At 48.5% G+C, this 57,671-nt stretch carries 52 protein-coding genes and 1 tRNA gene (2 of these 53 only partly in view); 20 read left to right on the top strand and 33 right to left on the bottom strand.

The window, feature by feature from the left end; translation table 11 throughout:
* Both HCX92_RS08640 and HCX92_RS08635 read left to right on the top strand, forming a co-directional pair.
* Positions 1-1,499, top strand: the 3' portion of a protein-coding gene (locus tag HCX92_RS08640; protein WP_169294541.1) for a TRAP transporter large permease subunit. The gene continues 193 nt to the left of window position 1, outside the view; the window shows 1,499 of its 1,692 coding nt (coding positions 194-1,692); its start codon lies off the left edge, out of view; its stop codon occupies positions 1,497-1,499.
* Positions 1,500-1,622: 123 nt separating this feature from the next.
* Positions 1,623-2,264 carry a phosphoribosylanthranilate isomerase gene (locus HCX92_RS08635; RefSeq protein ID WP_169294540.1) on the top strand — a complete coding sequence of 214 codons (642 nt, stop codon included), beginning with the start codon at positions 1,623-1,625 and terminating at the stop codon, positions 2,262-2,264.
* 123 nt (positions 2,265-2,387) lie between these two features.
* Here the strand turns inward: HCX92_RS08635 and HCX92_RS08630 are convergent, their stop codons facing one another.
* The 7 genes from HCX92_RS08630 to HCX92_RS08600 all read right to left on the bottom strand — a co-directional run bounded on the left by HCX92_RS08630 (position 2,388) and on the right by HCX92_RS08600 (position 9,213).
* Positions 2,388-4,316, bottom strand: a complete 1,929-nt coding sequence (locus tag HCX92_RS08630) for an ATP-binding cassette domain-containing protein (RefSeq protein WP_169294539.1) — start codon at positions 4,314-4,316, stop codon at positions 2,388-2,390.
* Between the two features lie 26 nt (positions 4,317-4,342).
* Positions 4,343-5,242, bottom strand: coding sequence for a 50S ribosomal protein L3 N(5)-glutamine methyltransferase (prmB, locus tag HCX92_RS08625; protein ID WP_169294538.1), 900 nt, complete (start codon positions 5,240-5,242; stop codon positions 4,343-4,345).
* A 28-nt stretch (positions 5,243-5,270) separates the two neighbouring features.
* The gene (dapE, locus tag HCX92_RS08620; RefSeq protein WP_169294537.1) at positions 5,271-6,401 is read right to left on the bottom strand and encodes a succinyl-diaminopimelate desuccinylase; all 1,131 of its coding nucleotides are present in this window, start codon (positions 6,399-6,401) and stop codon (positions 5,271-5,273) included.
* Between the two features lie 5 nt (positions 6,402-6,406).
* Positions 6,407-7,228: a 2,3,4,5-tetrahydropyridine-2,6-dicarboxylate N-succinyltransferase gene (gene dapD / locus HCX92_RS08615; RefSeq protein WP_169294536.1), complete on the bottom strand. Its 822-nt coding sequence runs from the start codon at positions 7,226-7,228 to the stop codon at positions 6,407-6,409.
* A 77-nt stretch (positions 7,229-7,305) separates the two neighbouring features.
* Positions 7,306-8,499, bottom strand: a complete 1,194-nt coding sequence (gene dapC, locus HCX92_RS08610) for a succinyldiaminopimelate transaminase (RefSeq protein WP_169294535.1) — start codon at positions 8,497-8,499, stop codon at positions 7,306-7,308.
* A gap of 201 nt (positions 8,500-8,700) precedes the next feature.
* A tRNA-Leu gene (locus HCX92_RS08605) sits at positions 8,701-8,785 on the bottom strand.
* Between the two features lie 230 nt (positions 8,786-9,015).
* Positions 9,016-9,213, bottom strand: a complete 198-nt coding sequence (locus HCX92_RS08600) for a hypothetical protein (protein WP_169294534.1) — start codon at positions 9,211-9,213, stop codon at positions 9,016-9,018.
* A gap of 248 nt (positions 9,214-9,461) precedes the next feature.
* Here HCX92_RS08600 and HCX92_RS08595 point away from each other — a divergent pair, with 248 nt between their 5' ends.
* Positions 9,462-9,668, top strand: a complete 207-nt coding sequence (locus HCX92_RS08595) for a dodecin (protein WP_169294533.1) — start codon at positions 9,462-9,464, stop codon at positions 9,666-9,668.
* Between the two features lie 126 nt (positions 9,669-9,794).
* Here the strand turns inward: HCX92_RS08595 and HCX92_RS08590 are convergent, their stop codons facing one another.
* The 8 genes from HCX92_RS08590 to catA all read right to left on the bottom strand — a co-directional run bounded on the left by HCX92_RS08590 (position 9,795) and on the right by catA (position 17,677).
* Positions 9,795-10,037, bottom strand: a complete 243-nt coding sequence (locus HCX92_RS08590; protein WP_169294532.1) for a DUF2789 domain-containing protein — start codon at positions 10,035-10,037, stop codon at positions 9,795-9,797.
* Between the two features lie 191 nt (positions 10,038-10,228).
* The gene (locus tag HCX92_RS08585) at positions 10,229-11,554 is read right to left on the bottom strand and encodes an aromatic acid/H+ symport family MFS transporter (protein ID WP_169294531.1); all 1,326 of its coding nucleotides are present in this window, start codon (positions 11,552-11,554) and stop codon (positions 10,229-10,231) included.
* Between the two features lie 125 nt (positions 11,555-11,679).
* Positions 11,680-12,915, bottom strand: a complete 1,236-nt coding sequence (locus HCX92_RS08580; RefSeq protein WP_169294530.1) for a benzoate/H(+) symporter BenE family transporter — start codon at positions 12,913-12,915, stop codon at positions 11,680-11,682.
* Between the two features lie 6 nt (positions 12,916-12,921).
* Positions 12,922-13,713, bottom strand: a complete 792-nt coding sequence (locus HCX92_RS08575) for a 1,6-dihydroxycyclohexa-2,4-diene-1-carboxylate dehydrogenase (RefSeq protein ID WP_169294529.1) — start codon at positions 13,711-13,713, stop codon at positions 12,922-12,924.
* A gap of 3 nt (positions 13,714-13,716) precedes the next feature.
* Entirely contained in the window at positions 13,717-14,733 is a 1,017-nt protein-coding gene (benC, locus tag HCX92_RS08570) for a benzoate 1,2-dioxygenase electron transfer component BenC (protein ID WP_169294528.1), read from the bottom strand.
* Between the two features lie 78 nt (positions 14,734-14,811).
* Positions 14,812-15,303 carry a benzoate 1,2-dioxygenase small subunit gene (gene benB, locus HCX92_RS08565; RefSeq protein ID WP_169294527.1) on the bottom strand — a complete coding sequence of 164 codons (492 nt, stop codon included), beginning with the start codon at positions 15,301-15,303 and terminating at the stop codon, positions 14,812-14,814.
* Positions 15,303-16,658, bottom strand: coding sequence for a benzoate 1,2-dioxygenase large subunit (benA, locus tag HCX92_RS08560; protein ID WP_169294526.1), 1,356 nt, complete (start codon positions 16,656-16,658; stop codon positions 15,303-15,305). The genes benB and benA overlap by 1 nt, the downstream gene beginning before the upstream one ends.
* 98 nt (positions 16,659-16,756) lie before the next feature.
* Positions 16,757-17,677 carry a catechol 1,2-dioxygenase gene (gene catA, locus HCX92_RS08555; protein WP_169294525.1) on the bottom strand — a complete coding sequence of 307 codons (921 nt, stop codon included), beginning with the start codon at positions 17,675-17,677 and terminating at the stop codon, positions 16,757-16,759.
* Positions 17,678-17,831: 154 nt separating this feature from the next.
* Between catA and HCX92_RS08550 the strand changes: the two genes are divergently transcribed.
* Entirely contained in the window at positions 17,832-18,743 is a 912-nt protein-coding gene (locus HCX92_RS08550; RefSeq protein WP_169294524.1) for a LysR family transcriptional regulator, read from the top strand.
* 73 nt (positions 18,744-18,816) lie between these two features.
* Here the strand turns inward: HCX92_RS08550 and ehuA are convergent, their stop codons facing one another.
* Genes ehuA through ehuB form a run of 4 tightly spaced genes read right to left on the bottom strand, consistent with a single transcriptional unit; the run spans position 18,817 to position 21,876 of the window.
* Positions 18,817-19,590: an ectoine/hydroxyectoine ABC transporter ATP-binding protein EhuA gene (gene ehuA / locus HCX92_RS08545; RefSeq protein ID WP_211182326.1), complete on the bottom strand. Its 774-nt coding sequence runs from the start codon at positions 19,588-19,590 to the stop codon at positions 18,817-18,819.
* Positions 19,587-20,279 carry an ectoine/hydroxyectoine ABC transporter permease subunit EhuD gene (gene ehuD / locus HCX92_RS08540; protein ID WP_169294523.1) on the bottom strand — a complete coding sequence of 231 codons (693 nt, stop codon included), beginning with the start codon at positions 20,277-20,279 and terminating at the stop codon, positions 19,587-19,589. Before ehuD ends, ehuA begins: the two co-directional genes overlap by 4 nt.
* A 1-nt stretch (position 20,280) precedes the next feature.
* A complete protein-coding gene (gene ehuC, locus HCX92_RS08535; protein WP_169294522.1) occupies positions 20,281-20,955 on the bottom strand; it encodes an ectoine/hydroxyectoine ABC transporter permease subunit EhuC in 675 nt (224 codons plus the stop codon).
* Between the two features lie 57 nt (positions 20,956-21,012).
* The gene (gene ehuB, locus HCX92_RS08530) at positions 21,013-21,876 is read right to left on the bottom strand and encodes an ectoine/hydroxyectoine ABC transporter substrate-binding protein EhuB (RefSeq protein WP_169294521.1); all 864 of its coding nucleotides are present in this window, start codon (positions 21,874-21,876) and stop codon (positions 21,013-21,015) included.
* A gap of 530 nt (positions 21,877-22,406) precedes the next feature.
* Between ehuB and yegQ the strand changes: the two genes are divergently transcribed.
* Positions 22,407-23,771 (top strand): tRNA 5-hydroxyuridine modification protein YegQ, encoded by a 1,365-nt coding sequence (gene yegQ / locus HCX92_RS08525; RefSeq protein ID WP_169294520.1) that lies wholly within the window; start codon positions 22,407-22,409, stop codon positions 23,769-23,771.
* Between the two features lie 103 nt (positions 23,772-23,874).
* On the opposite strand, the gene HCX92_RS08520 is transcribed toward yegQ, so the two are convergent.
* From HCX92_RS08520 to HCX92_RS08510, 3 genes are all read right to left on the bottom strand, one after another.
* The gene (locus HCX92_RS08520) at positions 23,875-24,579 is read right to left on the bottom strand and encodes a fumarylacetoacetate hydrolase family protein (RefSeq protein WP_169294519.1); all 705 of its coding nucleotides are present in this window, start codon (positions 24,577-24,579) and stop codon (positions 23,875-23,877) included.
* 111 nt (positions 24,580-24,690) lie between these two features.
* Positions 24,691-25,899 (bottom strand): 3-hydroxybenzoate 6-monooxygenase, encoded by a 1,209-nt coding sequence (locus HCX92_RS08515; protein ID WP_169294518.1) that lies wholly within the window; start codon positions 25,897-25,899, stop codon positions 24,691-24,693.
* Positions 25,900-25,938: 39 nt separating this feature from the next.
* Positions 25,939-26,982, bottom strand: coding sequence for a cupin domain-containing protein (locus tag HCX92_RS08510; RefSeq protein WP_169294517.1), 1,044 nt, complete (start codon positions 26,980-26,982; stop codon positions 25,939-25,941).
* Positions 26,983-27,179: 197 nt separating this feature from the next.
* Here HCX92_RS08510 and HCX92_RS08505 point away from each other — a divergent pair, with 197 nt between their 5' ends.
* The gene (locus HCX92_RS08505; protein ID WP_211182325.1) at positions 27,180-28,097 is read left to right on the top strand and encodes a LysR family transcriptional regulator; all 918 of its coding nucleotides are present in this window, start codon (positions 27,180-27,182) and stop codon (positions 28,095-28,097) included.
* 61 nt (positions 28,098-28,158) lie between these two features.
* Here HCX92_RS08505 and HCX92_RS08500 read toward each other — a convergent pair whose 3' ends face one another.
* Entirely contained in the window at positions 28,159-30,096 is a 1,938-nt protein-coding gene (locus HCX92_RS08500) for an LTA synthase family protein (RefSeq protein ID WP_169294516.1), read from the bottom strand.
* A gap of 255 nt (positions 30,097-30,351) precedes the next feature.
* Between HCX92_RS08500 and nadC the strand changes: the two genes are divergently transcribed.
* Together nadC and HCX92_RS08490 are read left to right on the top strand one after the other, a co-directional pair.
* A complete protein-coding gene (nadC, locus tag HCX92_RS08495; RefSeq protein ID WP_169294515.1) occupies positions 30,352-31,221 on the top strand; it encodes a carboxylating nicotinate-nucleotide diphosphorylase in 870 nt (289 codons plus the stop codon).
* 24 nt (positions 31,222-31,245) lie between these two features.
* Positions 31,246-31,971, top strand: a complete 726-nt coding sequence (locus HCX92_RS08490; protein ID WP_169294514.1) for a glutamine amidotransferase — start codon at positions 31,246-31,248, stop codon at positions 31,969-31,971.
* Between the two features lie 92 nt (positions 31,972-32,063).
* On the opposite strand, the gene HCX92_RS08485 is transcribed toward HCX92_RS08490, so the two are convergent.
* The gene (locus tag HCX92_RS08485; protein WP_169294513.1) at positions 32,064-33,386 is read right to left on the bottom strand and encodes a ferric reductase-like transmembrane domain-containing protein; all 1,323 of its coding nucleotides are present in this window, start codon (positions 33,384-33,386) and stop codon (positions 32,064-32,066) included.
* 56 nt (positions 33,387-33,442) lie between these two features.
* The gene (locus HCX92_RS08480) at positions 33,443-33,751 is read right to left on the bottom strand and encodes a PepSY domain-containing protein (RefSeq protein WP_169294512.1); all 309 of its coding nucleotides are present in this window, start codon (positions 33,749-33,751) and stop codon (positions 33,443-33,445) included.
* A 157-nt stretch (positions 33,752-33,908) separates the two neighbouring features.
* Between HCX92_RS08480 and HCX92_RS08475 the strand changes: the two genes are divergently transcribed.
* From HCX92_RS08475 to ahpF, 5 genes are all read left to right on the top strand, one after another.
* Positions 33,909-34,301, top strand: a complete 393-nt coding sequence (locus HCX92_RS08475) for a PepSY domain-containing protein (RefSeq protein WP_169294511.1) — start codon at positions 33,909-33,911, stop codon at positions 34,299-34,301.
* Entirely contained in the window at positions 34,301-34,954 is a 654-nt protein-coding gene (locus HCX92_RS08470; RefSeq protein WP_169294510.1) for a response regulator transcription factor, read from the top strand. Before HCX92_RS08475 ends, HCX92_RS08470 begins: the two co-directional genes overlap by 1 nt.
* A gap of 6 nt (positions 34,955-34,960) precedes the next feature.
* The gene (locus HCX92_RS08465) at positions 34,961-36,367 is read left to right on the top strand and encodes an ATP-binding protein (RefSeq protein WP_169294509.1); all 1,407 of its coding nucleotides are present in this window, start codon (positions 34,961-34,963) and stop codon (positions 36,365-36,367) included.
* A 161-nt stretch (positions 36,368-36,528) separates the two neighbouring features.
* Positions 36,529-37,092, top strand: coding sequence for an alkyl hydroperoxide reductase subunit C (ahpC, locus tag HCX92_RS08460; RefSeq protein ID WP_169294508.1), 564 nt, complete (start codon positions 36,529-36,531; stop codon positions 37,090-37,092).
* Between the two features lie 122 nt (positions 37,093-37,214).
* The gene (gene ahpF, locus HCX92_RS08455) at positions 37,215-38,801 is read left to right on the top strand and encodes an alkyl hydroperoxide reductase subunit F (protein WP_169294507.1); all 1,587 of its coding nucleotides are present in this window, start codon (positions 37,215-37,217) and stop codon (positions 38,799-38,801) included.
* A gap of 67 nt (positions 38,802-38,868) precedes the next feature.
* Here ahpF and mdeB read toward each other — a convergent pair whose 3' ends face one another.
* Positions 38,869-41,532, bottom strand: a complete 2,664-nt coding sequence (gene mdeB / locus HCX92_RS08450; protein ID WP_169294506.1) for an alpha-ketoglutarate dehydrogenase — start codon at positions 41,530-41,532, stop codon at positions 38,869-38,871.
* 148 nt (positions 41,533-41,680) lie between these two features.
* Between mdeB and HCX92_RS08445 the strand changes: the two genes are divergently transcribed.
* Entirely contained in the window at positions 41,681-42,163 is a 483-nt protein-coding gene (locus HCX92_RS08445; protein ID WP_169294505.1) for an Lrp/AsnC family transcriptional regulator, read from the top strand.
* Positions 42,164-42,182: 19 nt separating this feature from the next.
* Here HCX92_RS08445 and HCX92_RS08440 read toward each other — a convergent pair whose 3' ends face one another.
* Genes HCX92_RS08440 through HCX92_RS08430 form a run of 3 tightly spaced genes read right to left on the bottom strand, consistent with a single transcriptional unit; the run spans position 42,183 to position 45,161 of the window.
* Positions 42,183-43,670: a tripartite tricarboxylate transporter permease gene (locus HCX92_RS08440; RefSeq protein WP_169294504.1), complete on the bottom strand. Its 1,488-nt coding sequence runs from the start codon at positions 43,668-43,670 to the stop codon at positions 42,183-42,185.
* 32 nt (positions 43,671-43,702) lie between these two features.
* Complete coding sequence (locus HCX92_RS08435) at positions 43,703-44,227, bottom strand: tripartite tricarboxylate transporter TctB family protein (RefSeq protein WP_169294503.1); 525 nt, start codon at positions 44,225-44,227, stop codon at positions 43,703-43,705.
* Complete coding sequence (locus tag HCX92_RS08430; protein ID WP_169294502.1) at positions 44,208-45,161, bottom strand: tripartite tricarboxylate transporter substrate binding protein; 954 nt, start codon at positions 45,159-45,161, stop codon at positions 44,208-44,210. The genes HCX92_RS08435 and HCX92_RS08430 overlap by 20 nt, the downstream gene beginning before the upstream one ends.
* Positions 45,162-45,381: 220 nt before the next feature.
* Between HCX92_RS08430 and eco the strand changes: the two genes are divergently transcribed.
* Positions 45,382-45,819 carry a serine protease inhibitor ecotin gene (gene eco, locus HCX92_RS08425; protein WP_211182324.1) on the top strand — a complete coding sequence of 146 codons (438 nt, stop codon included), beginning with the start codon at positions 45,382-45,384 and terminating at the stop codon, positions 45,817-45,819.
* 147 nt (positions 45,820-45,966) lie between these two features.
* Here eco and HCX92_RS08420 read toward each other — a convergent pair whose 3' ends face one another.
* Positions 45,967-47,070, bottom strand: coding sequence for an AI-2E family transporter (locus HCX92_RS08420; RefSeq protein ID WP_169294501.1), 1,104 nt, complete (start codon positions 47,068-47,070; stop codon positions 45,967-45,969).
* Positions 47,071-47,253: 183 nt separating this feature from the next.
* Here HCX92_RS08420 and HCX92_RS08415 point away from each other — a divergent pair, with 183 nt between their 5' ends.
* From HCX92_RS08415 to HCX92_RS08400, 4 genes are all read left to right on the top strand, one after another.
* Entirely contained in the window at positions 47,254-47,865 is a 612-nt protein-coding gene (locus HCX92_RS08415) for a hypothetical protein (RefSeq protein WP_246587385.1), read from the top strand.
* 266 nt (positions 47,866-48,131) lie between these two features.
* Positions 48,132-49,127: a TAXI family TRAP transporter solute-binding subunit gene (locus HCX92_RS08410; RefSeq protein ID WP_169294500.1), complete on the top strand. Its 996-nt coding sequence runs from the start codon at positions 48,132-48,134 to the stop codon at positions 49,125-49,127.
* Between the two features lie 93 nt (positions 49,128-49,220).
* Positions 49,221-51,854, top strand: a complete 2,634-nt coding sequence (locus HCX92_RS08405; RefSeq protein WP_169294499.1) for a TRAP transporter fused permease subunit — start codon at positions 49,221-49,223, stop codon at positions 51,852-51,854.
* Between the two features lie 181 nt (positions 51,855-52,035).
* A complete protein-coding gene (locus HCX92_RS08400; RefSeq protein ID WP_371808402.1) occupies positions 52,036-53,067 on the top strand; it encodes an NADP-dependent oxidoreductase in 1,032 nt (343 codons plus the stop codon).
* A gap of 95 nt (positions 53,068-53,162) precedes the next feature.
* On the opposite strand, the gene lexA is transcribed toward HCX92_RS08400, so the two are convergent.
* Together lexA and HCX92_RS08390 are read right to left on the bottom strand one after the other, a co-directional pair.
* On the bottom strand, positions 53,163-53,819 hold the full coding sequence (gene lexA / locus HCX92_RS08395) for a transcriptional repressor LexA (protein WP_169294498.1): 657 nt from the start codon (positions 53,817-53,819) through the stop codon (positions 53,163-53,165).
* Positions 53,820-53,899: 80 nt separating this feature from the next.
* On the bottom strand, positions 53,900-55,099 hold the full coding sequence (locus tag HCX92_RS08390; RefSeq protein ID WP_169294497.1) for an amino acid aminotransferase: 1,200 nt from the start codon (positions 55,097-55,099) through the stop codon (positions 53,900-53,902).
* Between the two features lie 99 nt (positions 55,100-55,198).
* On the opposite strand from HCX92_RS08390, the gene uvrB reads away from it, so the two are divergent.
* Positions 55,199-57,220, top strand: a complete 2,022-nt coding sequence (gene uvrB, locus HCX92_RS08385) for an excinuclease ABC subunit UvrB (RefSeq protein WP_169294496.1) — start codon at positions 55,199-55,201, stop codon at positions 57,218-57,220.
* Between the two features lie 87 nt (positions 57,221-57,307).
* On the opposite strand, the gene norR is transcribed toward uvrB, so the two are convergent.
* A protein-coding gene (gene norR / locus HCX92_RS08380; protein WP_169294495.1) for a nitric oxide reductase transcriptional regulator NorR crosses the window boundary here: on the bottom strand, positions 57,308-57,671 show its 3' portion. It continues 1,178 nt past the right edge of the window; 364 of the gene's 1,542 nt are visible here — the last part of the coding sequence; its start codon lies beyond the right edge, outside the window; the stop codon is at positions 57,308-57,310.

The following is a 57,671-nucleotide window of genomic DNA, read 5'->3' as shown; positions in this document are numbered from 1 at the left end:
ATGACTCCCTGCTGGCGGTACCGTTCTTTACTTTAATGGGGCTTGTGCTTGAACGATCGGGGATGGCCGAAGACCTGCTTGAGACGATTGGCCAATTGTTTGGCCCCATCCGCGGAGGTCTTGCCATTGCCGTTGTTGTCGTGGGAGCCATGCTGGCGGCCACCACCGGGGTGGTTTCCGCATCGGTCATTTCCATGGGCTTGATTTCCCTGCCCATCATGTTGCGTTATGGCTATGATCGCAAGCTGGCAACCGGTGTTATTGCCGCTTCGGGAACCTTATCGCAAATCATTCCACCGTCTCTGGTGCTTATCGTTCTGGCCGATCAGCTTGGCCGTTCAATTGGTGATATGTACCGCGGCGCCATTGTGCCTGGCTTTTTGCTAACGGGCGCATACATTTTATATATTATTGTTTCATCCATTATCAAGCCCTCATCGGCACCCGCTTTGCCAGAAGAGGCACGTGTTTATAATGAGCCCAATGGCAGCCGGGGGCTTAAGTCCCTGCTGGTGGTCACATTAATTGCTTCTGCCGCTGCCTATTATCTGGATAGCATTCTGGTGAACGAGAGTGCACCCGTTGATGAAAAAGTGGTGGTTTCCCTATTGTTGTGGGGCGTGATTGCTTTTGTGATTGCCCTGGTTAATAAGTTTCTTCGTTTAGGTTTGCTGTCCCGTATTGCCGAACGGGTGATCTTTGTGATGGTTCCTCCCATGTTCCTGATTTTCCTGGTGCTTGGAACCATCTTTATCGGGGTGGCCACGCCAACAGAAGGTGGCGCGATGGGGGCGGTTGGCTCCATTTTGCTGGCCATGTCGCGGGGCAGGTTAAGTCTGGATCTTTTGAAACAGGCTATGGAAACCACCACCAAAATCACCAGTTTTGTGGTGTTTATTCTGGTGGGTTCAACCATCTTCACCCTTACTTTTACCGGGTTTGGGGGCCAGGTCTGGGTTCATCACCTGTTTGAGTCATTGCCTGGTGGGCAGTTTGGCTTTCTGGTTGTTGTCAGTATTGCCGTTTTCTTCCTGGCATTCTTCCTGGACTTTTTCGAGCTGGCTTTTATCGTGGTACCGTTATTGGGTCCTGTTGCAGAAAGCATGGGCATTGATTTGATCTGGTTCGGGGTGTTACTGGCCGTGAATATGCAAACATCGTTTATTCATCCGCCGTTTGGATTTGCCCTCTTTTACCTGCGTTCAGTGGCAGCCAAGGATGATTACATAGACAAAATAACCGGCAAGCTGATTACCAAGGTAACAACCGGGGATATCTACAAGGGCTCCATCGCCTTTATTGTTATCCAGTTGCTGATGGTGGCCTTGGTCATGTACTGGCCTGATGTGGTCATGCACTACAAAGGGCAGGGCTCCGGTGTTGATCCAAGTACGATCATTATTGATAGCGGTGCCGGTTCTTACGGTTCGGATCCTTACGGTTCACCTAGTCCGTATGGCGGAGACGGTTTTTCCAGTCCTGCCGATGCCTTCAAGTAGAAGCTGTCAAGCCGAGTGCCAGCCGGGTTCGAGTCTCTGTGCAGGCACCGGCTGGTCTAAGTAATTAATTTCAAATAAGTTTGTGGCTTTTTACAAAAAAAGCATCCTGGACATACATTCATTATGAGAACACGGGTAAAAATTTGCGGCTTGCGCAGCAAAGAAGACATCCATATGGTGGCTGATGCAGGTGCAGATGCCATTGGTCTGGTTGTTTATGCCAGCAGTAAACGGGCAGTCAGCGTGCAAGAGGCTGTTTTATTGCGTCGCGAGATTCCCGCTTTTGTTTCTGCCGTGGTGCTGGTGGTTAATGCCAGCCAGGCAGACATAGAACAAATCATTCATGATGTCAAACCCACTTTATTGCAGTTTCATGGTGATGAATCCGCTGAGTTTTGTGAGCAGTTCCGGTTTCCCTATATCCGGGCATTAAGGGTTGGCGGGGGTTCATTGCTTTCGCCAGACGCGGTTGCCCGAGAGGTACAAAAATACCCTAATGCCAGCGGTTTTTTGTTTGATGCTTACAGTGCAGGATATGGTGGTTCGGGCTTGACCTTTGACTTGTCTTTGCTGGAAAAAGTGCGTGAAATTCTGCCAGCCAGAAAAATCATCATTGCCGGTGGCCTGAATGCCGGTAATGTGCAGCAACTCATCAGGGATGTAAAACCCTACGCCATTGATTTGAGCAGTGGGGTAGAGTCTGCACCTGGGGTGAAATCAGCAGAAAAAACCCGTGTCTTCATGGAGCAGGTGGTAAACGCCTGAGTTGCTGAAAGCAAACCCTGGCATGTGCAAGGATTTCCATTCCCACGCTCTGAACTGACCCCAAAAAATTTGAATGGGGGTCCAACTTTTTGGGGACAGTTCACTCCCGCGTGGGAACGCATATTACATGGCAAGTGCTTCTATTTCTTCCTGCAGCATTAGCCATTCCTCTTCCAGCTCATTATGACGCTTGCTGAGTTCTCCATGCTCGTTAAGCACCTTAACGCGCTCATCGCGTCGCTCATCGGCGTAAAAAGACTCATCGGCAATGAGCAAGTCAATCTCTTCCAGCCGCTTTTGGCTTTTGATCATCTCGCTTTCCACTTTCTTGAGCTTGCTTTCCAAAGGCTTGCGCAAGGCTGAAAGGCGCTGGCGTTCTTCAGCTTCCAGTCGTTTTTGCGCCTTGCGGTCAATACTGTCCTTGCCGTTGTTTTCTGCCGCTTCCTGGCGGGCTTCGCTACGCTCAGCCTGGTTACGCTGGTTCAGCCAGTCACGGTAATCTTCCAGGTCACCGTCAAATTCCTGAACCTTGCCATCGGCCACAATCCAGAAACTGTCCACGGTGGTGCGTAAAAGGTGCCGGTCGTGTGAAACCATCAGCATGCTGCCGTTGAATTCAGCCAGGGCCGTGGCCAATGCTTCACGGGTATCAACATCAAGGTGGTTGCTGGGTTCGTCAAGCAAAAGCAGGTTGGGCTTTTGCCAGACAATTAATGACAGGGCCAAACGGGCTTTTTCACCACCAGAAAACGGGGCTACTTTGGAATTGACGCTATCACCGCCAAAACCGAAACCGCCCAGATAGTTGCGCAGCTCCTGTTCACGGGTATCGGGCGCAATCCGGGCCAGATGCTGCAAGGGCGTGGCGTCCAGATCCAGCATATCAAGCTGTTGCTGGGCAAAATAACCAATTTCCATCCCTTTGGACGGCTTGTATTGACCAGCCAGCGGTGCCAGCTCGCCGGCAATGGTTTTGATAAGCGTACTTTTACCCGCACCGTTAACGCCCAGTACGCCAATTCGGGCACCACCCCGGACCATCAGGGTGACATCGGACAGAACCGTTTTAGGTTCGCCATTTTCACAGGTGTAGCCGGTAGACAGTTTATCCAGCACCAAAAGCGGGTCTGGCATATTGGCCGGAGAGGGAATATGAATGCTGATCCCGGACTCCATTTGCAGTGGGGCCAGTTTTTCCATGCGGGCCAGTGCCTTGACACGGCTTTGTGCCTGTTTGGCTTTGCTTGCCTTGGCTTTGAAGCGGTCGATAAAGCCTTGCAAACGGGCGCTTTCCCGTGCCTGGCGGTCTATGGCGATTTGTGCCTGTTTCAGGCGTTCGGCGCGCTGTGTCAGGAAGTCTTCATAGCCGCCTTTGTAACGCACCAGCTTGCATTGGTCAAAATGCAGGATCACTTTGGCCACCGCATCCAGAAATTCGGTATCGTGGGAAATCAGCACGACCGTACCCTGGTAAGCGGCCAGCCATTTTTCAAGCCACAGCATGGCGTCAAGGTCAAGGTGGTTGGTGGGTTCATCAAGCAGCAGCAATTCGGAAGGTGCCATTAAGGCGCGAGCCAGGGCAAGGCGCATTTGCCACCCCCCTGAAAAGCTGTTGACCGGATTCATCCATTGGTCTGGCCTGAACCCCAGACCCGCCAGCAATTGCTCAGCGCGTGAGGGAGCGCTCCAGGCATCCGCTTCTATCAGGGCAGATTCCAGTTCGGCAATTCTTGTGCCATCGTGTTCATCCACCTGTGCGCGTTCAGCCTGCAAGGCACGAAGATGCGTGTCACCGTCAATGACAAATTCCCGGGCAGGCTGGTCACTGGAAACCACTTCCTGGCGGACACTAGCGATGCGCCAGGTGTCTGGCATTGTTAGCGAACCGGCATCCTGATCCAGCTCACCCTGTAACAGGGCAAACAGGGTGGATTTTCCGGCTCCGTTTTTACCGACGATACCTACCCGTTCTCCGGGGTGTATGACAAATTCGGCGTTATCCAATAATACTTTTGTGCCTCGTCTTAGTGTGAGGCCGGTAGAGCGAATCAAAATAAATCCAGATAAAAAGAAGTTTCTTATTCCAGGGTCAGCAACTGGGACCGGTTCAATAACAGGATGCAGTGTGAAGTTGTTGCCGTTTCAAGAAAAACAGGATCCAGGGTCGGGAAGGCATTGATGAAGTTTTCATATTCATGGCCAATTTCCAATACGATGAAACCATCATCTTTAAGGTGGCAGGGGGATAGTTTTAAAATCCGGCGGATAAGCGCCATGCCGTCCTCTCCACCGTCCAGGGCCAATTCCGGCTCATTCTGGTATTCAACAGGCAAGGTTTTCATGGAAGTGCTGTTTACATAGGGCGGGTTGCAAATAATAAAATCATATTGCTTCTGGCCTAGCGCTTCAAACAAATCGCTTTGTATCACATTTACCCGGTCTTCAAGGCCATACATGGCCACATTCAAGTGTGCCAGACGGATCGCATAGTGGGAAATATCAACCGCATCAACGGTGGCATTCGGAAAGGCCAGTGCCGCCAATATGGCCAGACATCCGGAGCCAGTGCACATATCCAGAATATCGGCGGTATTTTCAGGATCAATCACCCAGGGGGTCAATTGTTCTGAAAGCAACTCTGAAATGGGCGAACGGGGAACGATGACCCGTTTGTCGGCAATGAACTTGTGTCCTTGCAGCCATGCCTCACCAAGCAAATAGGCCAAGGGGATCCGTTTCTTGACGCGTTGGTCTATCAGCTTGAGGCAACGTTTTTTTTCTTCTTCGAGTAAACGCGCATCCAGAAACGGGTCCAGCGTATCAAGCGGCAGATTCAGGGTATGCAAAACAAGGTAAACCGCTTCATCCCATGCGCTGTCGGAGCCATGGCCAAAAGACAGCTTGGCTTGGTTGAATTGGGAGACCGCAAAGCGGATCATGTCCCGGACGGTTTTAAGTTCGTTATGAGTTTTTGTCATGAAGGGCAGTTAAGTGCAAAGTAAATAATTAAAGCAGAAGATGTTCGAGTGTGCGACGGTAAATGTTTTTCAGGGGTTCCAGCGTATTGATGGCGATGTGTTCGTTGACTTGGTGAATACTGGCGTTTATCGGGCCGAATTCAATCACTTGCGGGCAAATTTTGGCAATGAAACGTCCATCAGAGGTACCACCGGTCGTGGATAATTCGGTGTTGATACCGGTTTCATCCATAATCGCCTTGGCAATGGCATTGCTTAATTCTGCCCTTGGCGTCAGGAAGGGCTCTCCGCTGAGTGTCCAAGTCAGGCTATATTCTAACCCATGCTTTGTTAAGATTGTGTTAACCCGGTTTTTAAGCTGCTCGGCGGTGCTGGCGGTTGAAAAACGGAAGTTGAATAAAATGCGGGCCTCACCGGGCACGACATTGCTGGCGCCGGTGCCTGCATGAAAATTGGAAATCTGGAAGGTGGTGGGCGGAAAGTATTCATTGCCCTGATCCCATTCAGTCCTGGCCAATTCATCAAGGGCGGCTGCGCACAGGTGAATCGGATTGCGGGCCAGGTGTGGGTAGGCAACATGCCCCTGTTTTCCCTTGATGATCAGCTCTCCGTTGAGGGAACCCCGGCGCCCGTTTTTAACCACATCACCCAGTTGCTGGTCTGAAGTGGGTTCACCCACAATACAATAGTCAAGACTTTCATTTCGTGCCTTTAATGCGTCACAAACCTTGACGGTGCCGTTAACCGAAGGCCCTTCTTCGTCAGCGGTAATCAGCATGGCAATAGAGCCTTTGTGATGGGGATGGGCCTGCACAAACTCTTTGGTGGCCACCATAAAAGCGGCAATCGAGCTTTTCATGTCAGCGGCCCCGCGTCCGTACAAGATGCCGTTTTTTTCAGTTGGGGTAAAAGGATCGGTGTCCCATTTTTCAAGCGGGCCGGTAGGGACAACGTCCGTGTGCCCGGCAAATACTAGTACCGGAGACGCTGTGCCTTTCCTGAGCCAGAGATTGTCGACCTCTTCAAAGCGCATGTTTTCTGCAATAAACCCCAAAGGGGCCAGATAGGTGGAGATTAAATCCTGGCAATCCTGGTCTTGCGGGGTTACCGAAGCGCGGCTGATCAGATCTTTGGCCAGGTCAAGCACAGCTGTTGTCATGTCAATCAAGCCCTTAGCAAGTCGTTGATACTGGTTTTGGAGCGGGTTTGTGCATCAACCCGTTTTACGATGACTGCGCAGGCAAGGCTGTGTGAGCCATCGGCAGAAGGCAGGGAGCCAGGAACGACCACAGAGCCAGACGGAATGCGACCGTATGTGATTTCACCCGTTTCACGGTTATAAATTTTGGTGCTTTGGGAAAGGAATACACCCATGGCCAGAACCGAATTCTCTTCTACAATGACCCCTTCAACCACTTCCGAGCGGGCACCGATAAAACAGTTGTCTTCAATAATGGTGGGGTTGGCCTGCAAAGGCTCCAGCACACCGCCGATGCCTACGCCACCGCTCAGGTGAACGTTTTTTCCAATTTGGGCGCAGGAGCCAACGGTTGCCCAGGTGTCCACCATGGTGCCTTCATCGACATAAGCACCAATATTTACATATGATGGCATGAGGACTACATTTTTTCCGATAAATGCGCCACGTCTGGCAATGGCCGGTGGCACGACCCGGAAGCCGCCGTTGGCAAAATCCGTGGCGGTATGGTTTTGAAACTTGAGTGGCACCTTGTCATAAAACTGCATGGGTGCGTGATTCATGATTTCATTGTCCTGGATCCGGAAAGATAATAAAACGGCTTGCTTCAACCATTGGTTGACAACCCATTCTGTTTGTTTTTTTTCTGCGACGCGAAGGCTGCCGTTATCCAGACCGGCCAAGGCCGTTTCTATGGCATCTCGCACTTCAGGGCTGACATTTGATGGTGACAGCTCGTTACGGTTTTCCCATGCTTGTTCAATTGTGTTTTGCAATGCGCAGTTCATGATATTTTTCCCGGTGGGGAGGTTGTGTTGGAAAAGGGTGTCGAATAAATGGGTTCACATGCTGATGAGGCGTGCTTTCAACGGTTGTTTTTAATAAAGCGGGCCATCCGTTGCGCACCCTCAAGGCATTGCTCAAGAGGAGCAACCAGGGCAATGCGAATGCGGTTTCTGCCCGGGTTAATGCCATGGGCATCGCGTGCCAGATAGCTGCCTGGTAAAACGGTGACGTGCTCTTGTTCAAATAATTGCAGTGTGAATTCGTCATCGGGCATAGGGGTGCGTGCCCAAAGGTAAAAAGAAGCGTCGGGCATTTTTACGTCCAGGACGTTGGCCAAAATGGGGTACACCGCTTCAAATTTGGCTTTATACCGGGCGCGGTTTTGTGCGACATGCGCCTCATCATTCCAGGCGGCAATACTGGCGGCGCTGAATACCGGACTCATGGCGCTGCCATGATAGGTTCTGTATAGCAGGAATTTTTCCAGCAGGCGGGCATCGCCAGCCACGAAGCCCGAACGCATGCCGGGAACATTGGATCGTTTGGACAGACTGGAAAAACAGACCAGATTGGGGTAGTCGGGGCGTCCTGCCAGTTGGGCTGCCTGCAGGCCGCCTATTGGCTTGTTTTCATCGGAGAAATAAATTTCTGAATAACACTCATCTGAGGCGATGATAAAGCCATAGCGGTCAGACAGTGCAAACAGGGTTTTCCAGTCTTCAAGTGGCATGACATTGCCCGCGGGGTTGCCGGGAGAGCATACAAATACCAGTTCGGTTTTTTCCCAGACATCCGCCGTGACGCTAGACCAGTTGCTGCCAAAATTTTTGGCGGGGTCTGCATTCAGATAGTAAGGGGTGGCACCCGCGAGCAGGGCTGCTCCTTCGTAGATTTGGTAAAACGGGTTGGGGCAAACAACCAGGCTGTTCGGTCCGCCGTTGATCATGGCTTGCGTGAAGGAAAAAAGTGCCTCGCGTGAACCGGTGCAGGGTAGAACCTGGGTTTCAATATCAGGGGCAGGAATATCGTAGCGACGGGCTATCCAGTTGGCGATAGCCTGGCGTAAAGCCGGATCCCCTTTGGTGGGCGGATAGGAAGACAGGCCGGAAAGATTGTTTTTAATGGCCTCTTCAATCAGCGCTGGGGTAGCGTGTTTGGGCTCGCCAATAGATAGATTGATGTGCGTGTTGTGTGTGGGAGGGGTGGCATTGGCAAGCAATGTCCTGAGTTTTGTGAAGGGATAGGGCTGTAGTAAATCTAGTCTGGCATTCATGTGATTGAAATGTCCGTTTGGGTTGCAAGGTCTTGTTTTTTATTATGCAGGACACATCATTCTATCACTGGATTTGCTTTTGTTTTGTTTGAAAAAATGAATATGGCCTCAAAAAATAGGCAATTTGAAACACGCAGACTAAGGGGGGGCTGACAGTGACGAATGCACTGATAAGGAGAGGGTGTTTTTTATGATTTCTTATGGTGCGAGCGGAGAGACTCGAACTCTCACACCTTTCGGCGCTGGAACCTAAATCCAGTGCGTCTACCAATTCCGCCACGCTCGCAACAAAGAAGAAGTAATATAATTCATTTATCTGGTTTCTGGCAAGATAAAGTACTGAGAATATTGTGAATTTATGAGTTTTATTGATTTTTTGTGGTTAAAAAACAATAAATCACCTTGGTTTTAATGGATCAGGTCTTATTCGAGTTTTATGGTTTCAGATAAAAACCATAATATCCTGCACAAGAAAAATGGTTTTTCGGTATGTGGCATAGGCTAGGCTTGCTAGTGCTAGTCGCCAGTGCTGTCCAGATCCTTAATCAGGTTTTGTTCTTCAAGTAAATCCAGGTATCTTCGGTATTCAGATTGACTCAACCAACTTAAATTGCTTTTGGCCCATTCTTCTGTGTCTGGTTCCTGTTGAGCCTCATTCTCTTGTATTGTGTCTTTTTCATTCAGTTGCTCCTGGTTTTTTATAATGGGCCTCATAGGTGGTTTCTCGGTTTGATTTAGATAAGTTTTATTGGTTTCGTTGGTAATGACAATGCGTGACGGGTATTCGCACGGATATTGCCGCCAGTTTCATTATGCACTTTTATTATAAAAAAGCATGTTAATAAATATCAAATGTTTTCAAAAATTGATATTTGTTATGAAATACGGAAAAGGCTTTTGTTGAATAAATAAGCTTAACGGACTACTATATTCTTAATTCCCATTGTTTAAGGAGAAGTGTGATGAGTGATCATGTATATAAACAAATTGAATTGACGGGATCATCCAAGACAAGTATTGAAGATGCCGTGAGTAATGCCTTGGCAAAAGCCCATGAAACCATCAGGAATATTCAATGGTTTACCGTTACGGAAACGCGGGGGCATGTGGTAGAGGGTAAAGTGGCTCATTGGCAGGTATCCATCAAAGTGGGTTTCACGTTAGAGTAACGGCAGAAGGCCCGCCTGTTAAAATGGGGCAGTTTCCAAAGAAAAGGTCTGGTATAACACCAGACCTTTTTTGTTACCCGTTTGTCGGTCTGGCGGGCAGGTCGACACAATTGAACGAATGGTTTTTCAGTTCAAATTTTCCCGGAGAGCATTGTCAAGTTGATCGATCACTTCAGCCCAGTCGGCATCTTCAATTTTCTCTTCCCTGAGCAAGGCTGCCTGCGCTTCGTTCCAGAATGGGGCATCCTCGAGCAGAATATCGGGAGGCAGTGGAGAATGCTGAACCAGAAAATGGCGTATGCCCGCTTCATCGGACGGCAAACCAAGTTGGGCAAATAATTCCGAAAAACGGTGATATGACTTTTCCATGGTGATCCTTTATGAAGTTTGTCTTTACACGATCTTTTTAATACCTTTTATCGGGTTTGGCAAGCGCAGATGATGGAGATGGCAATGGAAAACCCCGCATGGTTATTGTTTCAAATGCTTGTCATAAACAAAATTGGCCTGATATCAATTCAGGCCAATTTTTCAAACATCCAGGCAATTTTCAGGATGCGTTAAGATTTAACAGCTACTTTTCGGGTTTCGTAAAACTTCAATCCCACCAAGGCAATGGCCAGTGCGGCAATAATACCCGGTACGGCAAAAGCCATGAAATTCTGGTGATGGGGCAGGCTAAGTTGCATCAATACACCGCCCAACATGGGTCCTACAATGGCGCCAATTCTTCCCACACCCGACGCCCAGCCCAGGCCGGTGGAACGGATATGCATGGGATAATATTGCGCCACATAGGTATAAAGCAGGATTTGTGAGCCGATCGTGGCTGCGCCGGCGATCATGACCAGAAAATACAGGAAATAGGTGTTGCTGCGAAAGCCAAGCAGGGTAATGGCGATGGCACCCAAAATGAAGAAGGTGACCAGTACGCTCTTCAGGTTGAATTTATCGGACATGTGGCCGCCCAGGATGGCACCTATCATGCCGCCAATGTTCATGGCAAACAGGAACATCAGACCTGATTTCAAAGGGTAGCCAGCGGTTTGCATTAATTTGGGTAACCAGGAGCCAAGGGCATACACCATGAGTAGGCACATGAAAAAGCTGATCCAGAAAGCAATGGTACTGATTGCCCGTTTTTCACTGAATAAGTCCAGAATGGGTATTTTCCTGGCAACCACTTCCTGGCGGACCAGTTCATATTGATGGGTGGCAACGATTTGAGGATCGATTTTGGCCAGAATCGTTTTAACCTGGTTATCTTTATTGTCCCGTAACAGGAAACCCAGTGACTCGGGCAGCAGCTTCATGATCAGTGGCAACAGAAGCAGTGGAATGCAACCCAGATAGAACATAATTTCCCAGCCCCAAGTTGGCACAATCCAGATACCCAGGCCGGCCGATAACATGCCGCCAACCGCATAGCCGCTAAACATGAGGGCAACCAGTGTGCTACGGATTTTTTTGGGCGCATATTCGGAAATCAGGGCCACGACATTGGGCATTACGCCTCCAATGCCCAGACCCGCGATGAACCGCATCACGGCAAATTGGCCGGGGGTTTGGGCAAAGCCGCAAAGAAATGTAAACAGGCTGAATAAAATGATACAGAGCAGAATCATTTTTTTACGCCCGAATTTATCGGATGCCGTACCCAATGTCATGGCCCCCACCATCATGCCGAACAGGGCAATACTGCCCAGGGAGCCCGCTTCAATCGGCGTCAGTTGCCATTGATCCATCAGGATCGGCAGAACCACACCATAAATAACCAGGTCATAACCATCAAAAATAATGATCAGGGTGCACCAGAATAATACATTCCAGTGAAACGACCTGAATTTTGCCTCGTCAATGACATGGTTTATGTCAACTTTCCTCATTTTCCTTCCTCCTTGTTGATATAACTGCAAATATTTTTTTAAAAGTGGTTACTGAAAAATTTTTTGTTACATTGAGTTTTTTTTATTTCATTAAGCGGTGTTTTAGTGATTGATACTCAGTGTTTTCAGGATGTTTTTTTGTCGGTTAAGGCTGTTTTGCTGTTCATGATGAAAAATGCTAGCAATCCGATAACAATCCCCCAGAAGGCCGAGCCCAGACCCCACATGGACATGCCTGAGGCAGTGGCCAGAAAAGTAATCAGTGAAGCTTCGCGGTGTTTCGTGTCTTCAATAACAATGGTCAGGTTGGCTGTAATGGCGCCAATCAGGGCCAGTCCGGCCAGAATGGTAATCAGTTCCTTGGGCAAGGCCGTGAAGAGCATCACGATGGTGCCCGCGAAAAGCCCGCCGATGAGATAGAAAAGCCCGTTTGAAATGCCAGCGACATACCTTTTACTCGGGTCTTCGTGGGCATCTTTACCGGTGCAGATGGCCGCTGTAATGGCAGCCAGGACAATGGTGATACCACCGGTAAAGGCAACCATTGCAGAGGCCAGGGCAGTAATAACAATAATGGCCTTGGCCGGTACCCGGTATCCCGCCAGATTCAGGATCGTCATGCCAGGCAGGAATTGGCCGGTCAGGCTGACCAGAGTGAGCGGGATGGTAAAGCTCAGGAATGTCGCCAGATCAAACTCGGGCGCAATCAAAACCGGCATGGCCAATTTTGGGGACAAAATGCCCAGGTTGGTTTTGTCCAGTAAAAAGGCAATGGTAAAACCCACAATGGCTACAATGACAATGTTGTAGCGGGGCAGGTAACGCCGGGACAGAATATAGGCCAGAATCATCCCCACGGACAGCAAGGGGGACAGGGCGCTGGCCTCAAAGGCCCGCAGCCCGAACTGCAATAAAATACCGGCAATCATGCCCGCGGCAATGCCCTGGGGAATCAGGCGAACCGCCTTGTCAAAGTAGCCGGTAATACCAATGATAAACAGCAGCAGGGCCGAACTCAGGTAAGCACCCACGACCTGGCCCATGGTAATTTCCGGGAAAAGGGATATCAGCAACACCGTGCCGGGGGCTGACCAGGCGGTGACCACAGGTACTTTAAGCCACCAGCTAAGAAAAATACCCGAAATGCCGGCACCGATGGAAATGCCCCAGACCCATGAAACCATCATGTCATTGGAAATATTGCCCATGGAGGCCGCCTGGAAAAATATAACCAGGGGGCCGGCATAGGAAATAAGTACGGCCAGGAATCCGGAAACGATAGCGGAAATTGACCAATCAGTGGTTTTTTGTTTTAAGGGATATTTTTGCCCGGTATGTACCTTGTCTAGCCTGTCATTCATGACGGTTTACCCCATTCCCAGGTCGCCGCCGCCAACAGGCAACACCGTGCCGGTGATGTAGCTGGCTTCATCAGAGGCCAGGAAAAGAATGGCGTTAATCTGTTCCTGTATGGTCCCATAGCGCTTCATCAGGCTGCTTGATACCGTCTGGTCAACAATGGCCTGGTACCAGACTTTCTCCTGTTCTGATAACGGTTTTGGGTTGCGGGGTATTTGACGCGGTGGCGCTTCGGTGCCTCCCGTGGCAATCGCGTTGATGCGAATGTTGTTTTCAGCATGCTCCATGGCAAGGCTCATGGTCATGGCATTGACACCGCCTTTGGCTGCCGCGTAGGGGATGCGATGGATACTGCGCGTGGCAATGGATGAAATGTTCACAATAACACCGCTTTTCTGGCTGATCATGGTGGGCAAAACGGCGCGGCAGCTCCATAGCGTGGGAAACAAAGAACGGTTCACTTCTGCCAGGATTTCGTCGGGCGCATATTCCTGATAGGGTTTGGCCCAGATGGTGCCTCCTACGTTATGAATCGAGACATCAATTTTGCCGTATATCTCAAGGGCACTATTGGCGACACCCTGGGCGCCTTCCCAGGTTTCCAGGTCAGCCAGCACCGCATGGGCTTGCCCGTTATTGTCATTGATGCGTTTGGCAACGTCCTGCACCAGCAGATTGCGGTCTGCCAGGATGACTTTACCACCTTCGGCAGCAATGGCAGTGGCCACGCCTTCTCCAATGCCCTGGGCAGCGCCCGTAACAATAACAACCTTATTTTCAAAGCGTGCATTCCGGTTCATGGATTAGGCCTCGCTGGGTGAAAATTTTTCATAATGGAAGTTTTTGGGTATCAGGTTTTCCTGTTCCAGCCAGCCGCGCACGGCTTCCACCATGGGGACGGGGCCACACAGGTAAATGTCAACCTCCCCTTCATTCAGCCATTCTTTTTCGATATGCTGGGTGACATAGCCTTTTCTTGGGTGCTGGCTTTCTTCGGCCACCACACAGGTTGTATAGTTGAACCAGTCGTGTTTCTCACTGAGACTGTCCAGTTTTTCAAGTGCAACCAGGTCATTATCATTGGTAACGCCAAACACCAGGTTGACCGGGTAATGGCAACCTGAAACCTCCAGGCTGTCCAACATGGACAGGAAAGGGGCAATGCCGGTACCACCTGCCAGGAACAGGGCAGGGCGCACGACCGGGCGCAGGTAAAAACTGCCATACGGACCGGTAAACGAGATGGGCTGGCCAACCTGGGCCTGCGTGGTCAGGTAAGTGCTCATTTTACCTTGGGGTACATTGCGTACGACAAAGCTGCTGTTCTTGTCCATAGGGGCCGAGCTGAATGAATACGAACGGGTCAGGTCCGTGCCGGGAATCTGGACGTTGACATATTGGCCGGGCAAGTAAATCAGGTTTTCCGGGTTGGGAAGATGAATGCTGAAGGCAATCGTTGAATCGGAAACTTTTTCAAGCGAAGAAAGCGTGCCTTCAAAACGGGTGACGCCTGTCTTGCAGGCTTCAGAGGAGGCGTTAATCTTGACCACACAGTCGGAAGTAGGTCGCATCTGGCAGGTCAGGACAAACCCTTGCTCCGCTTCTTCTTCAGTCAGAGCATCTTCAATATAAAGTTCTGCCGGCATGTCGTAATTGCCTGATTCGCAGAAGCTGCGGCATGTGCCACAAGCGCCGTCGCGGCAATCCAATGGAATGTTCAGCTTTTGGCGATAGGCGGCATCTGCCACGGTTTCGCCTGATTTACAGCTAATGAAGCGGGTTATACCATCTTCAAACTGCAGTGCAATAGTATGCTCCACAACATTTCTCCTGGGTTTTGGGATAGATGAATAAAATGCTTTCGGGCAAGCCTGTCCTTAGCCGGACAGGCACCGAATTTAAATGTGATAAATATCAATCAGCTGGTTGATGTAATCGTTTTTCAGAACCACATATTTGCGTTTTATGAGGGGTTCGGCATTGGAAAAATCAATCGTGTAACGGGACATGCCAAAATAACTGTAGCAGGTTTTGTAACGAAAGCTCAGTGTATGCCAGTTGAACCGGACGGTCACCACCTTGCCTTCCTGTGATTCAATTTCCAGGTTGGAAATATTGTGGCTGGTACGGGTATCAGGCAATGTGGCGCTGGAACGCTCTGTCTTGATCCTGAAAACACGGTCTTCCAGTCCACCCCTGTCAGGGTAGTAAATCAGGGAGATTTCCTGCTCGGGATTGGTGGTCAGGGTATCGTTATCGTCCCAGGCGGGCATCCAGAATTGCGCATCCTGGTCATAGCAGTTTAACCACTCATCCCATTGTGCATCATCAAGCAGGCGTGCTTCTTTGTACAGGAATTGCTGTATGGTTTCGTAAGGAATAGCGCTCATTAATTTTTCTCCTGTTGCTGTGCAAGAGCTTTTTTCATGACTTCTGACCAATATCTGTGCTGAACGGTATAAAGGCCTTCATCTTCGGTTTTCAGGCCGCTCAGGACCGGTTTCAGTCCCAGGGTTTCGGCTGCCTCATCGGGGCCATCGATCCAGTGTACGGAACCGCGGCTCATGTCATTCCACTCCATGGCAATGCCGTTATAGCCAGCCTGGCAGGAGCGGAACTCTTCCAGATCATCGGGGGTGGCCATTCCGCTGGCATTGAAAAAGTCTTCATATTGGCGGATGCGACGGGCCCTGGCTTCCTTGTTTTCACCCTTGGGGGCAATGCAGTAAATGGTGACTTCGGTTTTGTCAACGGACAGGGGGCGCAATACCCGGATTTGTGAACCGAACTGGTCCATCAGGTAAACGTTGGGGTATAGGCACAGGTTGCGTGAACGTTCAATCATCCATTTGGCTTTTTCTTCACCAAAATTCTTGATGTAGTCTTCTTTTTTGGGGAAATTGGGGCGGTCTTCAGGGTTGGCCCACTGTGTCCACAAAAGCATATGACCATAATCAAAAGCATAGAAACCACCGCCTTGCTGACCCCATTTTCCGGCGCTCATGGCCCGGATTTTGTCTTCCTGGGCTTCTTTTTCCTTGCGCTGGTTGGTGGTTGCCGCATAATTCCAGTGAACCGCTGTTACATGGTAGCCATCGGCGCCATTCTCGGCCGTCAGTTTCCAGTTGCCTTCATAGGTATAGGTTGAAGAGCCTTTGAGCACTTCAAGGCCTTCTGGCGACTGGTCTACAATCATGTCAATGATTTTTGCCGCCTCACCCAGGAATTCTTCAAGGGGCACGACGTCTTCGTTCAGGCTGCCAAACAGAAAGCCACGATAGTTCTCAAAACGGGCCACTTTTTTCAGGTCATGTGAGCCGTCCTTGTTGAAGCATTCCGGGTAACCGGCCTCAACAGGATCCTTTACTTTCAGCAGTTTGCCACTGTTGTTGAATGTCCAGCCGTGAAACTGGCAGGTATAGGTTGCCTTGTTGCCGCGTTTGAAACGGCACAATTGCGCACCCCGGTGCGAACAGGCATTAATGAAGGCGTTCAGTTCCCCCTGACGGTTGCGGGCAATAATTATGGGCTGGCGTCCCATATAAGTGGTGTAATAATCATTGATTTCCGGAATCTGGCTTTCATGGGCGAGGTAAATCCAGTTACCTTCGAATATGTGTTTCATTTCCAGTTCAAACAACTCCTGATTGGTGAAGATGCTTCGGTGGACGCGATAGTCGCCTTTTTCCTTGTCTTCAATCAGTAAATTGTCGATATTTATCTGGGTTTCCAGTGCTGCAGTCATCAGCTTTCTCCATTTTTAAGCAAAAATCTGGCTTGCCTGCGGCCAGGGGCGGCAGGCAATTGGAATTGAATGGGGGGTGTGGGCAGGAAAGCCGGGTGTCAGGCTGCAGCCCTGCGGCGCTCAACAACGGAAGAGGGGGCTTCCTGGATGTCTTTCAACAAATGAATATCAAAGACGATGTTTTTGTAGGGACGTTCAAGGCCGTTTTGTTTAATCAGGTCTGGATCGGTGATTTCATTAACAGGTGGAACCAGGCCTTCGCGGCTGGCAAAAGCAAAATCGTCCCACAGATATTCATCACCATCGATATTGATCTGGGTTGTCAGTTTGCGATGCCCGGGAGCCGAGATGAAATAATGGATATGGGCGGGACGATTGCCGTGACGGCCAAGCATATCGAGTAACGCCTGGGTGGTGCCTTCAGGAGGACAGGCATAGCCGACGGGCATGATACTTTGTGCCTTGTAGTGGCCATTGGCGTCGGTGTAGATGGTACGGCGCAAATTGAAAGCGGATTGGGACTTGTCAAAATAGGAATAACAGCCATTGGTATTGGCATGCCAGATTTCAACTTTGGCATTTTGCAGGGGTTTGCCGTCTGCATCATAAACCGTACCTTCGATGATCAACGGGTCAGCCTTGTCGCTTTCGGTGCCATCATCCATACGGGTAAATCCTATACTCTCGGGGGCACCGGCAACATACAATGGACCTTCAATAGTCCTGGGTGTTCCGCCAGTCAGGCCCAGTCTTGCTTCCGCTTCATCAGACCGAATGTCAATAAAGCGCTCCAGGCCCAGGCCTGCGGCCAGCAAGCCCAACTCATTGGCTTTTCCGGCATCCGTCAGGTATTCAATGCCTTTCCAGATTTCAGCAGGCTGAAGGTCAAGATCTTCAATGGCCTTGAAAAGATCGCCCAGCAAACGGACAACAACGGTTTGTACGCGATGGTTGACATCGCCTTCTGCCTTGTCCTGAATGAAGGTTTTAACCAGTTGATCTATTTGAGCGTGGTTCATGTTATCTCCTTTGACAAATCCAGTTAACTTTAAATTTAAATCAATATCTGTTATTTTGGTGGTGGTTTTTATTATTTTGACGTAAGGTTAATCTTGATCGGTTAGCTTGTCTAAGACTGTTTCAGTATGTTTTTCATACTTTAAAGGTATTGAGTTGGAATTAAGACATTTGCGCTATTTTGTTGCGGTTGCCGAGGAGAAGAATTTCACTCGCGCAGCTGAAAAACTTTTTATTGCCCAGCCGCCATTAAGCCGGCAAATCCAGCAGCTGGAAGAAGAGCTGGGCGTCAAGCTGTTTGAAAGGGGAGTCCGGCCCTTGAAAACAACCATGGCAGGGGAATTTTTTTATGAGCATGCCAAACAATTGCTGGTGCAGGTCAATGAGCTGAAACTCATGACCCAAAGGTTGGGCAATGTCAATGAAAGCCTGAGGGTGGCCTATGTGGCTTCGACACTGTATGGCAAACTGCCGCAAATCATCAATATTTTCCGGCAACGATACGGCAATATAGCGCTGGAGCTGTTTGAAATGACCACCATGGAGCAGATACATGCCCTGAAAGAAGGTGACATTGATATTGGTTTCGGGCGTCTTTACCTGCAGGATCCGAGTGTTCGGCGTATTGTTTTAAGAAAGGAGCCGTTGGTATTGGCCGTTCCGTTCAATCATCGGTTTATTGGCAGGAAAGAAATCACGCTTGATCAAATTGTCAGTGAAAAAATCATTATCTATCCCCAAAAGCCAAGGCCCAGTTTTGCCGATCAGGTACTGGAAATATTCAAGTTCATTGGCTTGCAACCAGAAAGGCTGTTTGAGGCCAGGGAATTGCATATAGCCATGGGCCTGGTTGCCGCCGGAGAAGGGGTTTCACTGGTCCCTGAAGGTCTTGCCAGGGTCAATGTACAGGATATCGCATTTATTCCCATTGTGGATGACCATGCGTTTTCTCCCATTATGATGAGCACCCGGACCAAGGATAAATCTGACAATATCAGGAATATGCTGAATATTATTTATGATATTTATGACCAGGAGAAAATCGCTTATATCCGTCGCAAAATATAAACGGGTATGCCTTGCTGGCATACCCGCTCCGGTTAGTTGATATTTTTTAGGTATGAATCAGGCCAGAGAAATTTCAGGCTTGAATGAAAGACTTGAGAAAAGCCTGCGTCCTTTCCTCTTTGGGTGAAGTGAAAACCTCTTCCGGGGGGCCTTCTTCCACAATATTCCCCTTGTCAATAAAGCAGATCCGGTCGGATATTTGCCTTGCAAACTGCATTTCATGGGTTACCAGTAACATGGTTAAATCATGCTTTTCGGCCAGGCGCTGAATAACACCCAGTACTTCACCAACCAGTTCAGGGTCCAGGGCAGAGGTGGGTTCATCAAACAGCATGATATTGGGGCGGGTGGCCAGCGCCCGCGCAATCGCCACCCGCTGTTGCTGTCCACCGGAAAGCTGGGAGGGGAACTTGTCTGCGTGTTCGCTTAAGCCAACCAGGTCCAAATATTCATCAGCCAGCTCATTGGCTTCTTTGTGGGATAACTTGTGAACATGGATAGGCGCTTCGGTAATGTTGCGCCTGACCGTCATATGCGGAAAAAGATTGAACTGCTGGAAAACCATGCTCATTTCCTTGCGCATCTGCCTGAGGTGATGCTCGCTGGCGGGAACTGTTTGGCCATTTTTGTATTCATGCCATAATGGTTTGCCGGCAACGTGAATGATACCATCATCAATGGTTTCAAGTGTCATGAGGATGCGCAAAATGGTTGACTTGCCAGACCCCGATGGACCGATGATGGTCACTTTTTCATTTTTGGCGACTTCAAAATTCAATTTGTCCAATATCGTGACATCGCCGAATTTTTTGGTCACATTTTCAAATTTGATGATGGCATCGTTCATTTCAATGGAATTCCTTCTTTTGGCAGGCGTTTGTCCAGATACCGGATGCCTGCCGAAGCCAGCAGGGTTAGCAACAGGTAAATAATGCCAACCATGGAAAGCGGTATGAGATAGTTAAAGGTACGGTCGCCAATAATCCTGGCCACATTCAGTATTTCCAGAATGGCAATAACTGAAAGGACCGGCACGTCTTTCATGATGGAAACCAGGTAATTGCCCAGCGCCGGGATAATGCGGGGGATGGCTTGCGGCAAAATGATAAACATGAAAGTGTGTAGGGGCGTGAAATCCAGCACCCGTGAGGCTTCGGTCTGGCCATGTGGGATGGATTCCAGGCCGGCCCGGTAAACTTCAGAAGTATAGGCGCTGTATTGCAGGCCCAGGGCCAGGGCGCCTGTCATGAAAGCCGGCAAAATAATGCCGTATTCGGGTAATACATAATATAAGAAAAACAACTGAACCAGCAGGGGTGTGTCCCTGATGAATTCGGTAATGAAATATGCGGGCCAGGAAATAATGCGTAACCGGGCCCCCTTGAGTGCGGCAAGTACCAGGCCCAGTATCAAAGCCACTAAAAAACCAACCAGTGTGGCCTGTATGGTAACCACCAGACCCTTAAAAAGGATGGGCAGGATAGACCAGGCAAAAACCCAATTGTTGGTGGTATCCCACTCTATGCCAAATAACATGTTAAATTTTCCTTGTGCGCCAGCGGCTTGCGTAGCGTTCAAGTATTTTCATCATGGCACTTAAGGCCAAGGCCATGCCAAAATACATGAACAGCAAGAGGGTGTAAATGGAAGTGCTGTCCTGGGTATAGTTGCGCAACTGTTCGGCCCTGAAGGTCATGTCGCCCAGGCTGATCAGCGAGACCAGGGCCGTGTCTTTCAGGTTCTGGATGGCAAGATTGCCGAAACTGGGCATCATTTCAGGAATGGCCTGGGGCAATACAATACGCCACAAGGTTTGCTTTGGGGTAAAGTCCAATGCCTTGGCGGCCTCGTATTGATTTTCGGGAACCGCCTGAATGGCGCCACGTACTACCTCGGCACCGTAGGCACCAATGTTAAGCCCCAGGGCGATGGTGCCGGCCAGTAAGGGTGGCATGCGTAAATCCACCCCTATTGCCTGTCCCAGGATGGGTAAGGCAAAGTAAAGCCAGAATAACTGCACCAGCAAAGAAGTGCCACGGAAAAACTCAATAAAGCAAATAGATAACCACCGGATGGCGCGATTTATTGACAGTTTGCCAATGCCCGCCATAAAGGCAACCACGCCACCCAAAATGGTGGAATAAAAGGTTAACTGTACAGTAACCCATGCACCATCAAGTAAAGGGTCTACATACGATAACAGGTTATCCATGCTGCTTACCTTGATTTATTCCTGTGTAATACTTGCTACCCATAACTGCGGTGTGGATTACTTTGCACATAGTTGTGCGGTTGTTTTTTTAGGTGATTCCTGAATATCGGTTTCGCTGAAACCGTAGCCGGACAGAATGTTTTTCCATTCGTCGGTTTTCTTGATTTCAAGCAGTTCTTTGTTGACGGCATCACGCAAATCGGCAGAGGCAAGCGAGAAAGTGAAACCGCCCCAGCTTCTGACCGGATTGCCATTAACCACAGGATCTGTAAAACCGCTGGCTGCTTCAACACGATCGCTTTTGGAGGCCAGTTCACTAACGGTCAGGCTGGTTGCGGCATAAGCGGCAGCACGTCCGGTAGCAATGGTGGAAATGGCATCAGCATTATTGGCGATGGTCACCATTCTGCTGTCATCCACTTTAAGAGCCTGCATCATTTCAAGCTGGTCGGCACCTGCCATGATGGCCACTTTGAGCTTGCTGTCGGTAAAATCCTCATATTTATGAAGATTCTCCGGGTTGCCTTTGGCAACCAGCAGGCCTTCGCCATACGAACTGTTGGGTTCTGAAAAATGCACTTCGGTACAGCGCTGGGGCAAAATGGCCATTTCCGCGGCCACCATATCAAAGCGGTCTGCTTTCAGGCCAGGAATAAGAGAGCCAAAATTGGTGGTAACCCAGCGAATTTCCTTAATGCCCAGTTTTTCCATGATCAGTTTTGCCACATCAGGACCAGCCCCTTTTGCTTCATTGTCGGGTGTCATGTAGCCGTAAGGAATTTCATTGGCTACGGCAATGCGGATGTAACCGTTATCCTGGATTTCCTTGAGGGTTGCTGCATTACTTGAAGCAGAGAATAATAAAGCGGTGGCGGTAAAAGATAATGTGGATATAAATGAAATACGGGATGTTTTCATCATGGTCTCCTGTTTTTTAAATTTAATATTTTTTTATTTAAAATAATTACGATCCACAGGAAAGTATATATTTGAAATAAAAAATAATATGAATGAACTCTTTTTTAGAGTAACAGAAAAGCATGGCTGATGAGCGGCTTAGGATGTTATGTATCCTGACTATATGTAATAAATAACTACAAAAGAAACAATGGTTACAACTTTTTTTCAAAAAATAAATATATAAATCAATCACTTAAGTGATTACAAAAAAATCACCCGAAGTGTTGGGTAATATGCACATTAATTATTCTTTACTGCCACTTATATCAAAAACAATATAATAAATTTTTAATTTTGATTGAATTTATTTGCTTTTTCTGATTGGTCAAATAAAATAACGGCTATATCTTTATTGATTATTTTTATTAATTAAACTGTTTTGCCTTAATGAATATTAGTGTTCATAAAACGACTAATAATATATATGGCACATGTGTTCATGGGATTAATTTCCACACATGGCAAATACACTACTACACTTGTCTAGAATCATGAAATCTCCCGAATTATTACTGCCTGCCGGTGGTCTTGAGCGCATGCGCGCTGCTTTTGATTTTGGCGCCGATGCCGTTTATGCCGGTCAGCCCCGTTATTCATTGCGGGCGCGCAATAATGAGTTTGTACGTATCGCCAAAATGCAGGAAGCGATTGATGAGGCGCATGCCCGCGGCAAAAAATTTTATGTCGCCAGCAATATCCTGCCGCACAATTCCAAACTGAAAACCTATCTGGACGATATGGTGCCGGTTATGGAAATGAACCCGGATGCCATTATTATGGCTGACCCCGGCCTTATCATGAAGGTAAAGGAACGCTGGCCCGATGCGGTCATTCATTTGTCTGTCCAGGCCAATACCACCAACTATTGGGGTGTGCAATTCTGGCAGAAAGTAGGGGTGGAGCGCATTATTCTGTCACGCGAACTGTCGCTTGACGAGATTGCCGAAATACGTCAGGAATGCCCGGATATGGAGCTTGAAGTGTTTGTGCATGGTGCCTTGTGCATTGCCTACTCGGGCCGGTGTCTGCTGTCTGGTTACTTCAATCACCGTGACCCCAATCAGGGAACCTGTACCAATGCCTGCCGTTGGGACTATAAGGTCCATAATGCGGCCCAAAGCGATGCCGGCGATGCGCAACTGTTAAGCGGCTTTAATTTCCAGCAGTCAAAAGAAGAGGCGGACGCCAGTTTTGCCTCTTGTGGCGGGGCGAAACGGCATCCATTGGCAGACCAGGTATATTTAATTGAAGAAGCCAATCGTCCGGGCCAGTTAATGCCCATTATGGAGGATGAGCATGGTACCTATATCATGAACTCCAAGGATTTGCGCGCGCTTGAGCAGATTGAAAAGCTGGTGAAGATCGGGGTGGACTCCCTGAAAGTGGAAGGCCGGACCAAATCAATTTATTACGTTGCCCGTGTTGCGCAAACGTATCGCAAGGCGATTGATGATGCGGTTGCCGGTCGTCCTTTCAACCCCGAATTGCTGGCAGACCTGGACGGCCTGGCCAATCGGGGGTATACGCCTGGATTCCTGGAGCTGCATCAAACCCAGGATTACCAGAATTACCTGCACGGTTACTCCATTTCCAAACAAAGCCAGTTTGCCGGTCTGGTGACCGAAGTGGATGAAAATGGCTGGGCCACGATTGATGTGAAGAACAAGTTTTCGGTGGGTGATACCCTTGAGATTATTCATCCGGATGGCAACCAGCTGATTCGCCTGGATACCATGCGAAATAATGGTGAGGCCATTGAGGTGGCACCGGGCAATGGCATTTTTGTGCAAATACCCAATATGCTAGGCAAGGAAAAAGCCTTGCTGGCAAGAATCATCAATCCAGCCGGTGAATAAAATCGCTTAAACTGAACCCGGTTCTTGATTCGTACCGGGTTCAGTGTGCAGGCATAATACGATGTATGACACGACGCGTTATGCCTGTAGCTGTCAAACCTTATTACTTGACAGCAACGGTAATGGATTTCAGGCCTTCAATGCTGGCAACCATGGTGTCACCGGCAACAACAGCGCCTACGCCTTCCGGTGTACCTGTCATGATCAGGTCGCCTTCTTTCAGTTCAAACAGGGTGGACAGATTTGCAATGGTTTCAGAAACCGACCAGATTAAATGGGTGATATTGCTTTTCTGGGTGGTTTTGCCATTAACGGTCAGGTGGATTTCACCACTGTTCAAATCACCGGTTTTGGCAATCGGCGTAATTTCACCAATAGGTGCGGAGTAATCAAAAGCCTTGCCAATTTCCCATGGGCGGCCTGCCTCACGCATTTTCATTTGCAGGTCACGACGGGTCATGTCAAGCCCAACTGCATAGCCAAAAATATGTTTGGCGGCATCTTCAACAGAGATGTTTTTGCCGCCTTTGCCAATTGCCACAACCAGTTCAATTTCATGGTGGTAATTACTGGTTTGCACAGGGTAAGGAATGTCTACGGTTTTACCATCTGCGACAGGCACGACAGATTCTGCATCATTGGGCTTGCAGAAGAAAAAAGGTGGTTCACGATCTGGATCAAAGCCCATTTCACGGGCATGGGCGGCATAGTTGCGTCCTACGCAGTAAATACGGCGTACAGGAAATAGATCTTCAGAATCGGTAACGGGGATACCGACAGTTTTCATCGGTTCAAATACGTAAGACATGTTAAGTTCCTTCCTTGTTAATGTCTGGTTTTTTCAGGGTATACAGTTTACAGGGTAAGCCTTACTCCAAAGGCTTACCCTGTTGTTTTTCATTACTGAAAATGCCTGTTTTCAGTCTGCGGAATAGTTTTTCGCTGCATCAAGGCAGTTGGAAACATTCCAGCCATACAGCCACTCCATGGCATCGTAGAACCGTTCGGTAGAACGGCCACGCCATAGATCATTGCGAATCAGTCGCTGGACACCTTCGGCATGATAAAGGCGTCCCATTTCACGGGATGACAAGACAATGCGTGCGGTTCTGGCAACACGCGCACGCTGGTACAAATCGAAGGCCTTTTCAATATCATTGTCACAGGTACGCAGTGCCTCACCCAGGGTAACGGCATCTTCCATGGCCATGCAGGCACCTTGTGCCATGTATTGCGTGGTGGGATGAGCGGCATCGCCAAGCAGCGTGGCACGACCGTGAGTCCAGTTGCTGATGGGATCGCGATCTGCGGTAGACCAGCGCTTCCATGATTTGGGCAAGGAAAGCAACTGTTTGGCCTTTGGACAGATATTGGTAAAGTAGCTTAAGACTTCTTCACGGCTGCCATCCTTGACGCCCCAGACTTCCTGCTCGCGACTGTGGAAGGTTACCACAACGTTGTATTGTTCACCGCCTCGCAAGGGATAATGAACCAGGTGGCCTTTGGGGGCGGCCCATAAACTGGCGGCATTCCAGCGCAGGTTTTCAGGAAAGTCTTCTTTGTCAACAACGGCACGATAAACCACATGACCGGTAACGAGTGCGGGGTCACCCACATATTTCTCACGGACGACAGACTTTCCGCCATCAGCGGCAATAAGGGCAATGCCGGTATATGTATTGCCATTGGTGTCGGTGACCGTAACGGTTTTACCGTCCTGTTCGATGCCTTCGATACGCGTGTTGGTATGGATTTGAACCTCACCGGTTTCCTGTGCACCTTCAACCAGGCAAGCGTGGATGTCAGCACGATGGATGACGGCATAAGGGTTGCCAAAACGCTTGCGGAAGTTTTCATCAGTGGGGATTTTGCCAATCACGTACTCGTCTAACGCATCGTGCATGACCATGTAGTCTGTATAGACGGCACGTGAACGGGCTTTGTCTCCGATGCCCAGTGCATCAAAGGCATGAAAGGCGTTGGGGCCCAATTGGATGCCCGCTCCGATTTCACCAATTTCCGGTGCCTGTTCAAACAGTTTTACCTTGAATCCCTGTCGAACCAATGCCAGCGCAGCGGCAAAGCCTCCAATACCACCGCCAGAGATCAGAATAGGTAATTGTTCCATTTTTGTTTCCTCATTTAAATATATTTCTTGTATTGAATATTATTGGTTATTTGGACGTTCGGAGTAAAGCCCCAGTTTTTTCTGGACCGGTGACTCGTCGGCAATAAAAATGAAGGTGGGCTGATCGGCATTTTTATTGACAAAAGTGACGGGTGCAAAACACGGAACGCAGCTGGTGTCCGATTGTTTCATGTCAAAGTTGTTGTGGGTGGTTTGCACTTGTGCCTGCCCTTCGATCACATGGAATACCATGGCACTGGAACGTAAAGGCAGTGTCAGGGTTTCATTCGGGCGCAGCATCAAGGCAGAATAACCAATGATTTTCTGGCAGTCGTCGCCATTTTCAGGATTCACATAGGTGATCTGGATGGACTTTGCCTCTGGCTGGTTTTTGGCCATGCTTTCCAGCGCTTTGCGTGCATCTTTCCATGCGTAGCGTAACATGGGGTAGTGTGAGTTTTTACGTTCAAAAACAGGGCTTGGCACAATACCGGGACCGTAATCGGTGTCGTCCGAACTGCCTTGGATATTTTGGTGCTCGCCGGGTTGGACGTATGACGCCTCCATGAAATACACCAGTGGCAGGTCAAGCACGTCAAGCCAGACGACAGGCTCTGTACCTTCATGGGTGTGTTCGTGCCACATGCCGGTAGGTGTCAGGATCAGGTCACCGCGCTCCATGGGGCATTTCTGGCCATCAACAGTGGTATAGGCATCATTGCCTTCCACAATCATGCGTACGGCATTGGGGGTGTGGCGGTGTGAAGGGGCCCATTCACCAGGCAGCAAAAGTTGCATGCCCAGGTACATGACGGAACTGGCACGCATGTTTTCCAGACCATGGCCGGGATTGGCCAGAACCAGGACACGACGCTCGGCTTTTTCAATCGGGGTTAATTCTCCGGCCTGAAGCAATAAAGGGCGCAAGGCCTCATAGGACCAGAATACGGGTTTGGTTTTGGGCTGGGGAATTTCAGGGGGCAGTACATCACGCAGGCTGGGCCATAATGGCACCAGATTGAGTTTTTCAAGCTTATCCCGGTATTCCTGGGGCAGGTCTTCAAGTTTGGCTAATTGATCCACGATAATTTCCTTGCAAATAGTAATAAATTTTTTGATTTTTTTGATTATTGTTAATGAAATCGTTTATTTTTTAATTTAACAAGACTGTGCTATTTGATCTATACAATAATATAAATAATCTGTATTCTAAAATTTAATAGAGATGAATTTGAATAACCCTGAAACTCAGGGATAGCCCAGTCAAAGGCAGGCAGGATATGAAAGAGTCGGGAAAAATGGATATTCGTCAGTTACAGATCTTCCATGAGATTTATCGGGAGAAAAGTGTTTCAAAAGCAGCGGAAAGTCTTGGTATGGGTCAACCGGGAGTCAGCATAGAGCTTAACAAACTCAGAAAACATTTCAATGATCCTCTGTTTGTCAGGGTTGGCAATACGATGCAGGCAACGGCAGTGGCTGAATCCCTGAATGGGTATATCACGGATCTGCTTGATAAATGGAAACGCATCGATGAGTTTACCGGGGAGTTTGATCCCGCGATCTCAACCCGACGCTTTACGATCAGTATGATGGATATCAGCCATATAGAAATCTTGCCTAAGCTGGTTGCCTATCTTCATGCGAATGCGCCAAATATTGCGCTGGATATCGTACCCATCACCCCTGAAACTCCCGTGCAAATGTCCAATGGAGCGGTAGATTTGGCGATTGGTTTTGTGCCACAGTTAAAAGCCGGCTTTTATCAGCAAAAACTGTTTCGACAGCAGTATGAGTGTCTGGTCAGCAGTCACCATCCCCGTATACAGGGCACATTAAGTTTGGAAGACTTTGAGCGTGAAGGTCATGTGGTTTTTTATCATCAGGGAACCGGTCACTCCATTTTGGAGCAGCAAATCCGGCGCTTGGGCATACAGCGTAATGTTTATCTACAGCTTTCATCATTTTTGGGACTGGGACTGCTGATAGAAAAATCGGATCTGATCACGAGCATCCCCACGCGGCTAAGCAATATGTTTGCCCGTAATCCCAATTTGTGTTCGTATGCCTTGCCCTTTGAATCCCCCCGATATGCCATCAGACAGCATTGGCATGCCCGCTTTCACCAGGATGCAGGCAGCCGCTGGCTGAGAAAACTCATTTATGAATTTTTCAATACATCCGAAAATACGGAATGAATTACCGCCACCTAAGCAGTAAAGCTCAGGTGGGGGAGTGCGGCGGGATTTATTCAAACAATCACGGATGGATTGGCGAGAAAACCTCAGTTTCCTGGAGAAAAGTGTGGGCGGCAGGCGTTTTGTAGCTGTTGTTCTTGTACACGTTATAGGGCCAAATCGCATGTGCCAGGGCTTCTTTTGCCAGCGCTTCATCCAACCGGGACGGTTGAAACTTGTCAGAGGCCAGACAGGTAAACTGTTGCGGTTGCATGTGTGGATCCAACACAAGTAACTGGTCGTTCTTCAGGTAACCATAGCGATTGTCATATTGCATCATGGCCCGGTTAGGTGTTTGGCTTGTCAGGTCTTGGCCAATCATGGGATGCACGCAAGAAACACCCGCCAGGCAAAGCAGGGTAACCGGTAAGTCAATCTGGCTGATGATCCGCTCATCAAGTCGGGGGGTTATGCCTGCGCCCAGTATCAGGGCCGGAATATGAAAATGTTTCAGGGGGATCAGTTCGGCGCCAAATACGCGTGAATCATGGTCGGCAACCACCAGGAACACGGTATCCTGCCAGTAATCACGGGTTTTGGCAGTTTCAAAAAACTGCCCAAGGGCATGATCGGCATAGCGCACGGTATTTTCAACACTGGCCGCCTCACCCTGGGGCTGAATTCGGCCTGACGGGTATTCCCAGGGAGAATGGTTGGATACGCTGAAGGCCAGGGTGATGACTGGTTGGCCTCTGCTTTCATCTTCTTGCAGCAATCTGTCAAGCTGGTTGAACATGTCTTCATCACTGTAACCCCAGGTTCCCTTGAATTGCGGATTCTTGAAAGAAGGGCCGTCAATGACTTCCTTGAAGCCGTTACCCAGGAAAAAGCCTTTCATATTATCGAAATGAGCCTCTCCGCCATACAGAAAACGGGAGTGATAATTATATTGCTGTCCCAATGCATCGGCGATGGTGAAAAAGCCGGTTTGAGCGTTGGGCAGTTTGAAGACCGATTGTGTAATTGTGGGTGGGAAACCGGCAGACAGGGCTTCCAGTCCACGTACGGAGCGGGTACCGGTTGCGTAAGCACGCAGAAAGCCCCAGCCTTCCTGGTAGAGTCGGTCCAGGTTGGGGGTCAGGTTTTCTCCTCCCAGGGTTTTGACATACTGGGCGCCCAGGCTTTCTTCAACGATAATCACAATATTCCGGGGTATAACAGGGTGATTGCCAGACACTTGCCTGTGCATGGTGGCAATGGTATCTGGACACTGGGGGGCATGGATACCTGCGGTTTTACGAATCAGCAGGTTCATTTCATCTGCCGGCATTTTGCCATACACATCTTCGGCCGACATTTCGTATTTCATGGCATAAATTGCATATAACAGGCTGTAAATGGAATTGAGTGCCAGACTGTTGATCAGGCCATCGCCGGCAAAGGCGACGGTAGATGGATTGATGGGCCTTTTTTTCAGCGTGCCACGAATACACAGGAAAGCAAGCAGGGCATAAGAAAATGATTCGATGATGCTAAGCCAGACAGGCCCCGGCTGTACAGGTGCAAAACCAAAGAACAGCGAGTGGGCCATGACGGCCATTAAGATGAAAAGCAGTAACCCACCTGCCAGAACGCCCTTATAACCACGCCATAGCATTCCAAAAACTTCCTTGGGGTGTTTCAGGTATTCAATAAACAAGCGGTTGGGGCGGGTATCGTATTCGGTTATGAATTGCGGTGTGGCAATTTCCATGAAGGCAGCCAATAACCACCAGAAGGTGAACCAGATCGCAGTGATGTTCAGAAACAGTGGGCTGTTTTCCAGCCAGGGCATTAGCAGTGCGGGTAGTGAGGCGTAGGTGGCGATTTGATTGAGGTCTATGCGTAAGCCCCCCAGAAGAATGGGCCATAGCCCCCTGGCCTGTAGTACCCGCTGATATTGCCAGATCATCAGTAACAGGCGACTTAGGGTGAAAAGGGCAAACAGGGAGACAACAAACGTGATTAACTGGATTCTCAAATCTTAACCTGCATGACAAATCCTGATGGGGATTCAGGAGGATGGGTTGGGTGTGGTCATGCTTTAATAGTAGTGTTTATGCTGTCAATCAAATATCAATTAAATATCAAGAAAATATCAAAATCCGTCTTATGCAACAGGTAGGCAGCTTGGGTGAATGCCGGATTTGCAGCACTGGGTGCAAATGTAATCCATAAAGTCCGGATGGGCATATAATGGTTTTTTTGAACCCATGATAATTGTAAAGCGCTAAAAATGAGTATTGCCCATTCAGTCCGTGTCCCTCCCTTGCCAAAAGTAATGCTGGAACCTGTTGTTCGCATGGCCTTGTTGGAAGATCTTGGCAGGGCGGGTGATTTAACCAGCAGCAGTATTATCCCGCCACAAACCCAAACAACCATGAATCTGGTGGCTCGTCAAACGGGCGTTTTGGCCGGCCTTGAGCTTGCTTGCCTGGCGTTTGAGTTGCTGGATGAGAATATCAAGGTCAGTATTTCCCGTAGCGATGGTGCCCGCTTGAATCCCGGTGATCTTGTTGCCAGTATTTCAGGCCCGGCTGGAGCCATTTTAAGCGCCGAGCGTACAGCCCTTAATTTTCTGGGGCATTTAAGCGGGGTAGCAACGGCAACCGCTTCCATTGCCGATGCCATTCGCGAATATGGTACCAAGGTCACCTGTACCCGTAAAACCCTGCCAGGCTTGCGAGCCTTGCAAAAATACGCGGTACGGGTTGGTGGTGGCAGCAATCATCGCTTTGGCCTGGATGATGCCGTCTTAATCAAGGACAATCATATTGCCGTGGCAGGCAGCCTGCGTGAAGCTGTCTTGAGGGCGCGCGCCAATGTTGGACATATGGTGCAGATTGAGCTGGAGGTGGATACCCTGGCGCAATTGGCCGAAGCGCTGGAATTGGGAGTTGATGTCATCCTTCTTGACAACATGGATACCGACATGCTGAAAAAAGCGGTTGCCATGGTTGATGGACGTGCCGTTACGGAAGCTTCAGGCAGAATCAATGCGCAAACGGCGCCTGCGATTGCCCAAACCGGTGTTGATCTGATCGCTGTTGGCTGGATTACCCATAGCGTTTCTGTTTTTGATTTCGGACTTGATGCGGTTGAATAAAGCTTAAAAGGAAGTATGTGCATCATGTCCGATCAAATTGTGCTCCAAGTGATTCAGATGGGGATTCCACCTGAAGCGGTTCATACTGTTTATGGTGATCAGTACCAATGGTTTCAGTCGGCACTGTCCAGGGGGCCCAACCCCTTGTCGTTGGATCTTCGTGTTACCCGGCCCGATTTGGGTGAGACACTTCCGGAACCGGGGGATTTTGATGTGGCGGTTATTACCGGTTCCTGGTCCATGGTGACTGACCGGCTTGACTGGAGTGAGCGCACTGCTGAATGGGTAAGACAGGTCATTGCGCAAGAGCGGCCCTTGCTGGGTGTATGTTATGGTCATCAGCTTATGGCCCATGCCTTGGGTGGGGTGGTTGACTATCACCCTGATGGCCCCGAAATCGGCTGCAGGCCTGTCAGCCTTAATCCTGCAGGACAGGCAGATCCGTTTTTCAGCAGTTTCCCGCAGCAGTTCCAGGCTCATTTAACCCATTGGCAAAGTGTGCTGCAAGTGCCATCCGGTGCTGTTGTTTTGGGCTCGTCCGAGCATGATTCCCACCAGATCATTCGTTATGCAAAAAATGCCTTGTCGGTACAGTTCCACCCCGAATTTATGGAGGAATTGATGCGACATGTTATTGCCGGAAATAACAAGTCTTTATCACCTGAAAACAAAACCTCTTTGCTTGATGCGGTTGTTGATACCGTTTCCGCCAGAAATATACTCTTGCAGTTTGTGTGCCAGGCTGTTTGATTATGCGAGTGTTCCATGCTGTTTTTGAATAATGCCTGAAATGCCAAAAAAGCCGCCCAAACCGGACGGCTTTTTTGGGGTTGTAAGCTGCTTTAACGCATTTCAAAGGCCTCCTGATGGAAAGTGAATTTGCCATGCCACCATTTCTTCAGGTTTGATTTAATATTGTCAGCCAGGCTGGTTGGACCACAAAACCAGATTGCGGTACGATCTTTTTGCGCCAGTGCAAGAGCCAGTTTTTCTGCATTGAAGTAATTTCCTTTTTCACTTTCATGCACATGCAACCTGACAGAAGGCAGTGTCTCGCAAAGTTGCCGGATACGTTCAATGAAGGGATCTTTTTGCGCATTACGCAAGCAATAATGCAAGTCAGCTGAAGGTGTGGTGTCCGGCGATTTCTGAGATGCTTCCAGCCATGAAAGAAACGGGGTGATGCCAATACCACCGGCAATCATGGTATGGTGCGAGCTGGCATCCAGATGGCTCAGGTCAAAGCAACCGTATGGACCTTCCGCCTTGATTTTTTGACCAATCTTGATCTTTCTGGATAAGTGACGGGTATAGTCACCCAGTGCCTTAATCTGAAAACTGATACGTCCGTCATTCCCGGGTGCACTGGAGATGGTAAAAGGGTGTGCACCTTCGTGTCGATCAAAAGTCAAAAAGGCAAATTGTCCCGCATGGTGCGTCTTCCAGGAGGCATTCATTTTGCAGGTGATTTCCGTCATGTCTTCATCATGAACCCGAATGGACTCAATGGTGCCCTCTGATTGACGTGGTTTGCCGATTAAACCGGCCAGGGAAATGATGCTGGCAATACAGGCGGGTACAAACAGGATAACAAGCAGGATGCCGATGGGTTGTACCCAGTAGCTGGCTGGTGCAAGCACGATTGTGTGAAAGACCAGTAACAGAAAGAAAACCGGCATCACTTTATGGACATAACGCCAGAATTTGTAAGGGAATTTTTTCCACAGGGTGAGCACCAGCATGATAAGCAGGGCATAAATAATCAATTCACCACTGTCTTTGGCAAAAGAACGGAACATGGCGGCAAACTCGGTCAGGTCGCCCTTTGGGGGGCGTCCTGTTGTGCCAACCCAGGACTTGAGCAGGTCGCTGGACATATCCAGCAACCAGTGCAGGCCGGCCGCACAAATGCCCAGAATGCCTGCCCATTTGTGCAGTTGGTACATCTTATCCATGCCGCCCAGTGGCTTTTCAAGCCAGGCCGGACGAATGGAAAGCACCATGACCAGCGACATGAGTGCAATCGCCCACAGGCCGCTTAAATAAAGCCCCTGTCTTTGAATCAACCACGGCAAGGCTCCCTGCCGGAGCGGGTTCAGGTAAAATACATCATACCCCCAGGCCAGGGTGATAAGTGATATAAAGAAAATAAGCCGTGTTTTCATGCGCGCCACCTTTACGCTGATTGTTCAGGACAGGGATTCATCAATTTCATCAATCGTTATTTGTTTTTTGTTTTGGTTTTGATGATCTCTCCGGTTTTTGGATCAAGCTTGAGTTCCACGCGTTGATTCTCCTGGTTCCGTGCCTTGACCTCATAAACGTTATCATCCAGATCGATTTCGGTGATATTTGTATAGCCGGCCGCTTCCACCTTGTCGTAAATCTGTTTGATATTCAAACGTGACTGGGCGGGGGCGGTCTGCACTTGAGCTGTTGTGGTTTGAGCCAGAGCGGTATTCAGGGCAGCGCCAGAAAAAATCAGGCTGGAACCAAGGGTAAGGGCAGTTAATAAACGAGTTGTTTTCATGGTCATTCTCCGTAGTTTCGATATGATCGGTATTGATCATGAACGCATTATGCATGGAGATAAATGAATAGGATCTGAAGGATTTGTTCATGTTCCGTTCATCTTTCCTGTGATATAAAGAATTTGATGATTAATGAGCTCAAATGCAGGAGACACCATGAAAGGAACGAGGTTTTATAACGGAGTGCTGGGTGGCCTGCTGGCTTGTACCCTATTGTTTTCCGCGCATGCTTATGCGGACTCCGATGATCATGAACGGGCCCGACAGCTCTTGGCAGAGGGCAAAATCATGCCTTTGCGTACAGTGCTTGAAAAAGTGGAAAAAGAATTTGGCGGGCAGGTGGTCAAGATCGAATTTGAGCATGAGGATGACCATGATGATGACGACGATGACGACAGCGATGATAAAGGTAAAAGCCGCTGGCTTTATGAAATTAAGTTGGTCCAGGACTCGGGTCAAATGCTTAAATTGGTGATTGATGCCGAAAACGGTTCGATTTTGAAGAAAAAAGGCAAAAAAGTGTATAAAAACAGACAGGAAAACGACTAATGCGCATACTGGTTGTGGAAGATGAGCCGACCTTGTCCTTGCAATTGCAAGAAACACTGGAGAATGCCGGGTATGTGGTGGATGTGGCCATGAACGGAAAAGATGCCTGGTTCATGGGAGAGGTGGAAACATTTGATCTGGCCATTCTTGACCTTGGTTTGCCATTGATGGATGGTATTTCCGTGTTGAAAAAATGGCGTGAGGCCGGACTTGCCATGCCCGTCCTAATCTTAACCGCACGGGATAACTGGCATGAAAAGGTCATGGGTATTGATGCCGGGGCTGATGACTATGTGACCAAGCCTTTTCATATGGAAGAGCTGCTGGCAAGAGTCAGGGCCTTGTTACGGCGTACCAGTGGCCATGCCAATGCCATTCTTAAAAATGGCCCCATTGAAATGGATACGCGTAATGCCAGGGTCAGTGTCGATGGCGTGCCACTTGCCCTGACGAGTCATGAATTCAAGGTGCTGGAGTATTTTATGCATCATCCCGCGGAAGTGATTTCCCGTTCCATCCTGACCGAACATATTTATGCCCAGGATGCCGATCGTGATTCAAATACCATCGAGGTTTTTATTGCACGCCTGCGCAAGAAGCTGCCTGCGGGTACCATAGAAACGGTGCGAGGAATGGGGTATCGACTGGTCTAGAAAATCATGATGCCACGTAAAACCGCCTTGTCGTTCTGGTCATCGCTCAGGTTTCGTCTGCTGGCGGGCACATTGGCCTGGGTTTTGTTAACCATTATCGTTGCCGGTTGGGGGCTAAATAGCCTGTTCAAGCAACATATGATGCAGCAGGTAAGGGCAGAGCTGACCCTGCATCTTAACCAGCTGCTGTCTTTTGTAGCGGTTGATCCCGATGGCAAAGTCAGTGTTCCACATGCACTTAGCGATGCACGCTTTGATCAGCCCTTATCGGGCCTTTACTGGCAAATAGACCAGCAGGATGGGCAAGGGCGGACGGCAACCACAGGGCTGTTGCGTTCCCGTTCACTTTGGGACAATGTGTTGCCCACCTCGAACATTGGCAATACCAGTACGGCACTGCAGGATTTTACAATCACTGATGCCGATGGCACTGTACTGGACGCTGTGGGCAGAATTATTCAACCGGAAGAAGAGTCCCCATATCCCTTGCGGCTGGTGGTGGCTGTTAACCACGATATTGTCGCCTTGCCTGTCGAGCGGTTTCGCAATATGTTGATATTGGCATTAACCATATTGGCTATCGGTCTTATGGTGGCGGTGACGATACAGGTTATTTTGGGGTTGCGTCCCTTTGGCCGACTCAGGAAAAGCCTGGCTGATGTTCATGAAGGAAAAACGTCGCATATTGAAGGTGATTTTCCCGCAGAGCTCGAACCTCTGGTTAATGATTTTAACCAGGTTCTGGATGTGAATGCCAAGGTGATTGAAAGGGCAAGAACGCAGGCCGGTAATCTTGCGCATGCCGTCAAAACCCCATTGGCCATTTTATCCAATGCAGCAGCCAAAGAACAAACGTCCTTTTCTGCCCTGGTCCAGGAACAGGTTGCCATGGCACAGCGACAGGTTAATTATCATCTGGCCAGAGCCAGGGCTGCCGCTGCCATGCAGGCCAGCACCAGCCGCACACCGGTAAAGAAATCGCTGGAAGCCCTTATCAGGGTGATGCAACGCTTGTACGCAGAGCGCAATCTGGATATCCGTTTGCTTTTGCAGGAAGATCATTGTGCCTTCAGGGGTGAAGAGCAGGATTTTCAGGAAATGCTTGGTAATGTACTGGATAATGCCTGCAAATGGGCCAGTCATGCCATTAGCGTAACCGTGGCACAGGTCCGGAATGACATTGTCATCACGGTTGATGATGATGGGGAAGGGTTGCCGGAAAACCAAAAAGACCTGATTTTCCAAAGAGGGATCAGGGCGGATGAAAAAAAACCGGGCACCGGATTGGGACTGGATATCGTTCGTGATTTGACTGATTTGTATCAAGGGGCTGTCGTGACGGCTTCTTCTCCTTTTGGTGGGTTGCGGGTAGTATTAAGATTACCCGCCGCCAGTCTGGGGTTAAAACATTAAATTGCAATAATGTTCTGATATAGTATAACTATGTGACTGGGATATCCGCTATAGTTAAAACTAAACATGCTTATAAAAACAATAAATTATACATATTAACTGTATCGGGCTATACTGGTCACATATTAAGTTTTCTAACCAACAAATAAAGGAAGAAAGAAATGTCATTAATCAATACAGAAATCAAACCTTTCAGCGCAACGGCTTACCACAACGGCAAATTCATTGACGTTAACCAGGACAGCCTGAAAGGCAAATGGTCTGTTGTTGTGTTCTACCCTGCTGACTTTACATTTGTTTGCCCAACAGAACTGGAAGACTTGGCTGATCACTATGACGAGTTCCAAAAACTGGGCGTGGAAGTTTACGCAGTATCAACCGATACTCACTTCTCACACAAAGCATGGCACGACACTTCTGACGCGATTTCTAAAGTTAAATACCCAATGATTGGTGACCCAACCCACGTATTGGCCAACAACTTTGAAGTTCTGATTGCTGAAGAGGGTGTTGCTCTGCGTGGTACATTCGTTATTAGTCCAGAAGGTCAAATCAAAGTGATGGAAGTGCACGACAACGGTATTGGCCGTGATGCTTCTGAACTGCTGCGTAAAGTTAAAGCTGCCCAGTATGTTGCCGCTCACCCAGGTGAAGTTTGCCCAGCCAAATGGGAAGAAGGTGCTGCTACATTGACTCCTTCACTGGATCTGGTTGGCAAAATCTAATTAACTGTCAATTCAGTCAGTCATAATTGCAACCTGAATTTATTTCAGGTTGCCAGGTTCGGGTTTTGCCCGAACCTTATCCCCCAAAGCTAAATAAATCAAGATCCGGAGAGTTCATCATCATGTTAGATGCAAATATCAAATCACAATTAAAAACTTACCTTGCAATGGTTTCACAGCCTATCGAAATTGTTGCTTCACTGGATGATGGCGCTAAATCGAAGGAACTGAAAGAGTTATTGCAGGAAATCGCTTCTGTTTCAGACCGTGTTACTTTGAATGAACAAGGTACTGACTCACGCAAGCCATCTTTTACCATTAATCGCCCCGGAACCGATATCAGCGTTCAGTTTGCCGGTATTCCGATGGGCCATGAATTCACTTCACTCGTACTTGCCCTGTTGCAGGTCGGTGGGCATCCGATCAAACTGGATGAGTCCGTCATTGAACAGATCCGTAATCTCGATGGCGATTATAAGTTTGAAACCTATTTCTCATTGTCATGCCAAAACTGTCCTGACGTTGTCCAGGCATTAAACGTCATGTCAATCATCAACCCGCGGATCAAGCACGTTGCCATTGATGGCGCCTTGTTCCAGGATGAAGTCGATAGTCGCCAGATCATGTCAGTACCCACCATGTTCCTGAATGGTGAGCCATTTGGTCAAGGTCGATCCAGTGTAGAGGAAATTTTGGCCAAACTGGATACCAATGCAGGCAGCCGCAAGGCCGAAGAGCTCAATGCCAAGGATCCTTTTGATGTATTGGTGATTGGTGGCGGTCCTGCTGGTGCTGCCGCTGCGATTTATGCCGCCCGTAAAGGCATTCGCACCGGTGTGGCCGCAGAGCGTTTTGGTGGTCAGGTATTGGATACCATGTCTATCGAAAACTTTATTTCTGTCAAAGAAACCGAAGGCCCCCGTTTTGCCGCCCAGCTTGAAGAGCACGTACGTGCCTATGATGTGGATATCATGAACCTGCAGCGTGCCGAAGAACTGATTCCTGGCGATAAGGAAATTTCCGTCAGGATGGAAAATGGTGCCGTACTGAAAAGTAAAACCGTTATTCTGGCGACTGGTGCCCGTTGGCGCAACATCAATGTTCCCGGTGAACAGGAATATCGTACCAAGGGTGTTGCTTACTGCCCGCACTGTGATGGTCCATTGTTTAAAGGTAAACGGGTTGCCGTTATTGGTGGCGGTAACTCGGGTGTAGAGGCGGCAATCGACCTGGCCGGTGTCGTAGCCCATGTGACATTGATTGAGTTCGGAGACCTGTTGCGTGCCGATGATGTATTGCAACGTAAACTGCGCAGCTTGCCTAACGTTGATATCATTGTGTCTGCCCAAACCACCGAGATTCATGGTGATGGCAACAAGGTAAATGGCTTGTCTTATAAAGACCGCACAACCGAAACTATCCATAAAATCGATCTGGAAGGCGTATTTATCCAGATTGGTCTGGTACCCAATACAGAATGGCTCAAAGGTACTGTTAATTTAAGCAAGCACGGTGAAATCGAGATTGATGCCAAAGGCCAGACATCGGTTCCCGGGGTGTTTGCCGCCGGTGATGTAACCACGGTTCCCTACAAGCAGATTGTGATTGCAATTGGCGAAGGTGCAAAAGCTTCTTTGAGTGCTTTTGATCACATCATTCGTACTTCAGTGACCGAGGAAGAAACCAATTCCGAGGGTGTTGCAGCCTAGTTGCAGCTTATTCAGAAGGTAGTTTGAAATGGCACGTAAAAATACGTGCCATTTTTTATATTTTTTATCAAGCCAGTTGTTTAAGTGCCATTTGAACAATAGCCTGTGCGTTGACGCCAAAATGTTGACGTAATTCAGCGCGGGTATCGCTTCGGCCAAATCCGTCCGTACCGAGGGTGATGTATTTGCGTCCTGCCGGTACATAAGCACGGATTGATTCGGGCAGCATCCTGACGTAATCGCTGGCGGCAATAATTGGCCCTTTACTGTTTTGCAATTGTTCTTCAATAAAAGGCATTGCTGGCTGGTCGGAAGAATTGCTTGAATGTTCGCTGCGTTGGCCGTCACGGGCCAGCTCGGTCCAACTGGTAACACTGAAAACATCGCATGCAATGCCTTGTGAGGACAATTCCCCGGCGGCAGCCAGGACTTCGGTAAGAATGGCACCGGAACCCAGCAGTGTGACGGCATTCTTTTCTTGCGTTCCAGATACTGACTGTGCCGGGTAGTGCCTGAAATGATAAGCACCTTTAAGGACATTTTTACGCATCCCGGGTTTCAGTGAAGGTTGCGGATAGTTTTCATTCATGACGGTAATGTAATAAAACACATCTTTTTGCTCCGTCATCATTTCCTTCGTGCCCTGTTCAATAATAACGGCCAGTTCACCCGCAAAAGCCGGGTCATAAGATTTGCAATTGGGAATGGTGGCAGACCAGATATGACTGGAACCATCCTGGTGCTGCAAACCCTCGCCGCCAAGAGTGGTTTTGCCCGAGGTGGCACCAATCAGGAAACCACGCGGGCGCTGGTCGGCTGCCGCCCAGATCAAATCCCCAATACGCTGGAAACCGAACATGGAATAATAAATATAAAAGGGGAGTATGGGTGTACCATGGACGCTATAACTGGTTGCTGCAGCGACCCAACTGGAAATGGCCCCTGCTTCACTAATGCCTTCTTCCAGAATTTGCCCATCAAGCGCTTCACGGTAACTCAGGATAGAGCCAATGTCTTCGGGTTCATATTGCTGGCCTACACTGGAGTATATGCCGACCTGTTTGAACAGGTTGGCCATGCCAAAAGTACGTGCTTCATCAGCCACAATGGGAACAATGCGCTGGCCGATTTCATTATCTTTCAGGAGGTTGCCTAGCATGCGTACAAAAGCCATGGTGGTGGACATGTTTTTATTTTCGGCCTGCAAGGCAAAACCGGCCCATTGTTCTACCGGTGAAGCCTGGCGTGTTGGTGTATCGGTATAGCGCTTGGGTAAATAACCCCCCAGTTTTTGACGCTGTGCATGTAAATAACGTATTTCTTCGCTGTTTTCATCGGGTCGGTAAAAATCCAGGTTAAGGGTTTGTTCATCGCTTAACGGCAAATTGAAACGATCCCTGAAGGCAAGCAACTCGGTGTCCCCGAGTTTTTTCTGTGAATGGGTGGTCATTTTCCCCTGGCCTGCATTGCCCATGCCATAACCTTTTTTGGTATGGGCCAGAATAACCGTGGGCTGTCCCTTATGATTGACGGCAGCCGCGTATGCCGCGTAAATTTTGACTATATCATGACCACCGCGACGGAGCTTGTCGATTTGTTCGTCGCTCATACCTTCAACCAACCGTTGAAGTGCTTCATTTTGCCCAAAAAAATGCTCACGGTTAAAGGCACCATCGTTAGCGGCAAAGGTTTGCATTTGTCCGTCAACGGTTTCGCCAAGAGCTTTTGTCAAGGCACCCGTCAGGTTTTTGGCAAACAGAGGGTCCCAGTCGCTGCCCCATAGCACTTTAATGACATTCCATCCGGCACCGGTAAACAGGCGTTCCAGTTCTTTGATGACTTGTCCATTTCCCCTAACCGGGCCATCAAGACGTTGTAAATTGCAGTTGACGACCCAAACCAGGTTGTCCAGTTTTTCACGGGCAGCCAATGTCAGTGCGCTCATGGATTCGGGTTCATCCATTTCGCCGTCACCAAAAATGCCCCATACTTTGCGGTTTTCGCAGTTTTGCAACTGACGATGTGTCAGATAATGCATGAAACGGGCCTGGTAAATGGAACTGATGGGACCAATTCCCATAGATCCGGTGGGAAATTGCCAGAAATCAGGCATCAGATACGGGTGAGGGTAGCTGCATAAGCCTTGTGCACCTTCACGGTTGGCACGCAACTCTTGCCTAAAAAAGCTTAAGTCCTTTTCAGTCAGGCGGTTTTCAAGAAAGGCGCGGGCATAAACTCCAGGAGCACTGTGAGGCTGGAAAAATACCAGATCTCCCTTATGGCCGTTTTCTGAGTTTTCACGGGCCCTGAAAAAGTGGTTGAAACCCACCTCAAACAAATCGGCAGCACTGGCGTAACTGGCAATATGCCCCCCCAATTCACCATAGGCGCTATTAGCCCTGACCACCATGGCCAGTGCATTCCAGCGTATCAAGGCACCCAGTTTTTCTTCTATCTTGATATTGCCGGGATAAGCAGGTTGTTGATCAAGAGAAATGGTATTTACGTAGGAACAACTATTCACGGGAGCCGTTTTCTGTTGCCAGCTTATTTTTAATTGTTGGGCTAATACAGACAATTCATCCAGGATAAATGCGGCCCGTTCACGGCCATGGGTGGCGACCAGTGAATGCAATGAGTCTTTCCATTCCTGGGTCTCTTGCGGATCAATATCTGTTTGCAAAAGGGTCTTCATCATTGTCTCAATAGGTTTGGGTAATGGGGCATTCATACGATTCCCTCCTTTTTATTAGCCATTTATTTTAAATATCCTGCTTGATATTCTAATTAAAATACCCAAAAATGAGATGCTGAATTTTTTGAGTAAAAATAGCAATTTCAGCATAAAATACTGTAAATATTATTTATGGCAGCATTTTATGAAACTGGATTTGGTAGACCTTAGAATTTTGGATGAACTTCAAAAAGACGGCTCTTTAAGTAATGTGGAGTTGTCAAGGCGAGTGCATTTATCGCCTTCACCTTGTCTGTCACGTGTCAAGGCGCTGGAAGAAAACGGTATTATTTCCCGTTACGTGGCCCTGGCCAATCCTTCGACACTGGGACTGGATCTGAATGTTTTTATTTCTATCAGTCTGAAATCCCAGGACAAACAGGCACTTGCGGATTTCGAGCAACGAATTTCCGAGCACGATGAAGTCATGGAATGTTATTTAATGACTGGCGACTCTGATTATCTGATCAGGGTGGCGGTTACCAATATTGGGGCACTGGAAAGATTCATCCTGGAGCAGTTAACCCCAATACCGGGTATTGACAAGATCCGTTCAAGCTTTGCGCTTAAGCAGGTTTTGTATAAAACAGCCTTGCCCCTGACCCGGATACAGAATAAAACTGCTTAAGGAAGAGGCTTGGCTATTTTCAGGCAACCTTGCGCAGGCGTTTAAGCAGGAAGGGTACAAACAGGAACAGGAAAGAGAGGGTCAGGAAAATGATAGACATTGGACTCTCTACCAAGACTGCCGGATTTCCCTGTCCGGCAGCCAGTGCGGTACGCAGCTGGTTTTCTGCCATAGGTCCCAGAATCAAGCCAATTAACAGGGGAGGGATGGGAAAATCATACACCCTCATGGCATAACCCATTAAACCGATCAAGGCCATGCATGCCAGGTCAAAAACCGAGCCTGAGACCCCCCAAATGCCAATCATGGCAAAAACGAGAATGCCGGCATATAACTGTGGTTTTGGAATGAGCAGGAGTTTGACCCAAATCCCAATGAGTGGCAGGTTAAGCACCAGCAACATAACGTTGCCAATATACAGCGAGGCAATTAGCCCCCAAATAAGTTCGGGATTGCTGGTAAACAAAAAAGGCCCGGGTTGCAAGCCAAAATTCTGGAAGGCTGCCAGCAATATTGCGGCGGTGGCAGAGGTTGGCAAACCCAGCGTGAGCAGAGGTACCAGAATACCCGCTGCTGCCGCATTATTGGCCGCTTCCGGGCCTGCGACACCTTCAATAGCACCCTTGCCAAATTCATCTTTGTGCTTGGAGAGGTTTTTTTCAAGAGTATAAGAAAGCATGGTGGGTATTTCAGATCCGCCACCTGGTATCGCACCCATTGGGAAACCAATTACACTGCCACGAATCCATGGCATGAAAGAGCGTTTCCAGTCGGATTTGCTCATCCACATTCCGCCCTTGACGGAAATGATTTCATCTTTCTGGTTTTTATAGCGACTGGCCACGTAAATGATTTCACCCACTGCGAACAGGGAGACAAGAACAACAGTCAACTCCATACCATCCAGCAAATCCGCAAACCCTAAAGTCATACGGGGTTGACCGGTCATATTGTCAATACCGATGACTCCAAAGGCCAGTCCAATAAACAGGGAAATAAAACCACGAACCCGGGAGCTGCCCATGACGACAGCAACTGAAGTAAACGCCAGAATAGTCAAGGCAAAATAATCGGCAGGCTTGAAATAAAAAGCCAGTTCCGCAACATAAGGGGCCGCAAAAGTTAGCGCAATCGTAGCGAGTGTGCCTGCGACAAAAGACCCTATGGCTGCGGTAGCCAGTGCAGCGGCACCTCTTCCTGCCCGGGCCATTTTGTTACCTTCCAGGGCAGTCATCATGGAGCCGGCTTCACCGGGGGTATTAATTAAAATAGAGGTCGTGGACCCGCCATACATGGCTCCATAAAGAACACCCGCAAACATAATGAAGGCAGAAACCGGTCCAACGGAAACCGTAACCGGTAAAAGCAGGGCGATGGTAAGGGCAGGGCCAATGCCAGGTAAAATACCAATGGCAGTGCCCAGTGTGGAACCTACCAGTGCCCAAAACAGATTGGTAGGGGTAAGGGCAACGTCAAACCCATGAAGCAGTAAACCCAGTGTATCCATATTTAACTTGAATTATTAATGTGGCAGGAGGATTAAATGCCCAGCAAAGGAATAAAGTCTCCGAGCTGAAGCCCTAGCAGACTAAATAAATACCAGCTGGCCGAGCCAAGTATGAAACCGGAAATGAGGTTCAGCACAATTTGTTTTGAACCAAAAGCCAGTGTTACCAGGGTAAATGACACCATCGCGGTAATGGGAAGCCCCAAATGCTCAATAATCAAAACCGGAACAACGGCAGCTGCAAGGGCAATGAAAAACGCCCGTTTATCCATGGGCGTGTCACCTTCGGCATTTTCAGTATCCTGTGGTTCGAATTTCTCACCACGTGCTATTTGTATAAGTAAAAGCACGCCAAGTACGATCAGCCCGATACCGGTTCCGGTCACAAACAGGCCTGGGCCAATGGCAGAGTATCTGGCAGTATTGGCAAGCTCGTCGGCCGAATACAGGCAAACCGCACCCATGAATACAACCACCAGCCCCAGCCACCAGGGCTTTGCAGGTGGTTGGGGTGTTGTATTAGCGGATGGAACAGCTTTATTGGACAAGACCTGCATCCTTCAGAATGGTGTTAATACGCTCGCTTTCGCTTTTTATAAAATCACCAAATTCAGCGCCAGCAAGGAAAAACTGATCCCAGCCTTGAGTTTGCAGAACCTGCTTCCATTCTGCGCTGTCATTCAGTTGAGTGAAGCGATCCACCCAAAGTTTGTAATTGTCCTCTGGCATTTCCGGGGCACCCAAAATACCACGCCAGTTGGCAATTTCAACATCGAAACCGGCTTCCTTGAAAGTGGGGACGTCCAGGCCTTCCATGCGTTCTGCCGAGGTAATACCGAGGATTTTCACCCGATTTGATTTGGCAAACTGCTGGAATTCTGAAATGCCGGAAATACCTGCCTTGAGGGTTCCGTTGACAATGCCGGTAACGGTATCGGCACCACCGGCCTGTGGAATGTAATTCAGATCTTTGACAGGTACGTTACCAGCTTGTGCCAAGAGGGCCAGGGCGATATGGTCAACACCACCGGCTGAGCCACCACCGACGGGCGTTCCGCCTGGGTTTTCTTTGAGTGCTTTGACAAAATCATCCAGATTCTTGTAGGGAGAGTCGGGACGGACGGCAATAACCAGATATTCAGCCGTTAAACGAGCCACTGGCTTGAATTTGCTTAGGTCTATGGGGGATTTGTTTAGTGTGATGGATCCTACCGTAATAGCACCAAAAACAGCCAATGCATTGGCTTTGCCATCCTGGGTGTTTTGGAATTCCGCCAGACCGATGGTACCGCCAGCACCCCCTTTATTGGTAAAGTTAACGGGGCCGGTATAAATGCCCGCCTTGTTCATGGCACTAAATGCCTGGCGGCCGGTAGCATCCCAGCCACCACCCGGGTTGGCGGGTAGCATGACACTAACCTGTGCATAGGCAGCGCTGCTGAACATGACAGCAGCGGTAAAAAGAGTGCGCAAAAAATTGTTTCGTTTCATGTCTACTCCAGTAAATGTGAATTATTGTCTGTTACGCTTTTAAGCTAGAATAGGTTGAAGCTATTGCTTTGTCAATAAGGGTTAAACAGATAAACCCGCAGATAACCCCGGCGATTGTATTTTTCTGATTGTCATTTATTTTGTAATTTAATAATCCAATAATGGGTGAGCTTTGAGTATGAATAAGCTTAAACGGTTTAATTTGTTTTTTTGTATGGGTATGATTGCGTTTAATGTAAACGCTGCCAGCATTGATCCCAAAGTGCCTTATCCGGCAGCCAAGCCAGGCCAGGTGCGGCAAGTCATTGATCTTCCATCCGTGCCCGAAGAGGAAAATCTGAAAGTGCAATTGATGGTGGGCAAGACTTTAAAGGTTGACTGCAATCGGCAGTTTTTTGGTGGGGAACTTAAAGAGCACACTCTTGAGGGGTGGGGGTATCCTTATTACAGCATTGAGGCATTAAATGGCCCCATGGCAACCTTGATGGCTTGTCCTGATCAGGATTTGACCGAGCAGTTTGTTCAGCTTGGTGGCAATGACTTTTTGCTTGATTACAATAGCCGTTTGCCAATTGTGGTTTATACACCGTCTGATGTGGAAGTGAAATATCGAATTTGGCAAGCAGGTGATAAAGTGGAAAAAGCCACTCAAGAATAGCCGTCAGGCAAGCGCTGTTGGCATTATTTGTGTTACAGTCCAAGACAAAAATCTGGTTCGGGTTTATCGAGGTTCATCCCATAAATAATGGTTGTTAAAGTCAAAGGGTGTTGTCAAAGGAATTTTAACAACGCCCTTTTTTAATTTTTATGTTTCAATGCTCTTGTCCTGTTCTTCATCAGGGTCAGCAGTCAAATCAAGAGAGGCAGGAAACAGATCCCAGCATGAAATAAACAGTGCGGCCAATAAAGGACCAATCACGAAACCATTGGGACCAAAAACGGTCAGGCCACCGATTGTGGAAATCAGAATGACGTAATCAGGCAGTTTTGTATCTTTACCGACCAGTAAGGGTCGAAGTACGTTATCGGTAAGACCAATCACCAGTACACCGAAAGATATCAGTACCACGCCATGCCAGGTTTCACCGGTGACGAGAAAATAAATGGATACCGGCAACCAGATGATGGCAGCACCGATAGCAGGTAACAAAGACAGGAAACCCATGATGGTTCCCCACAATAAAGAACCCTGGATGCCCAATACACTGAAAATGAACCCGCCCAATGCGCCTTGGGTAGCTGCGACCAGAATATTGCCCTTGACGGTTGCCTTGACAACGGTGGCAAATTTATTTAACAAATGCTGCTTTTGTTCATACTCAAGCGGAATCATCGATTTGATTTTATTCACCAGATAGCCACCATCCCTGAGCAGGAAAAATAGCAAATACAGCATGATTCCAAAGGTAATCAGGAACTGGAAAGTGTCCTGACCAATAGTAAGGGCTTGATTTGCCAGGAATTTGCTGGCTTGTGCTGCCGCTTCAGTCAGTTTTTCCCGCAGACCGAAAAGACTGTGAATTTCATAACGGTCAAGAATATCCTTAAAGAAAGGGGGGAGGTTTTGGATGATTTGCTCAAAATACAAACCTAAATTAAGCTCACCGGATTGGACTCTTTGATAGAGCAATGAAATTTCTTTTATTAGGGAGGTGGTGATGGTAATGAGCGGAATGATGACCAATAGCAATGCACTTACCAACGTTATCAGGGCTGCAGTATTGGGCGACTTGGGTATTTTTTTTAGAAGCCATAAATTAAGGGGCCTGAACAGAACAGCGAAAATGACCGCCCAGAAAATGGCACCGTAATAGGGCAAGAGCAACCATATAAAGCCAATGGAAACACCAATTAGCAAAAGAAGAAAAAAGTGATACTGGGTACTGTTTTTATTTTGATTCGGCGACATCATGTGTCCGTACAATAACGGGTTGATAGGTAGACAAGAAAGAAGGCATTTTCCAAAGCCCGGTAAAAACGTCAGTATAGTTGATTTTGCTTATTTTTCCATAAGGTGATGTGGATGGTCAGCATGCATCCATTGCTTTACAATAATTATTATTCTTATGTATTACTTGTATTACAGGACAGTATGGATACCATCAGGGGTTTAACAAAAAACGGTATTTCTAAAATTGGTATTTGCGCATCGTTTTTATTGCTGCTATCGGCCTGCAGTACCACGCCTCCCGCCAATCCTGAGAACATCTGCGAGATTTTCCGGGAAAAACCGTCATGGCATGAAGCCGCACTTGACGCCAAAGAGAAGTGGGGTGTGCCGGTTCATGTTCCCATGGCCATGATGTATCAGGAGTCCACTTTCCGTCATGATGCCAAGCCGCCCAAAGATTATCTGCTTGGTATCATTCCCTGGGGTAGGGTAAGCTCTGCGTATGGTTATGCCCAGGCCAAAGATGAAGTATGGAGCGATTATCGTAAAGAAACCAATCGCTGGAGCCCCGACCGCGATGATTTTTCGGATGCCCTGGATTTTATGGGCTGGTATATGAGTAAGGCACAAAAGGTAAACGGTGTTTCGAAGTGGGATGCCTATGCCCAATACCTGAATTATCATGAGGGCTGGACAGGTTACCGTAACGGTACGCACCAAAGTAAAAAATGGCTGCTGAATACGGCACAAAAAGTCAAGGACAGGGCTTCACGTTACAGTGCCCAATATGCGGCCTGTTCAGGTAATTTATAATTTGAACAGTATCAATGATGATAACTTCGGATATTAAACTGTTTTTCCTTGCCTGAATAGTGTGAGTTGAATCAGGAACATGGTTAACCTCGCCTTTCAGGAAGAAAGCAGGCGAATGGTTTATATTTGGCTTGAATTATCGTTTTTTGCAAGACAGATAGTGATTTATTAGTGTTTCCCTGAATGTGTAAGCCGGGATATTCGTGTACTATCGGGAAAATGGTTAGTATTTAGCCATTGTACTCAACACATAGCGGGGATAATTCATGAATAAACTATTGAAAAAATCACTAAGTAAACGTTTTGCCCTGTCAGCGAGCGCGCTGACGCTGTTTTCAGTTATTGCCGCTCCCGGTGCAGCAATTGCCCAACAAAAATTTGTCAGTATCGGTACTGGGGGTGTCACAGGAGTGTACTATGCCGCTGGTGGTGCCATTTGCCGACTGGTCAATAAAGATCGTGCCGATCATGGCCTGCGTTGCTCAGTAGAGTCAACCGGCGGGTCCGTCTTTAACGCCAATACGATTAAAGCGGGCGAATTGGATCTGGGCGTTGTGCAATCTGATGTTGGTTACAATGCCTACAAAGGAGAGGGTCAATTCAAGGAGCCTTTCGAAAAACTGCGTTCCGTATTTTCCATTCATCCAGAGCCGTTTACCATTCTTGCCCGCAAAGAAGCCAATATCAAGTCATTTGATGACCTGAAGGGTAAACGTTTTAACGTTGGTAACCCGGGTTCGGGTACACGTGCATCCATGGAACAATTGCTGAAGGCAAAAGGCCTGGACATGTCATTCTTCTCCCTTGCCTCCGAGCTGCGCCCCGATGAGCATGGTTCAGCATTGTGTGACGGAAAGATTGACGGTTTCTTTTATGGCGTAGGTCACCCTTCTGCCAATATCCAGGATCCAACCACAACGTGTGGTGCGCAACTGGTTCCTATTACAGGCCCCGAGGTTGATAAACTGGTCGAAGACAATCCTTACTATGCCAAGGTTTCAATACCCGGTGGTCTTTATCAAAACAACCCGGATCCCACCGAAACCTATGGTGTATTGGCTACTTTTGTAACGTCTTCCGATGTGCCTGATGATGCCGTGTATAACGTAGTCAAGGCCGTCTTTGACAACTTCGAGGATTTCAAGAAGCTGCATCCGGCACTGGCACATCTTAATAAAGAAGAGATGGTCAAAAACGGTCTGTCTGCCCCCTTGCATCCTGGCGCTGAAAAATATTACAAAGAAAAAGGCCTGATCAAGTAATAATAAATAGTGTTTTTTAAGGTCACTGGTCTGGAATTTATCTTTAGAGCGTTCCAACAGTGACCTTTTGTTGTATATAGATGAAGGAAAATTATGAGTACTGATATAGACGCAACAAAAAATGCAGCACTCGAACAAATGGTCGCCGATGTTGACAGAGGTGGGCGACATGTGGGTGGTGTTGCGGGTGGCGTATTGGCTGTTGGCGCGCTTATCTGGTCATTTTTTCAGTTATGGTACTCGTCACCGCTGCCATTCACGTTTAATTTTGCCATTTTTAACGATACCGAAGCACGGTCAATTCACTTGGGTATTGCCATGTTCCTGGGGTATCTGGCTTATCCGTTCAATAAAAAAGCCGCCAATTACATGCCTTGGTATGATTGGGCCTTTGCTATTATGGCCGGTTTTTGTGGCGCCTATCTGTATTTATTCTATAACCAGCTGGCAACCCGTCCGGGTTTGCCAACAACGCTAGACGTGGTCTCTGCCAGTATTGGCCTGCTTCTGTTGCTGGAAGTGACTCGCCGTGCCTTGGGCGCACCCATGACGATTCTTGGTGCCGTCTTTTTGCTGTATGTGTTCCTGGGCCCGCACTTGCCTGATGTTCTGGCTCACAGAGGGGCATCGATAGAACGAATGGTATCCCATATGTGGTTGACCACAGAAGGGGTTTTTGGTGTCGCGTTGGGGGTATCGGTTTCTTACATTTTTATTTTCGTGTTGCTGGGATCCTTGCTTGACCGCTGTGGTGCCGGCAACTACATGATGCAGGTATCTTTTGCCTTGCTCGGACATTTACGGGGCGGTCCGGCAAAAGTGGCCGTGGTTTCATCCGCAGTTAACGGTATCGTGTCGGCCTCATCAGTGGCCAACGTGGTAACGGGGGGTATTTTCACCATCCCGCTCATGAAAAAGTCGGGTTATGGCGGCATACGTGCTGGGGCGATTGAAACCGCTTCCTCCGTGAACGGTCAAATCATGCCACCGGTCATGGGGGCAGCCGCTTTTCTGATGATTGAATATGTCGGTATTCCTTACACCGATGTCATCAAGCATGCGCTTTTACCCGCCAGTATTTCCTACGTGGCCCTGTTTTATATCGTTCACCTTGAAGCCCTGAAATTAGGGATTGAGCCCATGATGAGTGGGGGCAAGCCCAAAACCGTTACACAAAAACTGACCGGTTGGGGGTTTGGTATTTCGGGTACCCTTATCGTCATGGGTCTGGTTTACTGGATAGGTGTGGGTGTGCAGCAAATAGCCGGTGCGGCCGCTATCTGGATCTTGCTGACCCTGTTGTTGGTGCTGTATGTTTTGCTTTTGCGCATTACCGCTTCACATCCCGATTTACCAACGGAAATTGATATTGCCAATCCGGTCAGACCAGAAGCATGGCCAACAGTGCGTGCAGGCCTGTATTTCCTGATTCCTATCGGTATTTTGGTATGGTGCCTTAGTGTAGAGCAGCTTTCCGCAGGCCTGTCTGCCTTCTATGCCTGTATTTCAATGATCTTCCAGATGCTCACGCAGCATCCGATTATTGCCTGGTTTCGCAAGAAAAACGTGTCTTCCGCTGCCAAACAGGGGGTTTCCGAAACTCTGACCGGTCTTGAGGAAGGGGCTCGCAATATGATTGGCATTGCAATCGCCTGCGGTACCGCCGGCTTGATTGTAGGGGCCATTACCTTGACTGGACTGGGGCTGCGCATGACTGCGTTTGTCGAGTTGGTTTCTATGGGCAACGTGCTGATCATGCTGTTTTTTACCGCTGCTGTCTGTTTGATCTTGGGATTGGGCATGCCAACCACGGCCAACTATATCCTGATGGCAACCCTGATGGCTCCGGTTGTGGTTGAACTGGGTGCGCAAAATGGCATTATCATCCCCTTAATTGCCGTGCATATGTTTGTGTTTTATTTTGGCATTATGGCCGATATTACACCGCCGGTAGGCCTGGCCACATTTGCCGCAGCGGCAATTTCCGGTGAAGATCCCCTTAAAACCGGGATTATGGGCGTTACCTATGCCATGCGTACCGTCATTTTGCCGTTTATCTTTATCTTTAATCCCCTGATTTTGTTAATTGGTATCGGAAGTGCGTGGGAGCTCATTCTGGTGGTTTTTGGTGCCACGCTGGCTTCGCTTACTTTTGCAGCGGCAACCATGTTCTGGTTCAGGATTAAATGTAATTGGCTGGAGGTCATACTGCTTTTGCTGGCGACTTTCCTGTTGTTCAGGCCGGATTGGTTCATGAATAAACTGGCAGATGAGTATGTGTCTCGTCCCGTGTCGGAACTCTACACGGTAGCGGCAGATCTGCCTGAATCCACCCGGTTTGTCGCCGTTCTGCAGGGTTTCAGTATTGAAGGAGATGAAATTGTCAAAACCGTGGCGGTCAATTTGCCAGCCCTGGCTGAAGACGATGACCTCTCCAATAAAGAACTGGCAGGCAGAAAACGTCTGAACGGTGCCGGACTTAATTTCATGGTATTGGGAGACCAGGTTCAGTTGGCCAGTGTCCGTTTTGGCAGCAATGCCCAGAAGTCAGGCTGGGATGCAGGGTGGGATGTACTGGAGCTTAAAGTTCCAAACCCGGCTCGTCCTTCTGAACTGTGGTTCTTTGTACCTGCGCTCATTATCATTTTGCTGGTTTGGCTGGCGCAGGGAAGAAGGATGAAAAGGTTGCCTGGTCACACCGACAGAGTCCGAGTCACTATGGCTTAAATGGCTGGCAACGTTTATAAACCTTGAAATAAAGCACCATATTCGGTTATTGATAATCAGGATATGGTGTTTTGAATTTTATGGGCATTTCAGGTATAAGGGGAATACAGGTATCATGCTGCAAAACAAGCCATTTTTTTCAGTTCTGGAATATTTTTAATCAATTAAAAAGGAAGTAACTATGTCCGGGTTTCCCTATATGAACAGGCAGTATCTGTTTGACCACTATCCCAATGTGGTGGTGACCTCTGAGTGCTTTAAGCTGCATGATGAGATTATTTCCCAAATTGATGAAGGGGAAATCCTGGTGCGTAATCACTATCTGTCCCTTGATCCCTACATGCGCGGCAGAATGAGCAAAGCCAAAAACTATGCTGCCGGGCAAGAGCTGAATACAGTCATGCAGGGCGGAACAGTGGGTGAGGTGGTTGAGTCTAAACACGCTGATTTCAAGGTGGGGGATACGGTTATTTGTACGGGTGGCTGGCAATTGTATTATCGTACCGCGCCCACCATGGATAGTAATCATGTACGAAAAATAGATGTTTCACGTATTCCCATGAGTGTTTATTTGGGTGCAGCGGGCATGCCAGGGATTACCGCTTGGTATGGCCTGAATAAAATCATCAAACCACAGTCCGGTGAAACGCTGGTGGTCAGTGCCGCTTCGGGTGCGGTGGGTAGCGTGGTCGGGCAACTGGCCAAGCAAAAAGGGTGTCGCGTAATTGGTATTGCCGGTGGTCCGGAAAAATGTGAGTACGTGGTTGAAACCCTGGGGTTTGATGATTGTATCGATTACAAGGCCTATCCTGATGCTGAAACCCTGTCACATGAGCTCAGGCAGCTGGCTCCCAATGGCGTGGATGCTTATTATGAAAACGTGGGCGGCTATATTATGGATGCCGTGCTTGATAATCTTAACGCGTTTGCCAGGGTTGCCATTTGTGGCCTGATTGCCGGTTATGACGGTCGCGCCATTCCAATTAGTAATCCAAGGGCCATTTTGGTTGCCCGCGCCAGCATTACCGGTTTTATTATCTCGGATCATATGGATATTTGGCCTCAGGCACTGGCTGAACTGGCCGAAGCGGTTGCCAATGGCGTGCTTATTTTCAGGGAATCGGTAAGCGTCGGGCTTGAAAGTGCGCCCGATGCGTTTATAGGATTGCTGCAAGGACATAACTTTGGCAAGCAACTGGTCAAGCTGATTTGATTATTATACTTTTCAAGCTGGCTTTTTTTGAAATTTAAACCGACATGGTTCTTGAAGCTTGAAGAACCATGTCGATATGTTTTTTTAATACGCCATTAGTTCAGGTTGTGGGTTCTGATAAGGCCTACGGCTATGCCTTCAATCGTGAATTCCTGGTTTGGCCGCACAATAATAGGTGCGAAATCGGGGTTTTCAGGTAAAAGTTCGATATGCGAGGTTTTTTTGATGAAGCGCTTGACGGTGACTTCGTTTTCGATTCGAGCCACGATGACCTGACCGTTGCGCGCTTCCGGATATTTTTTTACTGCCAGCAAGTCGCCATCAAGAATGCCGATATCTTTCATGCTTTGGCCTTTGACCTTAAGCAGGAAATCGGGTTGTTGCGTAAAGAGGGCAGGGTCTACGTTGATTTCACGATCAATATGCTCTGCCGCCAGAATAGGATTACCGGCTGCCACATGACCTATTACCGGCAGCAGTATTTGGGAGACCTTTTCCAGAAAGGATTCTTCCTTGTTGATATTTGAGTCGGGATTGGTTGTTGCCAGGCGAATGCCACGGGATGCACCTGCAGTCAGGATAATGGCACCTTTTTTGGCCAGGGCCTTCAGATGGTCTTCAGCGGCATTGGGAGATTTGAAGCCGAGTGTTTTGGCGATTTCAGCACGCGTGGGTGGGAAACCGGTTTTTAGGATATTTTGCTGGATTAAATCCAGGACCTGTTGCTGTCTTGCGGTTAGTTTAATTGTCATGCTGTATATGCCATAAAATCGGACTGTATATTCATACAGCCCGATTTTGCTTCATTTACAGCTAAATTGCAAGCGCTTGTTTACAGTACCTGTGCAATCGCCTTGGCAACGTAATCAATATTGCGGCTGTTAAGTGCGGCAACACAGATACGGCCGCTTGATACGGCATATACACCGTGTTCAGTGCGCAAGCGATCTACCTGGTCTGAGGTCAGGCCAGAGTAAGAAAACATACCGCGCTGAGACAGGACAAAATCAAAGTTTTGTGTCACGCCGTGCTCTTTCAGCTTGGCCACCAGTTGTTGGCGCATGTCACGAATACGGTTACGCATCCCTGACAGTTCTTCTTCCCACAGGGCAAACAACTCGGGAGAATTCAGGACGCTGCTGACAATGGTGCCACCATGGGTGGGCGGGTTGGAGTAGTTGGTGCGAATGACACGTTTGACCTGGCTTAAAACACGAGTGGATTCATCGGCACTGCTGGTGATCAGGGTTAAGGCGCCAACCCGTTCTCCGTAAAGGGAGAATGATTTGGAGAATGAAGAGCTGATAAACATGGAGATGCCCAAATCCGCAAACAGACGAACCACTTTTGCGTCTTCTTCAAGGCCGTCACCAAAGCCTTGGTAAGCAATATCTAGGAAAGGAATAAGATCTTTTTCCTGGATAAGCTGGACAATTTGTTTCCATTGTTCAAGGGTGGGATCAACACCGGTCGGGTTGTGGCAGCAGGCATGCAAAACAACAATTGATTTTGCAGGCATGTTTTTAAAAGAGGCCAGCATACCTTCAAAATCAAGACCGTGAGTGGCGGCATCATAGTAGGCATAGGTTTCTACCGGGAAGCCCGCACGCTCGAACAGGGCGCGATGGTTTTCCCAGCTGGGGTTGCTGATGAATACTTTTGAATCGGGCGTGATTTGTTTAAGGAAGTCTGCGCCAATTTTAAGGGCACCGGTTCCGCCCAGTGCCTGGAACGTTAAGGTGCGTCCTTCTTTGGCCAAGGGCGAGTCTTTGCCCAGTAGCAGTTCCTGGGCACCCTTATTGTAATTCTTGATGCCTTCAATGGGCAGGTAGCCACGTGCCGCAGCCGCTTCAATGCGGGCCACTTCTGCTTTATGCACTGCTTTCAACAGGGGAATGCGTCCTTCGTCGTCATAATATACGCCAACGCCCAAATTGACTTTGGAAGAGCGGGTGTCAGCATTATATTGTTCGTTCAGGCCAAGAATAGGGTCGCGAGGAGCCAGCTCGACAGATTCAAAAAGTGTGGTCATCTTCAGATATGCGGCGGATTTGCCGGAGTTGTTAAATAAAGAGGATAATGTATGATTGCAAGTTTGTTTTCAATCAGATCATTAAAGTAAAAGTCTAGCATGAGTGAACCAGGTTTCATAGAATATCCGGGCAGTCCTTTCAAGCTGTATCAGCCATACCCGCCCGCCGGAGACCAACCCAAGGCCATTGAGTCCTTGACAGAAGGGATTCGTGATGGCCTGATGTTTCAGACTTTGCTGGGCGTGACGGGATCAGGCAAAACCTACACAATGGCCAATACCATTGCGCAACTTGGCCGGCCTGCCTTGGTTCTGGCACCCAATAAAACTCTTGCCGCACAATTATACGCTGAAATGCGCGAATTTTTTCCGCATAATGCGGTTGAATATTTTGTTTCTTACTACGACTATTACCAGCCTGAAGCTTATGTGCCCACCCGTGATCTGTTCATAGAAAAAGACTCTTCCATCAATGAACATATCGAGCAGATGCGGCTTTCAGCTACCAAAAGCCTGCTTGAAAGGCGGGATACAATTATTGTCGGGACGGTCTCCTGTATTTATGGTATTGGTAATCCGGCCGATTATCATGCCATGGTGCTTATTTTGCGCGCCGGAGACCGGATTCCCCGACAAGAACTGTTGGGCAGATTGGTTGCCATGCAATATGAGCGCAACGACGTTGATTTTGACCGGGGCGCTTTCAGGGTACGTGGCGAAGTAATTGATATTTTCCCGGCGGAAAGTGCCGAACTGGCCGTGCGCTTGACGCTTTTTGATGATGAAATTGAAACGCTTGAGCTTTTTGATCCTTTAACGGGCAAGGTCAGGCAAAAAGTACCGCGTTTTACAGTTTACCCCAGTTCGCATTACGTGACGCCACGAGATACGGTATTGCGTGCGATTGAAACCATCAAGGCCGAGCTGCGTGAGCGGGTGCAGTTTTTTATCGATAACCATCAATTGGTGGAAGCGCAAAGAATAGAACAACGCACCCGGTTTGATATAGAAATGCTGCAGGAACTGGGCTTTTGCAAAGGCATCGAGAACTACTCTCGCCACCTGTCTGGTGCGGCTCCTGGAGATCCGCCACCCACCTTGATAGATTATCTGCCCGAAGATGCCCTGATGTTTTTTGACGAAAGTCATGTCATGATGGGGCAGTTGCGGGCCATGTATCGTGGTGACCGCTCGCGTAAGGAAACGCTGGTGCAATTTGGCTTCAGACTTCCTTCGGCGCTGGATAACCGTCCACTTAAAATGGAAGAATTCGAGCAGCGCATGCGGCAAAGTATCTTCGTGTCCGCCACCCCCGCCGATTATGAAAAAGAGCATTCCGATAACATCGTAGAGCAGGTGGTTCGTCCAACCGGACTGATCGATCCGGTTGTTGAAGTCAGGCCGGCAAGCACCCAGGTTGATGATTTGCTGGGCGAGGCCAAGTTACGTATTGCCCAGGGTGAGCGGGTTCTGGTAACCACCTTAACCAAACGCATGGCCGAAGACTTGACCGACTACCTGACTGAAAACGGGCTTAAAGTCCGTTATCTGCACTCTGATATTGATACTGTTGAGCGGGTTGAGATTATTCGCGATTTGCGCCTGGGGCATTTTGATGTGCTGGTGGGCATTAACCTTTTACGGGAAGGACTGGATATTCCTGAGGTATCTTTGGTTGCCATTCTGGATTCAGACAAAGAAGGCTTTTTACGTTCCGAGCGAAGTCTGATTCAAACCATTGGTCGGGCCGCGCGTAACCTGCATGGCAAGGCGATTTTATATGCAGATCGAATTACCGATTCCATGCACAAGGCCATTAGTGAAACCGAAAGGCGTCGTACCAAGCAAATGAAGTATAACGAGGAGCATGGTATTACGCCCAAAGGCGTCAGCAAGGCTGTCAGGGAAATGATTGATGGCGTGATTTCCAATGCCGCACAGATCAACCTTGATAATGAATTGGAATTCATGGATGTCATTGGTGATGAAAAATCCCTGGCCCGTGAAATCAAGCGCCTGGAAAAGCAAATGCATGAGCATGCCCGTAACCTTGAGTTCGAGCAGGCAGCGGCAGTGCGCGATACCCTGACCCGGCTCAAGCAAAAGGCGTTATTAAGTTAAAGGGCTTATTTATTCATGCACCGTATTCTTTAACTTGAATAAAGACGTCGTTGTCGGCGTTTTTATTTCGTTGGTTTGAGGTTTCACTTACTTCATTCCCAACCGTTTGGCCAGCTTATGCAGGTTGCTGGCATCCATGTCGAGCAAACGTGCCGCATTGGCCCAGTTTTGTCCGCTTTGCGCCAGGGCTGCCTGAATAAGGTCCTGCTGAAAAATTCTGAGCGCTTCATTCATGGGCTGTACGGCCGGTGTGCGACTGGCAGGTGGTGATATGAAAGAGGTGGATTGTATTTCCGCCTGATTGAATATGATCGGCTGATGATTAACGATGTCCAGGTACTGGGGCTCGATGCTTAAAATGCTATTGCGCGAGGCACCGCTTCCCAGCATTTTAATCGCTGCCCGGCTGATGATGTGTTCAAGCTCCCTGACATTACCGGGCCAATCATAG

The sequence above is a fragment of the Advenella sp. EE-W14 genome, assembly GCF_012923605.1.
Taxonomy (GTDB): Bacteria; Pseudomonadota; Gammaproteobacteria; order Burkholderiales; family Burkholderiaceae_B; genus Advenella; species Advenella alkanexedens.
This window is presented reverse-complemented; position numbering and strand designations above follow the sequence as displayed.

What these genes read in the sequence shown, in the direction of transcription:
- dapD (WP_169294536.1), bottom strand. Translation starts at nt 7,228, where the DNA reads ATGAACTGCGCATTGCAAAACACAATTGAACAAGCATGGGAAAACCGT.
- HCX92_RS08415 (WP_246587385.1), top strand. Translation starts at nt 47,254, where the DNA reads ATGGATACCATCAGGGGTTTAACAAAAAACGGTATTTCTAAAATTGGT.
- ehuA (WP_211182326.1), bottom strand. Translation starts at nt 19,590, where the DNA reads ATGAACGATGCCATCATCAAATTTGAAAATGTGACCAAAAAATTCGGC.
- HCX92_RS08635 (WP_169294540.1), top strand. Translation starts at nt 1,623, where the DNA reads ATGAGAACACGGGTAAAAATTTGCGGCTTGCGCAGCAAAGAAGACATC.
- HCX92_RS08490 (WP_169294514.1), top strand. Translation starts at nt 31,246, where the DNA reads ATGTCCGATCAAATTGTGCTCCAAGTGATTCAGATGGGGATTCCACCT.
- HCX92_RS08480 (WP_169294512.1), bottom strand. Translation starts at nt 33,751, where the DNA reads ATGAAAACAACTCGTTTATTAACTGCCCTTACCCTTGGTTCCAGCCTG.
- ehuD (WP_169294523.1), bottom strand. Translation starts at nt 20,279, where the DNA reads ATGTTATTTGGCATAGAGTGGGATACCACCAACAATTGGGTTTTTGCC.
- HCX92_RS08405 (WP_169294499.1), top strand. Translation starts at nt 49,221, where the DNA reads ATGAGTACTGATATAGACGCAACAAAAAATGCAGCACTCGAACAAATG.
- HCX92_RS08580 (WP_169294530.1), bottom strand. Translation starts at nt 12,915, where the DNA reads ATGAATGACAGGCTAGACAAGGTACATACCGGGCAAAAATATCCCTTA.
- nadC (WP_169294515.1), top strand. Translation starts at nt 30,352, where the DNA reads ATGAGTATTGCCCATTCAGTCCGTGTCCCTCCCTTGCCAAAAGTAATG.
- HCX92_RS08390 (WP_169294497.1), bottom strand. Translation starts at nt 55,099, where the DNA reads ATGACCACACTTTTTGAATCTGTCGAGCTGGCTCCTCGCGACCCTATT.
- uvrB (WP_169294496.1), top strand. Translation starts at nt 55,199, where the DNA reads ATGAGTGAACCAGGTTTCATAGAATATCCGGGCAGTCCTTTCAAGCTG.
- dapE (WP_169294537.1), bottom strand. Translation starts at nt 6,401, where the DNA reads ATGACAACAGCTGTGCTTGACCTGGCCAAAGATCTGATCAGCCGCGCT.
- benB (WP_169294527.1), bottom strand. Translation starts at nt 15,303, where the DNA reads ATGAGCGCTATTCCTTACGAAACCATACAGCAATTCCTGTACAAAGAA.
- ahpF (WP_169294507.1), top strand. Translation starts at nt 37,215, where the DNA reads ATGTTAGATGCAAATATCAAATCACAATTAAAAACTTACCTTGCAATG.
- HCX92_RS08520 (WP_169294519.1), bottom strand. Translation starts at nt 24,579, where the DNA reads ATGTCTTACGTATTTGAACCGATGAAAACTGTCGGTATCCCCGTTACC.
- HCX92_RS08440 (WP_169294504.1), bottom strand. Translation starts at nt 43,670, where the DNA reads ATGGATACACTGGGTTTACTGCTTCATGGGTTTGACGTTGCCCTTACC.
- HCX92_RS08410 (WP_169294500.1), top strand. Translation starts at nt 48,132, where the DNA reads ATGAATAAACTATTGAAAAAATCACTAAGTAAACGTTTTGCCCTGTCA.
- ehuB (WP_169294521.1), bottom strand. Translation starts at nt 21,876, where the DNA reads ATGATGAAAACATCCCGTATTTCATTTATATCCACATTATCTTTTACC.
- HCX92_RS08470 (WP_169294510.1), top strand. Translation starts at nt 34,301, where the DNA reads ATGCGCATACTGGTTGTGGAAGATGAGCCGACCTTGTCCTTGCAATTG.
- HCX92_RS08420 (WP_169294501.1), bottom strand. Translation starts at nt 47,070, where the DNA reads ATGTCGCCGAATCAAAATAAAAACAGTACCCAGTATCACTTTTTTCTT.
- yegQ (WP_169294520.1), top strand. Translation starts at nt 22,407, where the DNA reads ATGAAATCTCCCGAATTATTACTGCCTGCCGGTGGTCTTGAGCGCATG.
- HCX92_RS08505 (WP_211182325.1), top strand. Translation starts at nt 27,180, where the DNA reads ATGAAAGAGTCGGGAAAAATGGATATTCGTCAGTTACAGATCTTCCAT.
- HCX92_RS08400 (WP_371808402.1), top strand. Translation starts at nt 52,036, where the DNA reads ATGTCCGGGTTTCCCTATATGAACAGGCAGTATCTGTTTGACCACTAT.
- HCX92_RS08445 (WP_169294505.1), top strand. Translation starts at nt 41,681, where the DNA reads ATGAAACTGGATTTGGTAGACCTTAGAATTTTGGATGAACTTCAAAAA.
- HCX92_RS08435 (WP_169294503.1), bottom strand. Translation starts at nt 44,227, where the DNA reads ATGCAGGTCTTGTCCAATAAAGCTGTTCCATCCGCTAATACAACACCC.
- HCX92_RS08590 (WP_169294532.1), bottom strand. Translation starts at nt 10,037, where the DNA reads ATGGAAAAGTCATATCACCGTTTTTCGGAATTATTTGCCCAACTTGGT.
- prmB (WP_169294538.1), bottom strand. Translation starts at nt 5,242, where the DNA reads ATGACAAAAACTCATAACGAACTTAAAACCGTCCGGGACATGATCCGC.
- ahpC (WP_169294508.1), top strand. Translation starts at nt 36,529, where the DNA reads ATGTCATTAATCAATACAGAAATCAAACCTTTCAGCGCAACGGCTTAC.
- benA (WP_169294526.1), bottom strand. Translation starts at nt 16,658, where the DNA reads ATGACTGCAGCACTGGAAACCCAGATAAATATCGACAATTTACTGATT.
- ehuC (WP_169294522.1), bottom strand. Translation starts at nt 20,955, where the DNA reads ATGGATAACCTGTTATCGTATGTAGACCCTTTACTTGATGGTGCATGG.
- HCX92_RS08465 (WP_169294509.1), top strand. Translation starts at nt 34,961, where the DNA reads ATGATGCCACGTAAAACCGCCTTGTCGTTCTGGTCATCGCTCAGGTTT.
- dapC (WP_169294535.1), bottom strand. Translation starts at nt 8,499, where the DNA reads ATGAATGCCAGACTAGATTTACTACAGCCCTATCCCTTCACAAAACTC.
- HCX92_RS08475 (WP_169294511.1), top strand. Translation starts at nt 33,909, where the DNA reads ATGAAAGGAACGAGGTTTTATAACGGAGTGCTGGGTGGCCTGCTGGCT.
- lexA (WP_169294498.1), bottom strand. Translation starts at nt 53,819, where the DNA reads ATGACAATTAAACTAACCGCAAGACAGCAACAGGTCCTGGATTTAATC.
- HCX92_RS08600 (WP_169294534.1), bottom strand. Translation starts at nt 9,213, where the DNA reads ATGAGGCCCATTATAAAAAACCAGGAGCAACTGAATGAAAAAGACACA.
- HCX92_RS08515 (WP_169294518.1), bottom strand. Translation starts at nt 25,899, where the DNA reads ATGGAACAATTACCTATTCTGATCTCTGGCGGTGGTATTGGAGGCTTT.
- HCX92_RS08595 (WP_169294533.1), top strand. Translation starts at nt 9,462, where the DNA reads ATGAGTGATCATGTATATAAACAAATTGAATTGACGGGATCATCCAAG.
- HCX92_RS08430 (WP_169294502.1), bottom strand. Translation starts at nt 45,161, where the DNA reads ATGAAACGAAACAATTTTTTGCGCACTCTTTTTACCGCTGCTGTCATG.
- mdeB (WP_169294506.1), bottom strand. Translation starts at nt 41,532, where the DNA reads ATGAATGCCCCATTACCCAAACCTATTGAGACAATGATGAAGACCCTT.
- eco (WP_211182324.1), top strand. Translation starts at nt 45,382, where the DNA reads ATGATTGCGTTTAATGTAAACGCTGCCAGCATTGATCCCAAAGTGCCT.
- HCX92_RS08585 (WP_169294531.1), bottom strand. Translation starts at nt 11,554, where the DNA reads ATGAGGAAAGTTGACATAAACCATGTCATTGACGAGGCAAAATTCAGG.
- HCX92_RS08575 (WP_169294529.1), bottom strand. Translation starts at nt 13,713, where the DNA reads ATGAACCGGAATGCACGCTTTGAAAATAAGGTTGTTATTGTTACGGGC.
- HCX92_RS08485 (WP_169294513.1), bottom strand. Translation starts at nt 33,386, where the DNA reads ATGAAAACACGGCTTATTTTCTTTATATCACTTATCACCCTGGCCTGG.
- catA (WP_169294525.1), bottom strand. Translation starts at nt 17,677, where the DNA reads ATGAACCACGCTCAAATAGATCAACTGGTTAAAACCTTCATTCAGGAC.